57 protein-coding genes and 2 pseudogenes (2 of these 59 running past the window's edge) are annotated in these 55,418 nt (G+C 70.3%); 26 read left to right on the forward strand and 33 right to left on the reverse strand.

Translation table 11 applies throughout. The annotated features are described in order from the left end of the window. Together pdxR and ACYSUO_RS26445 are read left to right on the forward strand one after the other, a co-directional pair. Positions 1-312, forward strand: the end of a protein-coding gene (gene pdxR, locus ACYSUO_RS26440; protein ID WP_461778732.1) for a MocR-like pyridoxine biosynthesis transcription factor PdxR. 1,152 nt of this gene lie to the left of the window's left edge; only the last 312 of its 1,464 coding nucleotides appear in the window; its start codon lies off the left edge, out of view; its stop codon occupies positions 310-312. Positions 313-352: 40 nt separating this feature from the next. Further along, complete coding sequence (locus ACYSUO_RS26445; protein ID WP_461778733.1) at positions 353-964, forward strand: hypothetical protein; 612 nt, start codon at positions 353-355, stop codon at positions 962-964. Here ACYSUO_RS26445 and ACYSUO_RS26450 read toward each other — a convergent pair. The 5 genes from ACYSUO_RS26450 to ACYSUO_RS26470 all read right to left on the reverse strand — a co-directional run bounded on the left by ACYSUO_RS26450 (position 953) and on the right by ACYSUO_RS26470 (position 4,558). Next, positions 953-1,459, reverse strand: coding sequence for a hypothetical protein (locus ACYSUO_RS26450; RefSeq protein WP_461778734.1), 507 nt, complete (start codon positions 1,457-1,459; stop codon positions 953-955). The genes ACYSUO_RS26445 and ACYSUO_RS26450 overlap by 12 nt on opposite strands. After that, positions 1,456-2,178: an RNA polymerase sigma factor gene (locus ACYSUO_RS26455; RefSeq protein WP_461778735.1), complete on the reverse strand. Its 723-nt coding sequence runs from the start codon at positions 2,176-2,178 to the stop codon at positions 1,456-1,458. The genes ACYSUO_RS26450 and ACYSUO_RS26455 overlap by 4 nt, the downstream gene beginning before the upstream one ends. Before the next feature lie 22 nt (positions 2,179-2,200). Continuing rightward, the gene (locus ACYSUO_RS26460) at positions 2,201-2,623 is read right to left on the reverse strand and encodes an LAETG motif-containing sortase-dependent surface protein (protein ID WP_461778736.1); all 423 of its coding nucleotides are present in this window, start codon (positions 2,621-2,623) and stop codon (positions 2,201-2,203) included. Between the two features lie 103 nt (positions 2,624-2,726). Next, complete coding sequence (locus ACYSUO_RS26465) at positions 2,727-3,278, reverse strand: hypothetical protein (RefSeq protein WP_461778737.1); 552 nt, start codon at positions 3,276-3,278, stop codon at positions 2,727-2,729. 86 nt (positions 3,279-3,364) lie between these two features. Further along, positions 3,365-4,558 (reverse strand): MFS transporter, encoded by a 1,194-nt coding sequence (locus tag ACYSUO_RS26470; protein WP_461778818.1) that lies wholly within the window; start codon positions 4,556-4,558, stop codon positions 3,365-3,367. A gap of 111 nt (positions 4,559-4,669) precedes the next feature. On the opposite strand from ACYSUO_RS26470, the gene ACYSUO_RS26475 reads away from it, so the two are divergent. Continuing rightward, the gene (locus tag ACYSUO_RS26475) at positions 4,670-5,152 is read left to right on the forward strand and encodes a winged helix-turn-helix transcriptional regulator (protein ID WP_461778738.1); all 483 of its coding nucleotides are present in this window, start codon (positions 4,670-4,672) and stop codon (positions 5,150-5,152) included. A gap of 18 nt (positions 5,153-5,170) precedes the next feature. Here the strand turns inward: ACYSUO_RS26475 and ACYSUO_RS26480 are convergent, their stop codons facing one another. From ACYSUO_RS26480 to ACYSUO_RS26515, 8 genes are all read right to left on the reverse strand, one after another. Next, on the reverse strand, positions 5,171-5,395 hold the full coding sequence (locus ACYSUO_RS26480; protein ID WP_461778739.1) for a hypothetical protein: 225 nt from the start codon (positions 5,393-5,395) through the stop codon (positions 5,171-5,173). A gap of 232 nt (positions 5,396-5,627) precedes the next feature. Then, the gene (locus ACYSUO_RS26485) at positions 5,628-7,289 is read right to left on the reverse strand and encodes an alpha-L-fucosidase (protein ID WP_461778740.1); all 1,662 of its coding nucleotides are present in this window, start codon (positions 7,287-7,289) and stop codon (positions 5,628-5,630) included. Between the two features lie 182 nt (positions 7,290-7,471). Then, complete coding sequence (locus tag ACYSUO_RS26490; RefSeq protein ID WP_461778741.1) at positions 7,472-8,209, reverse strand: AfsR/SARP family transcriptional regulator; 738 nt, start codon at positions 8,207-8,209, stop codon at positions 7,472-7,474. A gap of 138 nt (positions 8,210-8,347) precedes the next feature. Continuing rightward, a complete protein-coding gene (locus tag ACYSUO_RS26495) occupies positions 8,348-8,587 on the reverse strand; it encodes a hypothetical protein (protein WP_461778742.1) in 240 nt (79 codons plus the stop codon). Positions 8,588-8,717: 130 nt separating this feature from the next. Further along, positions 8,718-9,083, reverse strand: a complete 366-nt coding sequence (locus ACYSUO_RS26500) for a hypothetical protein (protein WP_461778743.1) — start codon at positions 9,081-9,083, stop codon at positions 8,718-8,720. 15 nt (positions 9,084-9,098) lie between these two features. Further along, the gene (locus ACYSUO_RS26505) at positions 9,099-9,353 is read right to left on the reverse strand and encodes a hypothetical protein (RefSeq protein ID WP_461778744.1); all 255 of its coding nucleotides are present in this window, start codon (positions 9,351-9,353) and stop codon (positions 9,099-9,101) included. A gap of 13 nt (positions 9,354-9,366) precedes the next feature. After that, positions 9,367-11,004 (reverse strand): S8 family peptidase, encoded by a 1,638-nt coding sequence (locus ACYSUO_RS26510; RefSeq protein ID WP_461778745.1) that lies wholly within the window; start codon positions 11,002-11,004, stop codon positions 9,367-9,369. A gap of 178 nt (positions 11,005-11,182) precedes the next feature. Further along, the gene (locus ACYSUO_RS26515; RefSeq protein WP_461778746.1) at positions 11,183-11,455 is read right to left on the reverse strand and encodes a hypothetical protein; all 273 of its coding nucleotides are present in this window, start codon (positions 11,453-11,455) and stop codon (positions 11,183-11,185) included. A gap of 272 nt (positions 11,456-11,727) precedes the next feature. Between ACYSUO_RS26515 and ACYSUO_RS26520 the strand changes: the two genes are divergently transcribed. Both ACYSUO_RS26520 and ACYSUO_RS26525 read left to right on the forward strand, forming a co-directional pair. Beyond that, on the forward strand, positions 11,728-13,284 hold the full coding sequence (locus ACYSUO_RS26520) for a hypothetical protein (RefSeq protein ID WP_461778747.1): 1,557 nt from the start codon (positions 11,728-11,730) through the stop codon (positions 13,282-13,284). A gap of 31 nt (positions 13,285-13,315) precedes the next feature. Then, entirely contained in the window at positions 13,316-15,121 is a 1,806-nt protein-coding gene (locus tag ACYSUO_RS26525) for an alpha-amylase family glycosyl hydrolase (RefSeq protein ID WP_461778748.1), read from the forward strand. A gap of 83 nt (positions 15,122-15,204) precedes the next feature. On the opposite strand, the gene ACYSUO_RS26530 is transcribed toward ACYSUO_RS26525, so the two are convergent. Next, complete coding sequence (locus ACYSUO_RS26530) at positions 15,205-15,612, reverse strand: hypothetical protein (protein WP_461778749.1); 408 nt, start codon at positions 15,610-15,612, stop codon at positions 15,205-15,207. Between the two features lie 32 nt (positions 15,613-15,644). Between ACYSUO_RS26530 and ACYSUO_RS26535 the strand changes: the two genes are divergently transcribed. Both ACYSUO_RS26535 and ACYSUO_RS26540 read left to right on the forward strand, forming a co-directional pair. Further along, positions 15,645-17,144: an MFS transporter gene (locus ACYSUO_RS26535; protein ID WP_461778819.1), complete on the forward strand. Its 1,500-nt coding sequence runs from the start codon at positions 15,645-15,647 to the stop codon at positions 17,142-17,144. Between the two features lie 170 nt (positions 17,145-17,314). Continuing rightward, positions 17,315-18,049: a dienelactone hydrolase family protein gene (locus tag ACYSUO_RS26540; protein WP_461778750.1), complete on the forward strand. Its 735-nt coding sequence runs from the start codon at positions 17,315-17,317 to the stop codon at positions 18,047-18,049. Positions 18,050-18,051: 2 nt separating this feature from the next. Here ACYSUO_RS26540 and ACYSUO_RS26545 read toward each other — a convergent pair whose 3' ends face one another. Both ACYSUO_RS26545 and ACYSUO_RS26550 read right to left on the reverse strand, forming a co-directional pair. Continuing rightward, positions 18,052-19,371: an McrC family protein gene (locus ACYSUO_RS26545; RefSeq protein WP_461778751.1), complete on the reverse strand. Its 1,320-nt coding sequence runs from the start codon at positions 19,369-19,371 to the stop codon at positions 18,052-18,054. Next, the gene (locus tag ACYSUO_RS26550; protein ID WP_461778752.1) at positions 19,368-21,794 is read right to left on the reverse strand and encodes an McrB family protein; all 2,427 of its coding nucleotides are present in this window, start codon (positions 21,792-21,794) and stop codon (positions 19,368-19,370) included. The genes ACYSUO_RS26545 and ACYSUO_RS26550 overlap by 4 nt, the downstream gene beginning before the upstream one ends. A 776-nt stretch (positions 21,795-22,570) precedes the next feature. On the opposite strand from ACYSUO_RS26550, the gene ACYSUO_RS26555 reads away from it, so the two are divergent. The 4 genes from ACYSUO_RS26555 to ACYSUO_RS26570 all read left to right on the forward strand — a co-directional run bounded on the left by ACYSUO_RS26555 (position 22,571) and on the right by ACYSUO_RS26570 (position 25,795). Next, complete coding sequence (locus ACYSUO_RS26555) at positions 22,571-22,948, forward strand: RNHCP domain-containing protein (protein ID WP_461778753.1); 378 nt, start codon at positions 22,571-22,573, stop codon at positions 22,946-22,948. A 15-nt stretch (positions 22,949-22,963) separates the two neighbouring features. Then, positions 22,964-23,401, forward strand: a complete 438-nt coding sequence (locus ACYSUO_RS26560; protein WP_461778754.1) for an RNHCP domain-containing protein — start codon at positions 22,964-22,966, stop codon at positions 23,399-23,401. A gap of 125 nt (positions 23,402-23,526) precedes the next feature. Continuing rightward, entirely contained in the window at positions 23,527-24,387 is an 861-nt protein-coding gene (locus tag ACYSUO_RS26565; protein WP_461778755.1) for a hypothetical protein, read from the forward strand. 271 nt (positions 24,388-24,658) lie between these two features. Beyond that, on the forward strand, positions 24,659-25,795 hold the full coding sequence (locus ACYSUO_RS26570) for a UDP-N-acetylglucosamine--N-acetylmuramyl-(pentapeptide) pyrophosphoryl-undecaprenol N-acetylglucosamine transferase (RefSeq protein WP_461778820.1): 1,137 nt from the start codon (positions 24,659-24,661) through the stop codon (positions 25,793-25,795). A gap of 55 nt (positions 25,796-25,850) precedes the next feature. Here the strand turns inward: ACYSUO_RS26570 and ACYSUO_RS26575 are convergent, their stop codons facing one another. The 3 genes from ACYSUO_RS26575 to ACYSUO_RS26585 all read right to left on the reverse strand — a co-directional run bounded on the left by ACYSUO_RS26575 (position 25,851) and on the right by ACYSUO_RS26585 (position 28,472). After that, complete coding sequence (locus tag ACYSUO_RS26575; RefSeq protein WP_461778756.1) at positions 25,851-26,840, reverse strand: SDR family NAD(P)-dependent oxidoreductase; 990 nt, start codon at positions 26,838-26,840, stop codon at positions 25,851-25,853. An 80-nt stretch (positions 26,841-26,920) separates the two neighbouring features. Next, on the reverse strand, positions 26,921-28,105 hold the full coding sequence (locus ACYSUO_RS26580) for a zinc-dependent alcohol dehydrogenase (protein WP_461778757.1): 1,185 nt from the start codon (positions 28,103-28,105) through the stop codon (positions 26,921-26,923). 40 nt (positions 28,106-28,145) lie between these two features. Next, a complete protein-coding gene (locus ACYSUO_RS26585) occupies positions 28,146-28,472 on the reverse strand; it encodes a plasmid stabilization protein (RefSeq protein ID WP_461778758.1) in 327 nt (108 codons plus the stop codon). Between the two features lie 287 nt (positions 28,473-28,759). Here ACYSUO_RS26585 and ACYSUO_RS26590 point away from each other — a divergent pair, with 287 nt between their 5' ends. After that, positions 28,760-29,425, forward strand: coding sequence for an HAD family hydrolase (locus ACYSUO_RS26590; protein WP_461778759.1), 666 nt, complete (start codon positions 28,760-28,762; stop codon positions 29,423-29,425). A gap of 24 nt (positions 29,426-29,449) precedes the next feature. Here the strand turns inward: ACYSUO_RS26590 and ACYSUO_RS26595 are convergent, their stop codons facing one another. Then, entirely contained in the window at positions 29,450-30,016 is a 567-nt protein-coding gene (locus tag ACYSUO_RS26595; RefSeq protein ID WP_461778760.1) for a DJ-1/PfpI/YhbO family deglycase/protease, read from the reverse strand. 65 nt (positions 30,017-30,081) lie between these two features. Continuing rightward, positions 30,082-31,050 (reverse strand): LLM class F420-dependent oxidoreductase, encoded by a 969-nt coding sequence (locus tag ACYSUO_RS26600; protein ID WP_461778761.1) that lies wholly within the window; start codon positions 31,048-31,050, stop codon positions 30,082-30,084. A 266-nt stretch (positions 31,051-31,316) separates the two neighbouring features. On the opposite strand from ACYSUO_RS26600, the gene ACYSUO_RS26605 reads away from it, so the two are divergent. Next, positions 31,317-32,627, forward strand: coding sequence for an ATP-grasp domain-containing protein (locus tag ACYSUO_RS26605; RefSeq protein ID WP_461778762.1), 1,311 nt, complete (start codon positions 31,317-31,319; stop codon positions 32,625-32,627). Positions 32,628-32,634: 7 nt separating this feature from the next. After that, entirely contained in the window at positions 32,635-34,662 is a 2,028-nt protein-coding gene (locus ACYSUO_RS26610) for a CocE/NonD family hydrolase (protein ID WP_461778763.1), read from the forward strand. Between the two features lie 22 nt (positions 34,663-34,684). Here the strand turns inward: ACYSUO_RS26610 and ACYSUO_RS26615 are convergent, their stop codons facing one another. Beyond that, complete coding sequence (locus ACYSUO_RS26615) at positions 34,685-36,172, reverse strand: aminotransferase class I/II-fold pyridoxal phosphate-dependent enzyme (RefSeq protein ID WP_461778764.1); 1,488 nt, start codon at positions 36,170-36,172, stop codon at positions 34,685-34,687. 288 nt (positions 36,173-36,460) lie between these two features. Between ACYSUO_RS26615 and ACYSUO_RS26620 the strand changes: the two genes are divergently transcribed. The 4 genes from ACYSUO_RS26620 (at position 36,461) to ACYSUO_RS26635 (ending at position 39,806) form a co-directional block, all read left to right on the forward strand. Next, on the forward strand, positions 36,461-37,348 hold the full coding sequence (locus ACYSUO_RS26620) for an SDR family oxidoreductase (protein WP_461778765.1): 888 nt from the start codon (positions 36,461-36,463) through the stop codon (positions 37,346-37,348). Beyond that, on the forward strand, positions 37,345-37,947 hold the full coding sequence (locus ACYSUO_RS26625; RefSeq protein WP_461778766.1) for a chemotaxis protein CheB: 603 nt from the start codon (positions 37,345-37,347) through the stop codon (positions 37,945-37,947). The genes ACYSUO_RS26620 and ACYSUO_RS26625 overlap by 4 nt, the downstream gene beginning before the upstream one ends. Before the next feature lie 62 nt (positions 37,948-38,009). Then, positions 38,010-39,536, forward strand: coding sequence for an FAD-dependent oxidoreductase (locus tag ACYSUO_RS26630; RefSeq protein ID WP_461778767.1), 1,527 nt, complete (start codon positions 38,010-38,012; stop codon positions 39,534-39,536). 57 nt (positions 39,537-39,593) lie between these two features. Continuing rightward, positions 39,594-39,806: a hypothetical protein gene (locus tag ACYSUO_RS26635; protein ID WP_461778768.1), complete on the forward strand. Its 213-nt coding sequence runs from the start codon at positions 39,594-39,596 to the stop codon at positions 39,804-39,806. 9 nt (positions 39,807-39,815) lie between these two features. Here the strand turns inward: ACYSUO_RS26635 and ACYSUO_RS26640 are convergent, their stop codons facing one another. The 5 genes from ACYSUO_RS26640 to ACYSUO_RS26660 all read right to left on the reverse strand — a co-directional run bounded on the left by ACYSUO_RS26640 (position 39,816) and on the right by ACYSUO_RS26660 (position 43,998). Further along, positions 39,816-40,790, reverse strand: coding sequence for an epimerase (locus tag ACYSUO_RS26640; RefSeq protein WP_461778769.1), 975 nt, complete (start codon positions 40,788-40,790; stop codon positions 39,816-39,818). 76 nt (positions 40,791-40,866) lie between these two features. Continuing rightward, complete coding sequence (locus ACYSUO_RS26645; RefSeq protein ID WP_461778770.1) at positions 40,867-41,475, reverse strand: hypothetical protein; 609 nt, start codon at positions 41,473-41,475, stop codon at positions 40,867-40,869. A 174-nt stretch (positions 41,476-41,649) separates the two neighbouring features. Further along, a complete protein-coding gene (locus ACYSUO_RS26650) occupies positions 41,650-42,759 on the reverse strand; it encodes an NADH:flavin oxidoreductase/NADH oxidase (RefSeq protein WP_461778771.1) in 1,110 nt (369 codons plus the stop codon). 96 nt (positions 42,760-42,855) lie between these two features. Beyond that, on the reverse strand, positions 42,856-43,506 hold the full coding sequence (locus ACYSUO_RS26655; RefSeq protein WP_461778772.1) for an NAD(P)H-binding protein: 651 nt from the start codon (positions 43,504-43,506) through the stop codon (positions 42,856-42,858). Positions 43,507-43,566: 60 nt separating this feature from the next. Further along, positions 43,567-43,998: a VOC family protein gene (locus tag ACYSUO_RS26660; RefSeq protein WP_426897673.1), complete on the reverse strand. Its 432-nt coding sequence runs from the start codon at positions 43,996-43,998 to the stop codon at positions 43,567-43,569. 135 nt (positions 43,999-44,133) lie between these two features. On the opposite strand from ACYSUO_RS26660, the gene ACYSUO_RS26665 reads away from it, so the two are divergent. Together ACYSUO_RS26665 and ACYSUO_RS26670 are read left to right on the forward strand one after the other, a co-directional pair. After that, positions 44,134-44,802, forward strand: coding sequence for a GntR family transcriptional regulator (locus ACYSUO_RS26665; RefSeq protein WP_461778773.1), 669 nt, complete (start codon positions 44,134-44,136; stop codon positions 44,800-44,802). Between the two features lie 35 nt (positions 44,803-44,837). Next, positions 44,838-45,161: pseudogene (locus tag ACYSUO_RS26670) on the forward strand (SRPBCC family protein); the annotation flags it as partial. 84 nt (positions 45,162-45,245) lie between these two features. On the opposite strand, the gene ACYSUO_RS26675 reads toward ACYSUO_RS26670, so the two are convergent. Then, positions 45,246-45,665: an ester cyclase gene (locus tag ACYSUO_RS26675; protein ID WP_461778774.1), complete on the reverse strand. Its 420-nt coding sequence runs from the start codon at positions 45,663-45,665 to the stop codon at positions 45,246-45,248. 99 nt (positions 45,666-45,764) lie between these two features. Here ACYSUO_RS26675 and ACYSUO_RS26680 point away from each other — a divergent pair, with 99 nt between their 5' ends. From ACYSUO_RS26680 to ACYSUO_RS26690, 3 genes and pseudogenes are all read left to right on the forward strand, one after another. After that, positions 45,765-46,343 carry a PadR family transcriptional regulator gene (locus ACYSUO_RS26680; RefSeq protein ID WP_461778775.1) on the forward strand — a complete coding sequence of 193 codons (579 nt, stop codon included), beginning with the start codon at positions 45,765-45,767 and terminating at the stop codon, positions 46,341-46,343. Between the two features lie 20 nt (positions 46,344-46,363). Beyond that, positions 46,364-47,354, forward strand: a pseudogene (locus ACYSUO_RS26685) (NADPH:quinone reductase). A gap of 233 nt (positions 47,355-47,587) precedes the next feature. Next, positions 47,588-48,103, forward strand: coding sequence for a hypothetical protein (locus ACYSUO_RS26690; protein ID WP_461778776.1), 516 nt, complete (start codon positions 47,588-47,590; stop codon positions 48,101-48,103). A gap of 55 nt (positions 48,104-48,158) precedes the next feature. Here the strand turns inward: ACYSUO_RS26690 and ACYSUO_RS26695 are convergent, their stop codons facing one another. Beyond that, the gene (locus tag ACYSUO_RS26695; protein ID WP_461778777.1) at positions 48,159-49,562 is read right to left on the reverse strand and encodes an MFS transporter; all 1,404 of its coding nucleotides are present in this window, start codon (positions 49,560-49,562) and stop codon (positions 48,159-48,161) included. A gap of 250 nt (positions 49,563-49,812) precedes the next feature. On the opposite strand from ACYSUO_RS26695, the gene ACYSUO_RS26700 reads away from it, so the two are divergent. Genes ACYSUO_RS26700 through ACYSUO_RS26710 form a run of 3 tightly spaced genes read left to right on the forward strand, consistent with a single transcriptional unit; the run spans position 49,813 to position 52,561 of the window. Beyond that, on the forward strand, positions 49,813-50,751 hold the full coding sequence (locus ACYSUO_RS26700; protein ID WP_461778778.1) for a sugar phosphate isomerase/epimerase family protein: 939 nt from the start codon (positions 49,813-49,815) through the stop codon (positions 50,749-50,751). Next, on the forward strand, positions 50,748-51,764 hold the full coding sequence (locus ACYSUO_RS26705; RefSeq protein WP_461778779.1) for a sugar phosphate isomerase/epimerase family protein: 1,017 nt from the start codon (positions 50,748-50,750) through the stop codon (positions 51,762-51,764). The genes ACYSUO_RS26700 and ACYSUO_RS26705 overlap by 4 nt, the downstream gene beginning before the upstream one ends. Before the next feature lie 14 nt (positions 51,765-51,778). Then, positions 51,779-52,561 (forward strand): TIM barrel protein, encoded by a 783-nt coding sequence (locus ACYSUO_RS26710; RefSeq protein WP_461778780.1) that lies wholly within the window; start codon positions 51,779-51,781, stop codon positions 52,559-52,561. A gap of 46 nt (positions 52,562-52,607) precedes the next feature. Here ACYSUO_RS26710 and ACYSUO_RS26715 read toward each other — a convergent pair whose 3' ends face one another. From ACYSUO_RS26715 to ACYSUO_RS26730, 4 genes are all read right to left on the reverse strand, one after another. Next, the gene (locus ACYSUO_RS26715; protein ID WP_461778781.1) at positions 52,608-53,267 is read right to left on the reverse strand and encodes a TetR/AcrR family transcriptional regulator; all 660 of its coding nucleotides are present in this window, start codon (positions 53,265-53,267) and stop codon (positions 52,608-52,610) included. 88 nt (positions 53,268-53,355) lie between these two features. Further along, entirely contained in the window at positions 53,356-54,840 is a 1,485-nt protein-coding gene (locus ACYSUO_RS26720; protein WP_461778782.1) for a GMC oxidoreductase, read from the reverse strand. A 16-nt stretch (positions 54,841-54,856) separates the two neighbouring features. Next, the gene (locus ACYSUO_RS26725; protein WP_461778783.1) at positions 54,857-55,246 is read right to left on the reverse strand and encodes a C-glycoside deglycosidase beta subunit domain-containing protein; all 390 of its coding nucleotides are present in this window, start codon (positions 55,244-55,246) and stop codon (positions 54,857-54,859) included. A 50-nt stretch (positions 55,247-55,296) separates the two neighbouring features. Further along, positions 55,297-55,418: the end of a sugar phosphate isomerase/epimerase family protein gene (locus ACYSUO_RS26730; RefSeq protein ID WP_461778784.1), read on the reverse strand. Its footprint extends 895 nt past the window's final position; 122 of the gene's 1,017 nt are visible here — the last part of the coding sequence; its start codon lies off the right edge, out of view; the stop codon is at positions 55,297-55,299.

Below are 55,418 nucleotides of genomic sequence, written 5' to 3' on the forward strand. Positions count from 1 at the left end.
CTGGTCCGCACACTCGGTGTCGAGGTGCCGGAGGGCCGGGTCGCCGGTACCGCCGCCGGGCTGCACATCCTGCTCCACCTTCCGGACGGCGCCGATCCCCGCGGCACGGTCCGGGCGGCGGCCGCCGCGGGCCTGCGCCTGGCGGACCTGGACGACTACCGCGCGCCTCGGCCGACGGAACCCGCGCTCGTCCTCGGCTACGGCAACATCAGCGACACCGAGATACCTCCGGCCATCGAGCTCCTGCGTGACGCGCTGCGCTCACCCGCGACCTCGCCACCACGACGTACAGCACACCCTCGTCACGCATGACGGTCGCTGACGCGGCGGTCGCGCGGACTACGCTCCGGGGATGCAGATCCCCAACACGCGCCTGGAGCGCGCCAGTCGACGACGCGCGACCGCTGACACCGTCCTGGACCGGCTCGGCCTGTTCGAGCGGTGGCGGCCGCTGGGGTCGCCCGTACTCGTCGGATCCGTCGCTCTCGACCTCGTGGTGGAACCCGACATCGACATGGAGATCTACTCCCCCGCACCGTCGGTCGCCGACGGGTTCGCCGCGCTCGTGCCCTGCGCGGAGCTGCCGGGCGTACGCAATCTGCGCTTCGCCAACGCCCTCGACCTCCCGGACCAGGGGCTGTACTGGCGCCTGGACTACGAGTTCACGCCCGGCGAGATCTGGCAGATCGACATGTGGTGGCTGCCCGACGACCACCCCGGCCCGCGCGCCGCGGACCTCGTCACCCCGGTACGCACCGCGTTGGACGCCTCGACGCGCGACACCATCCTGGCCATCAAGGAGGAAGCGGCGGCACGCGGCGAGGCGACGCAGGGTGTGTGGATCTACCAGGCGGCGCTTGACCACGGAATCCGCACCTACGACGAGTTCCGCGCCTGGCAGGCATCGACCCCGACGGACGGGCTGACGTCGTGGCGGCCGCGTCGCCCCGGCTCACCCGGGTGAGCTCGCCCCCGCCGTGGGACGTTCGCCGTCCGTCGCGGACGGGGCCTCGGAGGACGGGTACGGGGAGGACGGGGACGCAGTGGGCGGGGCCGAGGCGGACGGGGCCGAGGTCGACGGCGTGGCCGGGGTGGGGACCGCCGTTCTGGACGGCGCCGGCTGCGAAGGGCTGGGCGTCGAGCGGTGGTCGGGGGCGGTCGGGGACGAGGGTGCGGCGGGCGGTACGGGGGTGCGGTGCGGGTCCGAGTCCGGGGCCAGGGTGACGTAGCCGATGGCAACGGCCGCGGCAGTGGCGAGCCCGGCGACCGGGAGGGCGTAGCGCCGGCCGAGGTCGCGGAGCCGAGGCAGTCGGCGCAACTGCGGTCCGGGTGGCCGGGCCGGACGCAGCGCCCGTACGGTGACGCCGTCGGCGCGCACGGCGAGCGCCTCGCGCAGCCGTTGCTCCACCGGGCGTTCGGCGTCGTCGGCCGGACGGACAGGTGGTGTGCGGGGAGTCATATCCGGCCCTCCAGGATCTTTTCCAGTGCGTCCAGGGCGCGGCTGGCGTTCGACTTCACTGCGCCTTTGCTGATGCCGAGGGTGGTGGCTATCTCGGCCTCGCTGAGGTCGGCCCAGTAGCGCAGCACGAGGACTTCGCGGCGGCGCGGTGTGAGGCGGGACAGGGCGGCGAGCACTTCGCGGTGTGCCTCGTCGAGGACGACGGAGTCCTCCGCGGACGGGGCCTCGCCGGCCGGTGGCGGGGTCCACGCCCGGGCCGTGCGGCGGCGGCGCAGCACGGATCGTGCGGTGTTGACGACCGCGGTGCGCAGGTAGCCGAGGGCGTTGTCCACCTGCGTGATGTGTTCGCCGTGGCGGCGGTAGAGGGCGGTGAACGCGTCCTGCACGACGTCCTCGGCGGTGCCCAGGTCGTCCACGAGCAGCACCGCGAGCCGCACCATGCGCAGCCGGTGCGCGTGGTACAGCTCGCCGATCGTGGGCGGCCGGTCGAGGGTCGGGGGTGTGCCGCCGTGCGGGTGCGCGTACGGGGGTGTGGGGCGGCCCGGCGCATCGGTGGCCGGGCCGGGTGCCACGTCGATACCGGGTGCGCCTTCGAGAGCGGACCGGTCGCGTCGCAGCAGCCCACGCAGCACACCCCGCCAACGTGGGCGGACTCGGCCGTACGGGAGGGTGAACGGCCGTGCTGGCAAGGTGAGTTCGTGGGCTGCGGCGGTGTGCACAGGGTTCCTCGGGTGTGCTGGGTCAGCGGTGGGCGCGGCGGCGTACGGCGAAGAGGGTCCCCGCGCCACCGGCGACGAGTGCGACGGCCCCGGCGCCCAGGACGGCGTTGGTCGTGTTCGAGGACCCAGTATGTGCGAGCTCGTCCTCGGCGGGGGCGGGGGTGCCGGGCTTGGCGGGCGCGGGCGTGCCCGGCTCGGTGGGGGCGGCGCTCGGCGTCGCTGAAGAGGCCGCGTCTCCCTTGCCGTTGGGGGCGGCGGGCTCGACCGAGGGCGGGACGCTCGTGGCCGGCGTCGGGACACTGGTGGCGGGCGCGGAGGGCGCCGGGCTCGGCGTCGCGCTGGTGGCGGCGGAGGGACTGGCCGACTGCGGCACCGGTGTGGCGTGGGCGACGGGAATCGCGGCCAGAGCGGCCAACAGGCCGGTGGCCACGACGGCACTGCGCACAGGAACAAAGTGGTTCACGGTCGTACTCCACGGTCGGGGCGAGGATGCCGGACGGCACCCTTCACCCCCACACGACGCGCGAACCCACGGCAGGTTGCCGCGGTCACCGAAAAAGTTTCCAGACCTGCGCCAGACAGTACTGATCCACGCCTTCCAGGCCGGCCTCATGACCGCCCGCGGCGTACGCCAGGGCGCCGCCCTGTCCCTTGAACGCGGCGTAGAACGGTCCCGTCTCCGGGTTCAACGCCCACGACATCCGCACCCGGTACCACCCTGGGGCGACCGTCCCGATGTCCGTGGGGAACGTCTCGCCCAGCGTGTAGACGCACAACTCCCCTGCGGGAAAGAACACTTCGACTTCCTCGCTGTACGACCACGCTCCGCTGCCGGTCGGGGCTCCGTTGCCAGTCGGGGCTCCGCTGCCAGTCGGGGCTCCGCTGCCAGTCGGGGCTCCCGTCCACAGTTCCACGCGCACCCGGGCGTCGATCACGTTCGAGGGACAGTGCGCGTGGACCATCCCTTCGGCAGGGCGCAGCCAGCTCCCTGCCGGCGCATCCGGGTAGTGGATGTCGCTCTCTCGCGACCGTTCGACCAGGCCGAGCGTGCCGTTCTCGACGAGAACCTCGACACTCCCAGCGGCGAGCAACTGCCCCACACGAACCCCTCCCTGCCAGGTACGCACTCACTCCTGCAGCACCGTCGTCGGATGCTTCCACGTGCGCCAAGTCGGGCCGATCGCCATCACGCAATCACGTCCACGTCTTGCCGCAGCCGAGCGGTCGCGCGCTGACCGACGGCCCGGTTGACGGCCCAGACAAGCAACCCGCACACGGCAAGAGCCGCTCCCAGAATCGCGGAACCCGCCCACCCCGCGGCGGAGTACACCGCCGTGGTGGCGGTCGCTCCGAGCGCGGAGCCGAGGGAGTAGAAGAGCATGTAGCCGCCGATGACACTGCTCGTCCGGTGCGCGTACGCGGCGGTGAGCAGGTGCTGATTGCTGACGTGCACCGCCTGGACCGCGAAGTCGAGGACGATCACGCCGGCGACGACCAGCCAGAGCGACCAGGACGCCTGCCCGGATGCCCACCACGACACGGCGAGCAGCGCGAGCGCCCCTCCCGTGACGGGATTGGCGTGCCCCGCGTCGGCCCATTTCCCCGCGCGAGCGGCGCCAAGGGCACCGGCCAGTCCCGCGATTCCGAAGAGGCCGATCTGGGCCGGGCTCAAATGCCACGGCGCCGCTGCGAGCGGCAGCGCCAAGCCGCTCCACAGCGTGCCGAAGGAGGCGAACAGGAAGAACGCGAGCAGGCCGCGCGAGAGGAACAGCCGCTCACGGAAGAGGCGTACGAGCGACAGCAGTACACCGCCGTACGTCGCGTGAGCGGAACGGGGATCGGCCGGCAGCAGCCTCAGCACGAGGAGCGCGAGCACGACGAGGACCAGGGCCAGCGCCACGTAGACACTTCGCCACCCCCAGACCCCGGCGAGACCACCCGCGAGTACGCGAGCGCCGAGAATCCCGGTGATGACACCGGAGGTGACGATGCCGAGCGTGCGCCCGCGTTCGGCCGCGGGCGACAGGTCCGCGGCGAACGCGACGGTGGTCTGCACGACAACCGCGAACAACCCCGCGACGGCCAGCCCGGCGAGCAGGAACCAGAGCTGGTCAGCGACCGCGGCCAGCAGCATGCCGACCGCGGCGAGGAGAAGGTGGCCGGCGATGAGCTTGCGTCGGTCGAGCATGTCTCCCAGCGGTACGAGGAGGGCGAGGCCGGCCAGATAGCCGACCTGCCCCGCCGTCACGATCCACCCCAGGGCGGCTTCCGGCACGCCCAAGTCATGGCCGATCTGGGCCAGTACGGGCTGCGCCACATAGACCGTCGCCACCGCCACCGCACAGACCGTCGCCAGCAGCAGCCTCCGCCCGACCGTCAGAGCCATCGTCCCTGTCACCGTCCCCACCCCCGCCCACAAATCAGTAGCAGATCGCAACCGATTCGACGGTACGGCAGAATGGTTTTGATCCGCAACTCTTCAGGAGGAGTGATGACACGGACCACGGCCCGCACCGATGAGACGGTGCCGGACTGGACGGACCCCACCTGTCCGGTCGCGCGCACGCTCGACCTGGTGGGGGACCGTTGGAGTCTGCTGATCATTCGCGACGCGATGGACGGCGCGCGGGCGTTCACCGACTTCCAGCACCGCACGGGAATCGCGCGCAACATCCTCACCGACCGCCTTCGGCGCCTGGTCGAACGCGGCATCCTCGACCGGGAGACGGCCCCTTCAGGGCGCCGCCAGCACTACGCCCTCACGGACACGGGACGGGACCTCTTCACCGTCATCGTGGCCATGCGCCAGTGGGGCGAGCGGCACGCCTTCACCTCGGACGAACCCCGCTCGACCCTCGTGGACGGAACCGGCCTCCCCCTGCCGGAGCTGCGCCCCACCGACACCCACGGCGCCCCCGCCGACAGCCGCACGACCACAGTGGTGCGAGAGCCCTCCGGGCATTCGTCGGGGTAGGCCCCGAGGATCAGCCGGTCACGCCTTGACGCGATGCAACTGGATGTCTCGGTTGACAAAGAGGTGGACGAACCCGCAGTGCCAGCAGATCAGCCCCGTCGCGGTCTCGTCCGCCCACGCCAGTCCGAGGAACTCGCCGCCGGTGCTGTTGAGTTTCACACCCCGTTCGCGAAAGAGATCACCGTCGCACACCTGACAGGTGATCCACTTCTCCCCCAACCACGCCCGAACTGCCTTCGCCATAACCTCTCCCCGTTGCTCCACTACACATGTCCCGGAACTCACCCACTGGCTTCCGAGTTCCGTCGCCAGCGCTGAACCGCTCGCGGTTCTACACAAGATCATGACCATGATCGAACACGCCAAACCGGCACGTCCATACCCGCCGCGAGGTGGACTCGGTGTCGAGCATCATGAACGGGCGCCCGCCGAGCCCTGCCGCGGCAGGGTGCAGGAAGACGCCCCACTGCGTGGGTCAGTCGGTCGCCCGGTGGAGCGTCGTCCGGCCCAAGTGGGGCTCCGCGCGGGACGCGAGGACCTTGATGCGGACGCGGCTCGCGGTGACGGGGGCGTCGAGCGGCAGGATCCGCAGATGGCCGATGGTGGTACCGGTGGCGATCTGCCGCCAGGCCCCGCCGACCTCGGCCTCCACGGCGAATTTCTCCACCCGTTGCCCGTGCTCGATGTCCTCGCGGACCGCGACCCGGTCGAAGGTGGTCGTCCCGTCGGCGTTCTCGGCCACCGGCCGGCCGTACACCTTCCGTACCCGCTGCCCGAACGCCGTCAGCTCGGCGACATCCGCGGCATCGATCGTCCCCGCCTTCGAGGGCGGCACGTTGAGCAGCAGGGTCGCGTTGCGCCCGACGCTCTTCTCGTACAGGTCGAAGAGCTCGGCAGCGGTCTTCGACTTCTCGTCCGCGTGGTGGAACCAGCCCGGCCGATTGGAGACATCGGCCTCCGCGGGGAACCAGGACAGATGGGTCACGCCGGACTCGGTGAGTCGGGCCCGGGAACCGATGTCGGCGACGCTCGCGCCGTGCGGCAGCAGCCATTCGCCGTGGTACGTCCACGGGTCGGCGGTCGTCGGCACGACGCTCCACTCGGTCTCGCGGGCGACCCCGTCCTCGTTGCCGACCCACCGCACACCCGCCGGACCGCCGAAGACGACGGTGTCCGGCGACAACGCCTTGATCACCCGGAACCACTCCTCGAAGCGGTACTCCTGGGTGATCCCGGCGTCGGCCCACGGGTTGGCACCGTCCAGCCAGAACTCGTCCAACGGCCCGTATTCCGTGAACAGTTCGTAGACCAGGTTCAGGTAGTACGCGTCGTAGTCATTGACCTGCACGGTGAACGTGGGCAGCTTCCCCGACCGCACGGCGTCCGCCCGGTCGTCGCCCTCCACGAGCGTGGGGATGGTGTGCTCCTTGACCGCACTGCCGTTGCCGAACCGGCCGAGTCCGCCGGGCGCACGGTCACCGTCGTCGAGCGCGGTCTGCTCCACCGAGGTCAGCTTCCCGCCCTCGGCCTGCTTCTTCCGCAGCGACTCGATCCACTCGGCGTGCCAGGCATGCGGCAGCTCGCCGCCGTCCGAGGGCGAGAGATAGATCCCTACGCGCATGCCGTGGGCGCGTGCCGCGTCCACGTACGTGCGCACGACATTCGGCTGCCCGGGACTCTTGAGGATGGAATGAGGCGTGTACCGACTGGGGAACAGCGTGAACCCGTCGTGATGCTTGGCGGTGATCATCGCAAGCTCGGCGCCCATCGCCCGGTACGTGCGGATCCACTGGTCGGCATCGACAGCGGTCGGCGCGAACGTCGCCGCGTCCTCGGCGCCCGACCCCCACTCACGATCGGTGAACGTGTTCATCCCGAAGTGCGTGAACGCCGTGATCTCCCGCCGCTGCCACGCCAACTGCCCTTTCCTGGGTACGACGTTCGCGGCCTTGGCGACGATCTGCTCCGCGGTGTCCTCCCCGGTGACCGGGATGATCGAGGCGGGGCGGACACGGGCGCCGCTACCGGCCGACTCCCCCGCCGACGCGGCAGTGGCGGCGTACGCACCGGTGCCGCCGAGGGCGGCGATCGCGGGGGCGGCTCCCAGGACACCGAGGATCTGGCGACGAGACGTCATCAATCACTCCTACAGGCACATCGCTCGGATTTCTCTTCGCTGCGCTCCGGTGGATCATGACGCAGTAACGGATTTTCGGTAAGAGCTGTGACGGGAGTGATCCCGTGTACTCCACGGCGGGCCGACGATGCGGCCCCACAGGTGGGTCGGTACGACTTCGGTCACCAGGCCCCGCTCGGCCCTCAGCGCAGCAACACGAGGGTCGAGTCCCGGAACGGCACGAGGCGTCGCAGCGCGGGCGACGGCTCGATCCCCAACTCCCGCTGTAGGGCCCGGCAGCACCGTACGTACTGCCGGGCCGCCTCCCAGTCGTTGCCTGCCGCCAGGTGCGCCCGGATGACCGCCCGGTGCGAGCTCTCCCGGAGTGGCTCGGCGCGCACGGCCGCCAACCCGGCGTCCACCGCGGCGCCGTAGCGGCCGACGGCGACCAGCCGCCCGCTCATGGCCTCCAGGGCGTGCAGGCGCAGTTGGTGGAACTGCTCGCGCTCGACGAGTACCCACTCGTCGTACCAGTCGGGCAGGACGTCCAGTGACAGATCGGCCAGGGTCGCCGCGGTGAGGCAGTCCTCGCAGGGGTCGGGATCCTCGAGCAGACGGTGTGCCTGGCGACTCACGGCGCGGACGTCGACGGCCACGTCGTCGGCGAGGGACAGGTGCTGTGCCGAGGTCTCGATCAGCGGACCACAGCGCCGGTTGACCCGCCACAGGCAGGAGCGGAGGTTCGCCCCCGCGCGGTCCGGGCGCCCGCTGGGCCACAGGGCGTCGGCGACGCAGGCCCGGGACAGCGGTCGTTCCTGGAGGGCCAGCAGAGCGATGAGGCGCTGTGCGCCGGGGACCACGCTGGTTCTGCCGGCTCCGGTCGTCAGCCGGAAGCCGCTCAACAGGCCGAGGGCGAGCCCGGCCGGAAAACTCGTCTCCATCCGCCTCTCCCCACCTGCTTCGGGAGTTCACCGGTGACCGGTGGGCATGGACCAGGCCGTCAGTCTACGGGCGCCGCGGCCACCCGTCCGTCGCGAGAGCGACCTCATCCGTGCGCCCGTGCACGCTGTCGCCGACTGTCACTCCTGCTCCGCGGCGCCCCCTCCTGCGGTGTCCGCCGCCTCGTCGGCCAGCAGCTCCAGGAGCCAGACACGGACGGCCGCACACACGGCGTCGATGGTCGTCTCTACGGTGGTCAGCGACCGTTCGCCGTCCGCGACCCGGATGATCCTGACCCGCAAGCCTGTCGTTGGATCACCCCGTTCCACCCAGGCGCGCAGGACGGTCACGCCTTCCTGGTGTCCGCGAGTTCGCTCCATCCGTCAAGCCTGGCGGGCGGGCGTCTTTGCGGCGTCACCGCGGCCCGCCAGGGAGCAGTGGACAGGGCCGTCGCGCGCTCCGCGACGGCCCTGCGCGTCATCATCGTCCCGTGGAGTCGGTGACCGCCGTTCAGCCCGGGGCCGGTGTCGCGCGCCCGGCGTCCATGGACAGGTTCTCGGCGGATTGACGGGTCTCCTGCGGGTCCTCACCGGGTCGGGCCACCTGTCCGTTGTCGGCGAGCCGGACGAGTTCGGCGAGCCAGCCCGGAACCTCACCGCCGTCCGTGACGGGCCCGGCCGGACGCATCGATTCCGATACCGGGCTGGTGAAGTGGCCGTTCGTCATGGCCTGTTCGGCTCCCGCCGCGGGGGCGGGCCCGGCGTCGACGGCGCCCGAGGCGGCGATCTCGCGCGGCTCGGAGAGCTGCCGCTCCGGTGCGGCTCCTGGCGACGGTGCCGCGCCCGCGTCCTCGGCGATCGTGATGTGCACCTTCATGGCCGTTCTCCTCGCCTAGTTGAGAACCGCGTACCGGCCTTCGAAGTTCATCTGGGTACTGCCGATGTTCTTCACCGTCAGCCAGTACGTGACCGCCGTCGCCGAAGCCCGCTCGACTTCGGTCTCCCACTCGATCTGGGGCCTGCCCGTCTGCGGTGTCGTCGGCATGAAGTACCAGACGACGTGCCAGTCCTGCGGCCAGCCGAAGGTGAACCAGCGTCCGGTCTGCCCGGGGTTGAGGGTTCCGGTGAACTGTGTGCCTACTCGCATCGTCGTTTTCCTCTCACCATCCGAGAACCGCGAACCGGGCCTCGAAGTCGACCGGGTCGGCCACGAGGTTGGTCACGTCGATCCAATACGTCGCGTAGGTGTCGTTGGCACGCTCGACCCGGACCTTCCAGCCGATCTGCGGGGCGCCGGTGCGTGGGCTGGTCGGGACGACCGTCCACACCACATGCCAGTGCGCGGGCCAGTTGAAGGTGAACCAGCGGCCGGTGCGGTTCCCGGCGAGGGTGCCCCGGAACTGGACGCCGACCCAGCTGCTCGTCTGGAGTGCCGCCGGGATGAGCTGCCGCAGGTCGGGGCGCCTGCCGATGCGCTGGGTCGCCGGTCGTCCCGGCGCGTCCTGCTGCGGCGAGCCGGTGGAGCGCAGCAACTGCCGGGACCGCGAAGGCGACAGCGGGACACGGCCGTTGGCACGCAGGACGCCCTGGGTGCTCGCCAGCGCGCCCACGACGATCGGTGAGGCGCTCGACGTGCCGCTGAACCGGTCCGTGTACCAGAAGTCCGCGTTGGCGCCCGCCTGGAGATCGCCGTACCCGGCGGTGGTCACCTCGCGTCCCCAGCCCTGAGCGTCCACGCAGGCGCCGTAGTTGGAGAAGTCGAGGCGGGACCGGTCCGGGCCGTGCTGGGCGCCGTGGGTGCCGGGCGGCGGCGCCCCGGCGCCGACGATCACGGCGCCGGCGTCGAGGGCGGTGCGCCGGAAGGGATTGCGCCACCAGGCCGGGAAGCCCGCCCTCGGGGTGTCGTAGTCGACGTGGTCAAGGTTTTCCGCCCCGTTGCCCGCGGCCTCGACGACGGTGATGCCCCGGTTGACGGCGTAGCGGATGGCCAGATAGTCGTCCGGCCACCATTCGACGGCGATGAACCCGACCTGGCCGACGCCGGTCGCGTGCGGTCCGGGACGGTGGATCTCCAGCAGGATGATGTCGCCGGGGCCGAGTCGGTCGGCGGCGTTCCGGATCGCCGTGGCCGTGGGGATGGAGAACGCGGACGCGCTGGTGACGGCGTCCGGCGCTATCCCGGTGATCCCGATCGTGTTGACGTCGCCACCGATCTCGCCGAGGACCGCGGTGCCGTGATCGGTGTCCGTGCTCCCGGTGCCGGAGACGATGCCGCCCTGGTTCAGCCGCAGGTCCTCATGGGTGAAGCGCCAGCCCCACTCGCAGTCGATCACCCTGACGCCGGCGCCGCGGCCGCCCGGCCGGGTCCAGGCGTAGCGGGCGTCGACGCCGCCCGGAGCCGCGTCGAGATAGCCCTGACGGGCGGTGAAGTCCGGGGTCACGGGCGGCGCGTCGGCGCCCGTCGGCTGCATGTCGTTGAGCGGCGGGAGTTCGGCCTCCCCGCTCTCCTTCTTCTTGGAGGCGGCCTGGGAGACGGCGAGAACGGCGCCCGGCTTGACGTAGGCGCCCTCCACGGCGTCCGACGCGCGGAGCTGCTCGGCCAGCGCGTCCAACTGGTCGGCCGGCGCGTCCACATGGAAGAAGAGCCCCATCCGGTCGAGGATCTCCGCCGTGGCGTCGTCGGCGCCGATGTGCTCCGCGGGAGCCCCCGCCTGAGCGCGCAGCCGTTCCCGGTCCGCGCCGAACAGGGGACTGATGGTGACGTCGGCCTGGGCCGCCACGGCGTCGAGACTGCTCACGGAGATGTCCGCCGTGGCGGTCGCGCCGGTCGGTGTGATGCGTACCCCGGCGTCGGCGCGTGTGACACACACCAGCTCAGGGCGTCCGAAGAGTGGTCCGAATTCTGGAGCCGGGCGGTCGGTTCCCCGGCTGTTCCCCGCACCTGATCGCTGTGGCACAGCTGACTCCTTCACCACGTTACGGAAGGTCCGCCGGTGGTTTCACATAGGCGGCCTCGACTGCCGGGTGGCCGCGCAGGGCCGCGGCGACGGCCTCGGCGTCCACGCCGGCGGGGACGGCGATCCGTTGCCATCCGATGAGATCCGGGGCGTCCGCTCCCGGGTGCAACATCTCCGCCTCGACTCCGAAGCGCCGCTCCAGAAGGCTCCGGATGTCCAGGACGTCAGCGGTGCCCGCCTGGGCGGGACCCGTCGACGTACGCAGTTGGACGATGACTTCGGCCTCGGCCACGCTCTCTCCCCCGGACACTTTGTGGTGCCGCCTCTGAACGGAATGCTCGCGGTCACCAACCCGCCGACCCTAGGTGGGGGGCTGTCACCGGACCGTCACCGCGACGTCACCGCTGCCGCGATGCCCGGGACGTGGCACGCGGTGAGCACGCGGAGGACACCAACTTGTGCGTATCTCCCGTACGGGATGTGCCGCTCCGAGCCGGGCTGCGCTACGCAGGAATGAGCCCTGCGAGGGCACAGCCGGTGCACCGTGATGGGCCAGGGGGAATCATGGCCGATTCCGTACGCCGACAGGGGCCGCGCGAGCCCGAGACCGACCCCAGGGTGGGGGTCGAGGTCGATCACGACTGGCAGGGAGAGCCGAGGCACCGCCTGGTGGCGATGGGGGACTCGCTGACACAGGGCTTCCAGAGTGGAGCGATCTTCAACACCGGCCTGTCGTATCCGGCAATCGTCGCCTACGAGTTGGGGTCCGTCGCACAGTTCAGGTACCCGTTGTACGAGGGTGTCGGCGGGCTGCCCTTCAACATCGAGCTGCTCCTGCGTGACCTGGAAGCCCGCTACGGGCAAGACGTGGACTGGTGGGAAGTGCCGCTCGCGGCGTTCCGGGCCCGGGGTCTCATGGACCGGGTGGAGGACTACTGGGAGCGGGGCCCCGGCCAGGCGGTGCCCTCGACCACGGCCATCATGCACAACCTCGCCGTGTTCGGGTGGGATCTGCGCGACGCCCTCTCGAAGTCGGCGGACGAGTGCCGTAAACGGATCGACGTGCCCAAGGACGATCCGATCAAGCAGATCGTCCAGAACGCCGGCGAGCGCGCCGCCCTGCGAGCGTTGCCGACCCAGCCGCCGGTGGCCGGGTCCCTCACTCAACTGGGCGCGGCTGCCGCGCTCGGCAACGACACCGACGGCACCGGCGCCGAGCACGGCATCGAGACGCTGGTCGTCTTCCTGGGGGCGAACAACGCCCTGCAGGCCGTGACCGAACTCAAGGTGGTCTGGAGCGAGGACCCCGGATTCGACGACCTGGATCAGAAGGGCCGCTTCACCGTCTGGCGGCCGGAACACTTCAAGGCGGAGCTGCGTGAAGTCGCCTCCGCGGTCTCCGGAATCAAGGCACGGCATGTCATCTGGTGCACGGTCCCGCACGTCACCATCGCTCCGATCGCACGTGGTGTGGCGGGGAAGACCACGCCCGGCTCGGCGTACTACCCGTACTACACCCGCCCATGGATCAGTGACCGGGACTTCGATCCCGGCCGGGACCCGGGCATCACCGGCTCGGAGGCGCAGCAGGTCGACAGCGCGATCGACGAGTACAACGACGCGATCACCGAGGAGGTCCGAGAGGCCCGGCGTCAGGGGAAGGACTGGTACCTGCTGGAGACCTGCGGCCTGCTGGACCGCCTCGCGACCCGCCGGTACGCGGAGGACCTGTCGGCGCGTCCGCACTGGTGGCAGCCGTACGAGTTGCCGCCCGCGCTGCGGGCGATGACCCCACCGCCGAACTCGCACTTCCTCGCCGGCCAGGACGGACGGCGCACCGATGGCGGCCTGTTCTCGCTCGACGGTGTCCATCCGACGACGGTCGGGTACGGCATCATCGCCCAGGAAGTGATCAGTGTGATGCGGCTGGCAGGCGTCCAGTTCTTCCGGCCCGACGGACGCACCCCGCGCCAGGACCCGGTACTGATCGACTTCGAACGCCTCATCCGTAACGACACCCTGATCAACCAGCCGCCGGGGAACCTGACATCGACCCTGCGTCTCATCGGCTGGGCAGACGAGGCCATGGATCTGTTCCGCCGTATCTTCTCCGGCTTCTGACGGGACTTCCTCTCTCGGAACGGACGCAGTGATGAGCGATACGCACACGCCAACTCCCTCCCTGCGCCCCGGGATGGGGTCCATGCCGTACGCGGACGGCGTGGCCTTCCGGGTATGGGCACCCCACGCCCGAGCCGTCTCCGTCACCGGCTCGTTCAACGGCTGGCCGGTCACCGGGGCCTCACTGCACCGCGAGAGCGACGGGTACTGGTCGGCGGACGTGCCCGGGGCGAAACCGGGCGACGAGTACAAGTACGTGATCACGACAATGGACGGCACCCAGCTGTGGCGCACCGATCCATACGCCCGCGCCATGACCGGGTCGAACGGCAACTCCCTTGTCACTGCACCGGACTTCGAGTGGGGCCACGCCCCGTACCGCACTCCGGGCTGGGACGAGTTCGTCATCTACGAAATGCACATCGGCACCTTCAACGACCTGCCGGAGGGTGGGCCGGGCACGTTCGCCGACGCCATCGCGCGGCTCCCGCATCTGGCGGACCTGGGCGTCAACGCGATCGAGCTCATGCCCGCTGCGGAGTTCCCGGGCGGCTTCTCCTGGGGCTACAACCCGTCCGCCCCCTTCGCGGTCGAAACCGATCTGGGCGGTCCACGAGACCTCAAAGCCCTGGTGAAGGCAGCGCATGAACGAGGTATCGCCGTACTGCTCGACATCGTCTACAACCATCTCGGCCCGAGCGACCTCGACCTGTGGCGTTTCGACGGCTGGCACGAGGGCGCCGGCGGCGGCATCTACTTCTACAACGACGGCCGCGCAGCCACACCCTGGGGAGCCACTCGCCCCGACTTCGGCCGGCCCGAGGTCCGCCAGTACCTGCGCGACAACGCGTTGCACTGGCTCGAGGAATACCGCCTGGACGGCCTGCGCTGGGATGCCACCTCGTACATCCGCAACTCCGACGGTGGCGCCGAACTCGCGGACGGCTGGGGCCTGATGCGCTGGATCAACGACGACATCAACCATCGCCAGCCGTGGAAGCTCAGCGTCGCCGAGGACATGTACCAGGACGCCCGGATCACCGAACGCACGCCCGCCGGGGCCGGCTTCGACTCCCAATGGGACGCCGGTTTCGTCCACCCCGTACGGGCCGCGGTCATCGCCGCCGACGACGCCTCACGCGACATGCACGCCGTCCGCCGCGCCATCGAGCACCGCTACGGCGACGATGCCTTCCACCGGGTCGTCTACACGGAGTCCCACGACGAGGTCGGCCGTCTCAACGGCAACCTCCGCGTCCCCGAGGCGATCTGGCCCGGCAACGCCGACAGCTGGTACGCCAAGAAGCGTTCCACGCTCGGCGCCGCCCTCGTACTCACCTCCCCCGGCATCCCCATGCTCTTCCAGGGCCAGGAATTCCTCGAGGACGGCACGTTCGACGACCGGGTCCCCCTCGACTGGTCCCGCCGCGACCACCACACCGGCATCGTGCAACTGCACCGCGACCTCATCACGCTTCGCCGCAACCACACCGACCGCACGGCCGGGCTGCGCGGCCAAGGCGTCCAGGTCCACCACCTCAACAACACCGACAAGGTCATCGCCTTCCACCGCTACGCCCACGGCGGCCCCCGCGACAGCACGATAGTTCTCGCCAACTTCGCCAACCGCGCCTACCCGGACTACACCATCGGCCTCCCCCGCCGAGGCACTTGGCGGGTCCGCTTCAACAGCGACTGGTCCGGCTACGACCCCGCCTTCGGCAACCACGCCGCCTTCGACCTCTCGGCCGAAGGACCGGGACTCGACGACATGCCCTGCTCAGGGACGCTCGGGCTCGGCCCGTACAGCGCGATCATCCTGTCCCAGGACGAATGAGGGACGAGTTGTAAAAGCTGTCCCGTAGTCACCGTGATGATCGTTCGGGCCCTCATTACGGGCGCTATCGATGGGTCCTGGAGTCAGTCCAGGCCGGCTGCCCATGCCGTCAGCGCGGCGAAGGCGTTGGCTTCCTCCTCCCACGTCGTCGCCCACACCAGGTCGAAAGGAAGCACGTCCAGCGCCGGGCGGCCGTGATTCGGGTTGAGCCACACGCGCAGCGGTTTCACCGGCTTGTCCGGGAGCCCACCCACCCTCTCAGCCGCCGCTACCGGCCGATGAGGAGACCGCCCACCATGATTCCGGCAGGCAGCGATCTCCGGCAGGGTCGGCCCTCCGGGCGATGGGTGGTGCTGCGCCATCACGGCATCAAGGCACCCGGCGAGCGGGCCGAAGAACTCGTCCGTCCGTTCCTGGATGTGCGCGCCGCTGCACAGGGAGACGATGCGGGCGACCGCTTTGACAACCCACCGACACCACTTTACCTTCATCGTGGAATTGTTTCACCATGGAGGTATCCAGGATGCGCGCCCCGTCCCCCACCACCGACGAGACCACCGGCGAGACCACCGAACCCCACCGATGGCGGTGGCTGATCCTGGTCGTGATGATCATCGCGGAGATCATGGATCTCCTTGACGCGTCGATCGTCAACGTCGCCGGACCGGCGCTGGAGGAATCCCTCGGCGCCAGTTCCGTCGGCCTGCAGTGGGTCATCGGCGGTTACGCCCTGACCCTCGGGGCCGGGCTCGTGCTCGGCGGCCGGCTCGGCGACCGCTACGGGCGCCGCCGCATGTTCCTGATCGGCCTGACCGCCTTCACCGCCGCCTCGCTCCTGTGCGCCATCGCACCGAACATCGCGTCACTGATCGTCTTCCGGCTGCTGCAGGGCACCGCCGGGGCGATGCTCCTGCCCCAGGGCCTCGGCCTGCTGCGCGAGAACTTCTCCGGGCCCGAACTCACCAGGGTCTTCGCGATCTTCGGCCCCGTCCTCGGTCTGGGCGGCATCATCGGCCCGGTCCTCGGCGGCTTCCTCATCGAGGGTGACTTCTTCGGCCTGGGCTGGCGTTCGGTGTTCCTGGTCAACCTGCCCATCGGCCTCGCGGCACTGATCATCGCCGCGAAGTTCGTATGCAAGAAGCCGGGTGACCGCACGGTGCGGGTCGACATGACCGGCGCCGCCCTGGTCGTGCTCTCCTGCGCCCTGTTGGTCCTGCCCCTCAACCAGGGGCAGGAGAACGGCTGGCCGCTGTGGACGTGGCTGTGCATGGCCGCCTCCGCGATCGGCTTCGCCCTGTTCGCCGTACGACAGCGCCGCACGGCCTCGGCGGGCCGGGAACCGCTGGTCACCCCCGCCCTGCTGCGCAAGCCCGCCTTCACCGTCGGGCTCGGCGGCATCGCCCTGTTCTTCGGCGGCCTGATCGGCACGCAGCTCGTACTCACCCTGTTCCTCCAGATCGGTCAGCACTTCACCGCCGGAGACGCGGGGCTCGGCAACCTGCCGCTCGCCATCGGCACCGCGATCGGCGGTGCCGTCAGCGGTGCGTTCCTCGCCGACAAGATCGGCCGCAAGGTGCTGCAGATCGGCCCGCTGATCCAGCTGGCCGGAGCGGCTCTGCTCTGGTTCGAACTGGACGGCCTCAACTCCGCCTCGTTCTCGATCTGGGACATCGCCCCCGGCATCACGGTGGCGGGCATCGGAGCGGGCATGGTGATCGCCGCCCTGTTCAGCTTCATCCTCGCCGCCGTCGACGACGACGAGATCGGCTCCGCCTCCGGTGTGTTGTCGGCCGTGCAGGCGGTCGGCGGATCCATCGGCGTCGCGATCTTCGGGTCGGTCTTCTTCGCCCAGGCCAAGACCGGTGACTTCACGAGCGGCTTCCACCGCGCGCTGATCGTCCAGGCATGCCTGCTCGTGGCCTTCCTCGCGATCACCTTCCTGCTGCCCAAGCAGGGACGCCCCGAGGACGAACAGCACGGCATCGCCACCAAGAACCCCGCCGACACCCACGCCGTCGTGTGACCCCGGCCTGGCCAACTCCCCTGCATACACCGTCAAAAGGAGAGCGGGTCATGACAACCCACTGGACAGCGAGAGGCACGCACCCGCGCCGCGTCTCGGGACCGACCGCCGCTCTGCCGGCGGCAGAACAGCGGCCGGACCGGGCTCGACGATCACTACCGTCCAGCCCCATGACGACAATTGCGACGCGTACGGTCAAGTACCCGGCCGACGGCCTGACGATGATCGGGCACCTCGCACTCCCGGCCGGCGCCGGCCGCCGGCCCGCGGTGCTGCTCGGGCCAGAGGGCACAGGGCTCAGCGACGTCGAGCGCCACCGGGCCGATGCCCTCGCCGAGCTGGGATACATCGCCCTGGCCTTCGACCTCCACGGCGGCGGACGCTACTTGAGCACCCCCGAGGAGATGCTGGCCCGTTGCATGCCACTGCTCGCCGATCCCGACCGGATGCGAGGTATCGGTCATGCGGCGCTCGACGTGTTGCGCGCCGAACCGCGAACCGACCCCGACCGGATAGCCGCCGTCGGCTACGGCACCGGGGGCGCCATTGCGCTGGAACTCGGGCGCGACGGCGTCAACGTGCGCGCGATCGGGACCCTCAACGCACTGACCACGGGCCGACCGGGCGAGGCGGCGCGCATTCGCTGCCCGGTGTGGGCCGGGGTCGGCTCGGAAGACCCGATCATGACGCCCGCGCAACGGGACGCGTTCACCGCTGAGATGCAGGACGCGGGCGTCGACTGGCGCCTCACGGTCTACGGCGGCGCTCTGCACGCCTTCCACCACCCACCGGTCGACCACCCCACGGTCCCCGGCGTCGGCTACCACCCACAGCACGCGCAACGAGCCTGGCGCGACGTCGTCGACCTCCTCACCGAGTGCCTGCCCGCGACGCACGTCGACTGATATCAGCCTGTAGTCCCGTCCAAGGGCTGGAGCAGGGCTGGAGCGAGTCCGTTGTAGGCGCTGGGGGCGTCGCCTGCCGTCAAGGCGTCGAGGATGGTGGCAACGTCCAGCGGGTACGCGGTGATTCGCGCCGAGCGGGAACCGGTGACGGGGCGGACGGCCACACTTCGGGGCGCCGCAGGGCCCGCCGACGGGTAGAGGAGGGTGCACGTGGCGGTCGCGGACGCGTCGGTGTGCGTGCCCGCGAGCGTGTGGGCGTAGGCGAAGGACTGGTACAGGTCCGCCGCGGAGAGCTTTCGCTGGGCGTAGAGCTTGTATTTGATGTCTATCGGGTGGCGGCGGGCCGTCGGGCCGTGTCCTTGCGTGAGGAGCAGGTCGGGGCGGAGTTCGGTGTGTGTTGCGCCAGTGTCTTCGTGGACCAGGATCCCTTGGTGTCGGGACTGGGCGTGGACCGTGACGTGGTGCGGGGCGAGGGCGCGGGACACCAGGCGGGTGACGAAGTCCTCGAAGAGGGTGTTCATGTCGAGTAGGAAGACACGGGAGTCGGCGGCGCCGGTGGCGAAGAGGACGTGGATGCCCGCACCGGCCAGGAGGAGTCGGGCCCATCGGTGCGCCGGCCGGTAGTGCTCGTTGTGGCGGCCGTAGTCGTGATCGTGGCCGTGCGGATAGCGGGCCGGATCGCAGAGTGCGGCGAAGTCCGCTGCCAGGCGCCGTGATTGGGACCGGATCGACACGTCGGAGGCCGTGCGGGCGGCGAGGGAGAGCGCCTCGGCGCACAGCTGGTTGTCCGGGATGTCGGTGGAGCGCTCGTCGTAGCGGCACTCCAGGCGGTCGAGACGTCCATGCCGACGCAGGAGTTGCCGGGTGGGGAGCAGACGGCCGCGGAGAACGGGCAGGGCGTCCGTACGGGTCAGGTAGTCCCGACGGGGGCCGTGGCGAAGCAGGGCTGCGGTGGTGCGATTGAGGAGATGGCAGATCAGGTCCCGCAGATGAGGGTCTCCGGTTTCGAGGGTGCGGGGGATGTCGAGCTGGTGCGCAGCCGTCGTGGCCGAGGTGTACTCCATCATCCGGAGCACATTCAGGTTTCCGCCCACGAGCTTTGGCACGACACGGATCTCCATGGCGTCGAGTTCCACCACACCCACGTGGCAGTCGGCTCGGATCTCCAGCCGGTCCCGGTCGAGGGAGCGCAGCGTGATCAGACGGTTGAGTGCGGGGCTTTCCGTCAAATCTCGGTCCCGCGCGGTGAGTTGTGCGCCTTCGACCACGCGGGACTCGTACTCGCTGAGCACGATGACACGACGCCCTGGACCCGTGGTCATACGGGGTCGCCTGTACCCACCTGGAGTTCCGCGTAGAGCGCGGCGACCAGTTCGTCGTCGTCGAGGTCGTGCAGGGTGTGGTTGTCCACGTCGACGATCGCCGTTCCCAGGAATCCGGCCAGGACGCCGTAGTCGTCGTAGGCGAACTCCTGGAGCAGCGGCATGAGGTCGTTACGGATCACGGTGGCCAGGTGTGCCTCGGTGGCCAGAGGTACTCCGCGGTCGAGGAAGAAGGCGTGGCCGATCTGCTGTTCGCGGCCGACCTGGGTGCGGATACGGGAGTTGAGCCCGGTCAGCAGGTCGGCGAGGTGGAGTTCACCGACGTGGTAGCCCTCCAGGACCGTCGCGTCCGGCATGAGTTCCAGGAAGGCGAAGCGGCGGCGCAGGGCGGAGTCCAGGAGCCGGATGCTGCGGTCGGCGGTGTTCATGGTGCCGAGGACGGCCACGTTCGGAGGGACCGTGAAGGGTTCGCCGCTCTGCGGGAGCCGGACCTTCAGGCCTCGCTTGTCCCGTTCGAGCAAGGTGATCAACTCGCCGAGGATCTTGGGGAGATCGCCGCGGTTGATCTCGTCGATGAGCAGCAGGTACGGGTTGTCGGGGTCGTCGACCGCCGCGAGACAGACATTCTTGAACGCGCCGGCCGTCATGACCAGGTCGAGTCCGGAGCCACCGGGCCGTGGCCTGAATCCCTCGATGAAGTCCTCGTAGCCGTAGGACGGGTGGAAGGTGAGCTGCGTGAGGTGAGCGGCCGCGCGGCCCGCCGGGTCCGAGAGTGTGTTGATCGCGGCGCGGAATTCGTCACTGCCGTACTCGGCGTGCGGTGCCGACTCGAGGTGACCGAGTCGCTCGGTCAGCCACCAGTACGCGAAGCGCAGGGCGGTGTACGTCTTGCCGGTACCGGGCGGTCCGAAGAGCACGGCTTGTCCCTTGCGGGCCAGGGCATCGGCCACGTCGAGGAGGACCGGGTCGGTGGGGGTGGATTCGACATCGATGGGTGTGGCCGATTCGGGTGCCTGGTGTCGCCCCTGGCCCTGTCCCTGGCCCGTGGCCTTGCCCTGCCGGATGGACCTCCACAAGCGGTGGGGGACGTCGGCGACGGTGACCATGCCCCAGCGTTTCTCCGGCTCCGGGAGTTCCTGCGCGTAGGACTGGTCCCAGTCCACAGCGACGGTGTGCCGGTACTCCGGACGCTCCGGCCGCCACTGGTAGCCGGCGCTGGTGACGGTCCCGACGCCGAGGACTTCCCTGGTTCCGCGGTTCGCCACCACCCGGTCGCCGGGCTGAAGACGGCTGAACTTCCAGACTTCTCGCGCCTTCTTCGTGACGGTGCCCTGGTGGCCGCGGTATTCGTCGGCATAGGCGGCCTGGAAGGCGCCGCGCAGTTCCTTCTCGTCGGCGAAACGCGTGGCGTCTCCGATGTCGTCCCAGCCGAGGCAGATGTAGCCGCCGTCCACGCAGTCCGGCCAGTAGCGCCCGGCCTCGCCCGGGGCCACCTTGACGATGGCGTGGGACGGACGCGGGTCGGCCCACCAGTACAGGAAGGAGGCGATCTCCGACGGTGCCCAGCCGCTGAGGAGCGGTTCGTTGTCGACCAGCTCCTTCAGCCGCGCATGGGCCGCGAACGGCTCGAGGCGGGGCGGCGATTCGCCGCTGAGCAGGGCGATGAAGTGCCGCACGTGGTCGCGGCTGTGGATGGGCAGAATGAGGTCCGGGTGGTAGACGTGGACGGCCTTCGCCACGAGCGCGGGACCGGAGCGCAGCGCTTCGAGCTCGTCGATGTCGGCCAGTCTTCCTTCACTCGCCGCCGTAAAAGCCTCCTGGAAGCCGGCGCGGACAGCGGCCCATGCCTCGTCCACTTCTGCGTAGCGCGGGTCGAAGTGCCACTCGCCGGTGTTGCGCATATAGATGATGTGCTTGCCCGCATTGCCTCCGGCGATACTGCCGAGGTCCGGGGTCTGGAACTCCGCGAGATGGCAGAACGAGCCACGGGACTGCGCATGACCGAGGGCATAGCGTTCCAGCGGCAACTCGGGCCAGTCCGTGAGGGGAAACGCCTCCCGCACCGCGGCCGCCTGCTCCTCCGCTGCGGCGACGCTCGCTGCCCACAGTCCACCGTCCGCGGCGGCCACCGCTTCGTGGAGCGGCAGGGTACGACGTACCCGTGAATCACCTACGGCCACGGGCACCAGGGCGCAGTTGCTGCACGGCACGGTGACCGGTCGGCCTGCTGCGTTCAGCAGGCCGTTCGCCCGGGAGAACTCTTCACGTGCCGGATCCCGCTCGTCCGCCCCCGCCTCCAACAGCCGCTGCCACAAGTCGCCTTCGGGATCCGGGCGTTTGGTCCAGCGCGGCTCGTCGGACGGGGTGAGGTGGGAGCAGTCCTTCCGGTGGTGCAGGGTGGTACCGGAGACCGGGCAGATCACCTCGCCCCGCGACGGAAAAAGCCGGTACCACTGCTCCCCGTGCCGAACCAGCCGAGTATCTACGGGATGGGTTAATTCCTGGCTGTTCCGCTCATCGAGCCGTGCTGCTTCCACCACCGGTCTCCCTGCTCCTCCCGCACGCATGGGCACGCGTCGCCACACGTGTTGCCAGACGTCAGCCGCTCGACACTACGAGATCACGGCCACAGGAGAGAGACGCCTCGATTGTTCGAAATTTACTGAGGCGGATCCGTGGGCCATACGTCAACTGGAGTGGCACACCCGGCGGTTCAGGCGCCGGAGTGGTCCGGCAGGAGTTGAGCCGCGAGCGAGCGTGCCGTGGCGGTGAGGGTGGCCGTGTCCAACCTCGAGGACTTCTAGATCAGTCGTCGATGGGCGCGTCAATCGGTGCCTCGAGGAGCATCCGTAGTGCGTCCAGGGCCCGCGGAGCCTCGGCGAGGGCTTTCCGGAGCTGGTCATGGCCGTCGTCGGTGTAGCTGCGGAAATATTCACTCGCATACGCGCCACCGGCCTGCCTACCCTTGCCGCGCTGCTTATTTCCGTACCACCGGGCCCCGCGCCCACCGAGAGGGTGTCTTGATGACCCGGCCCGCGCCGAGCGCGCCTCACCGCGACGTACCGCGTACACGTATGACAGGAACTGCACGTACTGCACGTGCCGCTCGTACACACCGCGGATAACCGACCGATCCAGCCGTCGAGGCCGCTCGGCCTGCTCTTGCTGTCGATGACCAACTCCCCAGCAAGGAGCACAGGTGTCCGAGCACACCCACAGCCCCAACCCCAGTCCAACCCTCAAAATCAGTACGTTCGTCTGCGCCTGGTGCGGTCTCACCGTGACCACCGCCGATCCGGACGGCCGTAGCCGTAACCACTGCCCTTCGTGTCTGCACTCGCGCCACGTCCTGGACCACGTTCAGGGCGGCCGCACCGAGTGCCACGGCCGGATGTCACCGATCGCCATCGCCGTCCTGCGGACCGGCGACTGGATGATCGTCCATCGCTGCGTGCGGTGCGACGAGCTCACCTCGAACCCGGTGAGCCCCGACGACAACCAGCTGGTGCTGATGCGGATGGCGGTACGGCCCCTGGCCCAACCACCCTTCCCCCTCGAAACGTTCGGAACACTGTGAGCGGGGAGGACCGGCATGCCACGCCGTAACCGAACGTCGTCCGAAGGCCCCGCCGACCGGCGGCGCCGCCAGCGCGACAAGGACGTCCTCCACGACCAGCGCGACGGCCACCGCACCCGCGACTTCCGCTGCGCGGGCTGCCGTCTGGAGGTCTCCCTGGACGCCCCGGGCAGCGGCCACCGCAACCATTGCCCGAACTGCCTGACCAGCCTGCACGTGGACGCCCGGATCCCCGGCGACCGCGCGTCGGACTGCCGGGGCCGGATGGACGCCCTGACGGTGTCCTGCCGCCCGGACGGTGAGTGGCTGATCGTCCACGAGTGCCTCTCGTGCGGCGAACTCTCCACCAACCGCGTCGCGGGCGACGACAACGCCCTGGTCCTGATGCGCCTCGCGGTGCTCCCCCTCAGAGCCACGGGCCGAGCGGCGCACCGCACGCTGCTGATGCTGTGAGGTGAGGGCCGGGCCCGACCGGAGCGGGCCGGCACGGAACAACACCCCCGTACCGGCCCGCTCCCTCTGCTGCTCGCCGAATCGCCCAGCTCGTCGGCAGGCAGGGTGCTTGCTACGGTCCCCGCATGACGCTGTCGGTGCCTGCTGCGCGTGCGGTTGACCTGCGAGTTGAACCGGTGGATGACGTGCTCGACCGGGTGGAGCGGTCGCTGAAGGTTCGTTTCGACCGGGACTCCGTGATCCGGAAGCGGCGGTCGGTGGGAGGCCGTACGGACCGCGGCACCTGGGTGCGGGTGGAGCGACGGTCCCTCCGGAGGATCGCCGCCCAGGGAGGCAACGGACCAGAGGCCGCCTCGGTCTTGCAGGACGTGACGATGCCGCTCTGGTACACGGGAGTGACCTGGCGCGACGAGGATGAGCCGGTCATGTGGCGGGCCGATGAGACCGAGCTGGTCACCGCGCCACCGGTCGGGCAGGCGGCGCTGGTGATCGAGGACCCAGGGTTGCCCGACGCGTGGTGGGCCGGGCTGAATGCGTCGTTGGACGCGCTCGCCGCTCAGGTCACTCCGCGTATCGCGACGCCGGACACCCAGTCGATCACTCAAGACCTCGTCGACGCGACGATCCGGCAGGCCTTCCCGGAAGTCACCGACACCACGGCCCAGGAATGGGCTACGGCACACGCCGACCTGACATGGGCCAACGTCACCGGACCGGACTTCTGCGTCATCGACTGGGAGGACTGGGGAATGGCACCGCGCGGGCTGGACGCGGCCACGCTGTGGGGCAACGCGCTCGCGGTCCCCGCCCTCGCGGAGCGCGTCCGGCGTGAGCGACGGCCGGACCTGGAGAGCAGATCCGGCCGCCTGATGGCACTGTTCTTCTGCGCGAAGGTCGCGGGGCCGTACGCCCATGAGGCCGACCCGCGTTTGGAGCCGGCGCGGAAGGAAGCCACACGGCTCATCGGCGAGCTTCAGTCCGGCTGACCGCGGCAGCAAGGTGTCAGGCGGCGTCCGTGGCGATGCCTCAAATGGCAACCCCCCGGCGGGCGTTGTCCGGCCGCCTACGTGGCGCCGGCGCATCGACGGTCACATTCTCCGAACATGCACACCTATCGGGCGGCCGGTCGTCGGGAGGTGATGCGGCTGTGGGAGGCTCGGCCCTGGCCGGGTGCGGATCCGGCACGATTCCGAGCAAGGTTCGACAGTGACTGGAGCCACCCCTGTGAGCAGCGTTCACCCCCCACTCCGCTTGATCGTGACGGGCGGTGGAACCGGCGGGCACACGTACCCGGCCCTGACCGCTGTGCGCACCCTTCAGGCTCGCCTGGCTGCCGCGGGCCGCGGCCTGGAAGTCCTCTGGGTGGGCAAGGAGGACAGCTTGGAGGCACGAGTGGCGGCCGGTGAGGGCATCGCGTTCACGTCGGTCGCCGTGGGCAAGATCCGCCGGTCGAAGAACCCGATCAAGATGGCATCCCCGGCGAACGTCGCCGACATGGGCCGGGTTCCGCTCGGCGTACTGCAGGCCCGCAAGGCGATCAACGCCTTCCGGCCGGACGTGGTGCTGGCGACCGGCGGATACGTGGCCGTGCCCGTGGGTGTCGCGGCGACCCGGTTGTGCCGCGTCCCGCTGGTCGTCCACGAGCAGACGGTCCGTCTCGGCCTGGCCAACAAGACGCTGGCCGGCGCCGCGAGCAGGGTTGCCGTGTCCTCGGAGTCCACGCTGCCGCTGCTGCCGGAAGCCGTCCGCAACCGGGCCGTGGTGACCGGCAACCCGGTACGCCCCGAAGTCCTGTCCGGACAGCCGGACAAGGCCATCGACGTGCTGAGCCTGACCGGCTTCGACCGCCGCCTGCCCACCGTCTACGTCACCGGCGGGGCGCAGGGCTCTCAGCAGATCAACGAGCTGGTGAGGTCCGTGCTGCCCTGGCTGTTGGAGCGGGCCAACGTCATCCACCAGTGCGGCCCCGATCATGTCGAGGGCCTGCGCGAAGCGGCCACCGGACTGCCCGCGCAGCTGGCCGCACGCCACCACCTGACCGCGTACGTGGGCTCCGAGCTGCCCGATGTACTCGCCCTGGCCGACGTCGTCCTCTCCCGCAGCGGGGCCGGAACGATCGCCGAACTCACCGCACTCGGCAAGGCCGCGGTCCTCGTACCGCTCGCCACCTCAGCCGGGAACGAACAGGCCCACAACGCACGGCACTTGGAGGACGCCGGTGCTGCGGTCGCGCTGGTGGGCGACGTGACCCCGCAGCGGTTGCAGGAGGCGGTGTCCCCGCTGCTGGCCGATGAGACGCAGCGCAGCGAGATGGCCGCACGCGCTCGCGCGCAAGGCCGCCCCGATGCCGCCGAGCAGCTCGTCGATGTCGTGCTGTCGGTGGTGGACCGCTAGAGACCTTCTGACGGATCTCGCTGGAGTCGCGGGCCCGGGCGCAGGCAGCAGTGGGTCACGAACTCGTGCGGGGCCCCGGCTCCTGCTGGTTGGCGTCGGGGACGGCGCGGTCGTTCCGGGCGCTGCCCCAGGCGCGGATCTTGCGGGCGATCCGGTGGCGCGGCTCCCCGGCCTCATGTCCCTGGCGCAACGGGCCTCGCCCCGACGCCGACGGCAACAGCCGTGCGGTGAGGCCCGTCAGACGGGTCGTCAGGGCGGGAGCCACGCCGTGCGCGAGTTGTGCCGCCTTGGCCGGTGCGGTGAGCACCAGGCGGGCGCGTCGTTGGATCACCGCGTCCACGATCCGGCGGGCCGCCCGGTCCGCGTCCATGGACAGCAGCGGAGCACCCGCCGCGGCGCTGAACCAGCCGAACTCGGCACTCATGTCGCCGCCGAACTCCGCCTGCCGGTGGGAGCCGGTTCGCATGAGTCCGGGGTGTACGGCGGTGACGCTCACGCCCGAGGCCGCCGCCTCCGCGTGCAGGCCCTCGGCAAGAGCGCCCACCGCGGCCTTGGCGCACGAATACGGCAGCAGGTGCGGTACGCCGAGCAGGCCGCCGACCGAACCGATCAGACCGAGACGTCCACGGGTCCCGCGTAGATGGGGCAGCGCTTCCAACGACGTGTGCAGCGCGCCGTAAAACATCGTCTCCATCGCGTCGGTGAACTCCTCGGCACCGACCGCCTCGACGGGCGCGACCTGGATGACCCCCGCATTGGCGATCACGATGTCCAGGCCGTCGCGTTCGTGGGTGGCGCGCATCATCTCGCGCACGGCGGCCCGGTCGCGTACGTCGCACACCGCCACATGCACGGTCGCGCCGGTCTCCTCGCGCAACTGGCCTGCCGCACGCTCCAGTTCGGCCTCGTCCCGGGCGGCGATGGTCACGACGCAGCCACGCTCGGCCAGTTGCCGTGCGATGAACAGCCCGAGCCCCCGGGAGCCGCCGGTGACCAGGGCCCCCGGCCCCTTGAGCCGGGCAGGGTAGCGAGCGCGGTCGGTCATTGCGTTGCCCTTCTAGGGTTGACCTTCTGGAGATGAGCGCGTTGATGACATGACAGACACCTCGGCGCCGCGTCGCGTGCTCACGGCTTCAGCAGCGTCTTCACCATGCCGTCCTCCTTGGCCTGGAACGTCGCGTACGCCGCAGGGGCCTCGTTCAGAGGGAGGTGGTGCGTGGCGAAGCCGTCGACACCCAGGGGGTCGTCGTCGGTCAGGTGCGGGCGGATGTCGTCGATCCAGCGCCACACGTTCGCCTGCCCCATACGCACCTGCAGCTGCTTGTCGAACATCGTGAGCAGGGGCAGCGGGCTGGCGGCGCCGCCGTAGACGCCGCTGATGGACAGCGTGCCGCCGCGGCGCACGGCGTCGATCGCCGGGAGAAGGGCGCCGAGGCGGTCGATGCCGACGTTCTCCATCAGGGGGCGGGCCAGCTTGTCGGGCAGGAGTCCCGTGGCCCACTGCGCAGCCTGGGCCACCGGTGCGCCGTGTGCCTCCAGGCCGACCGCGTCGATGACCGCGTCCGAGCCACGGCCCTGGGTGAGATCACGTACGGCGTCTCCCAGGTCCTTGTCGTGTTCGCGCAGGTCGAGGGTGGTGACGCCGTTGCGGCGAGCGCGTTCGAGCCGGGTGTCGACGAGGTCGACCCCGATGACCTGTTCCGCGCCGCGCAGCCGGGCGATCCGGGTCGCCATGTCCCCGATGGGGCCGAGGCCCAGGACGGTGACACTGCCGCCGGGCGGAATGTCGGCGTACTCCACTGCCTGCCAGGCGGTGGGCAGGACGTCGGACAGATAGACGAACCGGTCGTCCGGAGGACCGTCCGGCACCTTGACGGGCAGCGTGTTGCCGAAGGGAACCCGCAGGTACTCGGCCTGGCCGCCGGGAACCTGCCCGTACAGCTTCGTGTAGCCGAACAGAGCGGCTCCGCTGCCCATGGACTTCACCTGCGTCGTCTCGCACTGGGACTGCAGCCCTCGACGGCACATCCAGCAGGTGTTGCAGGAGACGTTGAACGGAATCACCACCCGGTCCCCGACGGACACTCCCGTCACCTCGGGGCCGGTTTCCGCGACCACACCCATCGTCTCGTGTCCCAGGATGTCTCCCGGGTCGAGGTAGGGGCCGAAGACCTCGTAGAGGTGCAGGTCCGATCCGCAGATGCCGGTCGACGTCACACGGACGACGATGTCGTCGGGCTTCTCGATGCGGGGGTCGGGGACCTCCTCGATACGTACGTCGCGCTTTCCTTGCCATGTCAGAGCACGCATGCCGACGTGCCTCCCGAAGTGCGTTACGTGCAGGGGCTGTTCAGCGGCCCACGGCCTTGGCCAGTTCCGACTTGTTCATCGAGGAACGGCCCTTGATGTTCTTGCGCTGCGCCTCGGCGTACAGCTGGTCCTTGGTGCGGCCCTGCGCTCCCTGGTGGGAACGTTCGCCGCCCCGCTCGGACGCCGACTTGGAGTCCTTGGTGGAGGTGCGGCCGGCCGTACGGGACTCGCCGCTGCGGGCCCGCTCCTTGTTCACGGTGCGCGCGGCGATCTCTTCGGCCCGCTTCGTGGACTCCCCGCGCTGCTTCGCGCTCTCCTTGACGTGTTCGTACTGCCGTTCCCTCTTGCGGTTCGCTCCTGCGGGCATGACCGTTCCTTTCGTCGAGCGGCAAAGGTCCTCTTCCAGGGGCTCATACCGTGCGACATCCCGCCACGTGACGTCACTTCCTGTAGTGGCGGACACTCCGCGTACCCACGGTCGGCCACGTGATGCGCTTCGGCGCACACACCACGGACACGGAGTACGCCGACGGTTCAGGTGTCGACATCTGGGCACTCCTATTCGGCGGCGCCATCCCGTACCTCACGGACACGGTGCGTCACAATGCGCTTCGAGTGGTCGTTCGTGGCTCGGCGTCGCAAGGAGGCACCACCGTGAGTACGTACGCTGCCGTCTTCGATGTGGACGGCACCCTCGTGGACACCAATCACCTGCACACGGTGTGCTGGTGGGAGGCGTTGCGCCAGGCAGGTCACCGGGTCTCCATGACCGCGGTGCACGGCGCCATCGGGCTCGGCTCGGGCGACCTGCTGGAGCATCTGCTGGGCAAGGACCGGGACCGGGACGAGGACTCCGCCATCAGCGCCGGCCACAAGGCCCTGTACGGCACCTGGCACGAACGCCTCGCCCCCTTCGACGGCGCCCGCGACCTGCTGCGACGCCTGCACGCGGACGGCCTGCCCGTCGTGCTGGCCACCTCGGCCAGCGGGCCGGAACTCAACGCCCTCCGAGCGGCGATCGACGCCGACGAGGCGATCACCGAGACCGCGAGCGCCGACGACGTGGACGCGGGAAAGCCGGCACCCGATCCGGTCCGGCATGCCCTGGACCTGGTGGGAGCCCAGGCCGAAGGCAGCGTCTTCGTCGGCGACTCGGTCTGGGACATGCGGGCGGCTCGCCGCGCGGGCGTGCTGCCCATCGCCGTACTGAGCGGCGGAGTGTGCCGGGCCGAGCTGGAGGACGCGGGGGCCGCGGAGGTCTACGCGGACACGGCGGACCTGCTGAGGAACCTCGACGGCAGCGCACTCGGGCGACGCTGAGACCCCGCGCCCCTCCTCCGCTACTCAGACCTGGGCCAGCCGTTCGCGGATCGCCGCCACGAAGGCGTCCAGGTCCTTCGGGGTGCGGGAGGTGATGAGCGGGTAGCCGCCCGCCACGTCCACGACGACCGGTTCGTCCACCCACGCCGTGGCGCCGGCATTGGTGATGTCGGTGCGCAGGGAGGGGTACGACGTGAGCGTCTTGCCGCGCAGCACGTCGGCCTCGACCAGTGCCCACGGACCGTGGCAGATGGCGGCGACGGGACGGCCGCTCGCGGCGAACGCCTTCACCGCGTCGACGGCGACGGTCTCCAGCCGCAGCTGGTCGGCGTTGAGCGTGCCGCCGGGGATGAGCAGCAGGTCGTGCGGGGCCGCCCCCAGTGCCTCGTGCGTCACGTCCGGGTCCACGCTCTCGCCGGGGTCCTTGTCCCCCTGCAACGTCCGGACGGGGTCCGTGCTGACCGCGGCGACCGTGACGTCGACGCCGTCCTTGCGCAACTCCCTTGGCGGTACGAGCAGTTCGTCCTGCTCGACGCCGTAGTTGGTGACGAGGGCGAGGACGCTACGGCCGTCGAGTCGTCGGTCGGTCATGGTGTGCACCTTTCTGTGCGGGATTGCTGTGCGGGCCTTATGCGCGGTGCGTGGCACGCGCGGGGTCACTGGGCGTTCAGCGTGTTCAGCCGCGGAAGGACGTCGCTGCGGTAGAAGTCGAAGAAGCCCTGCTGGTCGGGCCCGATCTGGCCGACGTACACCTCGTCGAATCCCGCGTCGACGTACGCCGACACGGCGCGGACGTGCTCGTCCACGTCGTCGCCGCAGACCATGCCGTCGGCGACGGCCTCCTCGGCCACGAGCGTCGACGCCTGCTCGAAATGGGCCGGGTCGGGCAGCACCTGGCCGAGTTCGCCCGGCAGGAACTGGGTGGGCCACAGCCGGTGAGCCGTCTTGACCGCGTCATCCCGGTCGGTGCCCCAGCACACCTTCATGCCGCCGAGCGCGGGCTTCCGGCCGCCTCCCGCGCGCCGGAACTGTTCCACCAGATCGGCGTCCGGTGTCATCGTGACGAATCCGTCCCCGATCCGGCCGGCCAGCGCGGCGGCCTTGGGCCCGAACGCGGAGACGTGGATGGGGACGGGCTCGTCGGGCACCGTGTACAGGCGGGCGTTCTCCACGGTGTAGTGCTTGCCCCGGTGGGTGACCTCGTCGCCGCTCAGCAGGCTCCGGATGACCTGGACGGCCTCCTCCAGCATTTCCAGGCGTACGTCGACGGCCGGCCAGGTGTCACCGAGAATGTGCTCGTTGAGGGCCTCACCGCTGCCCACGCCGAACCGGAAGCGGTTGCCGGTGAGCACGCCCGAGGTCGCGACGGCCTGGGCGTTGACCGCCGGGTGCATGCGAACGGTGGGGCAGGTGACGAACGTCGTCACGGGCAGTGACGTCGCCTGGGCGAGCGCGCCGATCATCGACCACACGAAGGGGCTCTGCCCCTGCTCGTCCGTCCACGGGTGGTAGTGGTCCGAGATGGCCAGACACGTGAATCCGGCCTGTTCCGCGGCGCGTGCCTGCTCCAGCAGTTCGGCGGGCGTGAACTCCTCGCTCGCCAGAAAGTATCCGAAACGCGTCATTGTCTGCTCTCCTCACTGCGTCGTCGCGCGCCCAGGGCGGGGCCGGCGGCTTCTCGGCGCCGCCCTCATCAGCCTGCGCGATCCCGGCAGGGCTCACCACACGAGCGGGCTCGAGTGACCCGTGTACCCACGGGCCGCGGGATTCCCCCGACGGCCGGCGTCAGCGGGTGCCGGTCGTGCCGCCGATGACGGCGACCGTCTCCCCACGTGTGCCTCCGGAGCCGACGGGTACTCAGGCCCGCACCACAGACTCAGGGGAGGCGATCGTGAGCCCAACTCACCGCAATGTCTTCGTACTCGGACTCGACGACGCCAATCTGTCGTCCCTCCAGGCCGTTCCGGGTGCGGAGTCCATGACCTTCCACCGCCTGCTGACCATCGAGGAGTTGCAGGAGGGCGAGGTGGACGTCGCAGATCTGATCGACCGTGCCTGCCGTACCCTCGACTCGTTCGACGGTCCGATCGACGCGATCGTCGGCTACTGGGACTTCCCGGTGAGCACACTGGTGGCTCTGCTCGGTGAGCGCTACGGCACCCGGGCGACGAGCCTCGAATCCATCGTCAAGTGCGAGCACAAGTACTGGAGTCGACTCGTCCAGGAGGAGGTCGCCGACGAGCACCCACGCTTCGGTCGTGTCGACCTGGAGGCGGCCGAACCACAGCCGCCCGAGGGCGTCCCCTTCCCCATGTGGCTGAAGCCCGCTCTCTCCTATTCCTCCGAACTCGCCTACGGCGTAGGGGACATGGACGAATTCAACTCGGCGGTCAAGCACATCAAGGAGGGCATCCACCGGGTCGGCCGCCCCTTCGAGCACATACTGGGCCGGCTCGACCTGCCGCCGGAGATGGCCGGGGTCGGCGCCCAGGTGTGTCTCGCGGAGGAGGCGCTCAGCGGCGTCCAGGTCGCGGTCGAGGGCTACGTGCACGAGGGCGAGGTCACCGTCTACGGCGTGCTCGACTCGATCAACTACCCGGAATCCACGAGCTTTCTGCGCCACCAGTACCCCTCGGCCCTGCCGGACCCGGTGCAACAGCGGCTACGCGACGTCTCGTCCAGGGTGATGCGCCGGATCGGCATGTCCGAGGCGACGTTCAGCATCGAGTTCTTCTACGACCCGGGCACCGACACCCTCGCCATCCTGGAGATCAACCCGCGCCACTCGCAGTCGCACGCCGAACTGTTCGCCTACGTCGACGGGATACCCAACCACCACTGCATGCTGGCGCTCGCCCTCGGCGAGGACCCCGCCCTGCCGCACCGGGCAGGCCCCTACGCGATGGCCGCCAAGTGGTACTTCCGCTGGTTCGCGGACGGAGTGGTCCACGAGGTGCCCACGGCCGAGGAGGTCGCCGAAGTGACCAAGTCGATCCCCGGGGTACGCGTGGACGTCGTGCCCGACGAGGCGCAGCGCCTCTCCGACATCGGCGGCCAGGACAGCTACAGCTACGAGGTGGCACACATCTTCACCGGCGGCGACAGCGAGCAGGAGCTGCGCGAGAAGTACGACCAGTGCGTGGCGGCACTGCGACTGGGCTTCGACAGCCCGACCGATCCCCCGAACCGAGAGGCTTCCTGACCGATCCATGCGACACGTCGACAACCTGCCCCATGCCATCAAGGAAGAGGACGACATCCGGATCACGATGTCCGACGGCGTCCGGCTGTCGGCCCGGATCTGGCGGCCGGTCTCTTCCGACACCGACCCCGTGCCCGCCGTCCTGGAGTACATCCCGTACCGCAAGCGGGACCTCAGCTCGGTCCGCGACTCGATCCACCACCCCTACATCGCCGGCCACGGCTACGCCTGCGTACGCGTCGACCTGCGCGGCACCGGCGACTCGGAGGGTGTGCTCACCGACGAGTACCTGGAGCGTGAGCAGGCCGACGCCGAAGAGGTGCTCGACTGGCTGGCGGGGCAACCGTGGTGTGATGGCGGCACCGGGATGATGGGCATCTCCTGGGGCGCCTTCGCCGCGCTCCAGGTGGCGGCGCGCCGCCCGTCGAGTCTCAAGGCGATCGTCATCTCGTCGTTCACGGACGACCGGTACGCCGACGACATGCACTACATGGGCGGCGCGCTGCTCTCCGACAATCTCGCCGAGTCGGGCACCATGTTCGCCTACTCCACGTGCCCGCCCGATCCAGCGACCGTCGGCGACCGGTGGCGCGAGATGTGGCAGGAACGCCTGGAGAGCGTCGACCCATGGGTGCTGAACTGGCTGCGCCACCAGCGCCGTGACGCGTACTGGCGGCACGCCTCGGTGTGTGAGGACTACACGGCCGTACGCTGCCCCGTGCTCGCCTCCAGCGGCTGGGCGGACGGCTACTCGAACGCCGTGACCCGGCTGCTCGCCCACCTCGACGTACCCCGCAGGGGGTTGATCGGCCCGTGGTCGCACAAGTACCCGCACCTGGGCGAGCCGGGGCCCGCGATCGGCTACCTCCAGGAGGTGGTGCGCTGGTGGGACCACTGGCTCAAGGGCGAGGACAACGGCGTGATGGACGGGCCGATGCTGCAGGCGTGGATGCAGGACAGCGTGCCGCCGTCCACCGCGTACGAGGAGCGGCCGGGCCGCTGGGTGGGCGAGTCCGTCTGGCCGTCCCCGGACATTCGCGAGGAGGCGCACGCCCTGCGCGAGGGCCGGCTGACGCCCCCGGGTGACGGGCTGGGGACAGCCGCGTCGGCCCACGTCCAATCGCCGCTGTCCGTGGGCCAGTTCGCCGGGAAATGGGCCTCGTACAACGCGCCGCCCGACCTGCCCTACGACCAGCGCGAGGAGGACGGCGGCTCCCTCGTCTACGAGACGGAGCCGCTGCCGGAGCGCCTGGAGATCCTCGGCGAGCCGCGCGTGGAACTTGAGGTGAGCGCGGACCGGCCCGTCGCGATGGTCGCGGCGCGCCTGTCCGATGTGGCGCCCGACGGCGGCGCCACCCGCGTCTCGTACGGCATTCTCAACCTGACCCGACGCGACGGTGCGGACGAGCCGGACGAGCTGGAGCCCGGACAGCCCTGCCGCGCGACGATTCGCCTCAACGGTGTCGCGCAGGCCTTCCCGCCCGGGCATCGCGTACGCCTGTCCCTGTCGACGTCGTACTGGCCGCTCGCCTGGCCGCCGCCGCTCCCCACCGCGCTCACGGTCCATGAAGAGCCGTGCCGTCTGGTGCTGCCGGTGCGCCCCGCCGACGACGGGGACTCGGCGATGGCGTCCCCCTTCGAGACACCGGAGGGCGCCCGGCCGCTCACCACCCACCGCGTCACGCCACCCGAGGAGCGCTGGGAGGTCACCCGCGACCTGATCGACTACGGCTCGACGCTGAACATCGTCAAGGACCGGGGCACGGTCCACTTCGACGCGATCGACCTCGACGTGGGCTGCCATGTCCTGGAGCGGTACACGTCGACGGCCGACGACTTCACGTCCCCCGCGGGCGAGTCGACCTGGACGATGAGCTTCCGGCGCGGCGACTGGGACGTCCACGTCCGCACCAGCACCACGCTGCGCTGCGACGCCGAGGCGTTCCACGTGAACGCGACGCTGGACGCGTACGAGGCCGACCGCCGCATCGTGTCCCGCACGTGGAACGAGACGGTCCCGAGGGACGCGCTGTAGCCGGCCGTCCCCGTGCCCCGGCTCAGCCGGTCCGGTCCCCCTTGTCCTCGACGACCCGCACCGTGCGGAAGGCCGGATCGGCGGCGTCGGGCAGGTTCATGCCCGCCTCGACGCCGGTGCGCAGATAGGTCAGGACGGGCTCGGTGAGGAGTTCGCCGGGCAGGATCGTGGGGATGCCCGGCGGGTACGGCGTCACCATTTCGGCGGCGGTCCGGCCCACCGCCTGCGCCACGGGCACGTCCTGCGTGCGCGCGAAGAACGCGTCCCTCGGCAGGCACACCTGCTTCATGCGCAGCGCCTCGGGATCCGGCACCGCCACGCGCGGTGCCGGATCCCAGTCGCGTGAGGCATCGGCGAGATCCCGCAGCGCCCGCAACAGCGGTTCGGTGGTTTCCCTGCTGTCGGCGTGGGTGATCTGGACGTTGATGCGGCGGTGGTCGGCGAGGTGGACATTGATGTCGCGGTGCGTGCGCAGCCAGTCGGCGGCGCGGTAGCCGGACAGTGCCGGGCCGGCGAGGTCGACGACGACGGGCAGCGGATCGAGGTCGTCGGCGAGACCGGGACCGCAGAAGTCCTCGCGGCCGTGCACGTGCATGCCGTCGATCTCCTCGATGGCGGCACGTACGTCGGCAGCGAGATCCAGCGCGTGGGTCAGCAGGCGGCGGCCGTGCAGGGCCATCTGGCGCCGCCAGCCGTCCAGACCCGCGTAGATGAGCACCGAAGGGCTGGTGGTGCCCCACAGGTCCGCCCGGTTCTTGAGCACGTCCGGCGCGACGAGGTCGCCCTGGAGATGGAAGACGGAGCCCTGTTCGAGGCCGCTGCCCATCTTGTGGATGCTGGTCACGCAGACGTCCGCGCCGGCGTCCATCGCCCACGTCGGCAGATCCGGGTGGAAGGGCAGATGCGCACCCCACGCCTCGTCCACGATCAGCGGCCGACCGCGCCGGTGGCAGGCCTCGGCGATGCCGCGCAGATCCGCGCAACTCCCGTACGGGGTGGGGCTCGTGACCAGGGCGCCGGTCGCCTGGGGGTGGGCGGCGAAGGCGGCGTCGAAGGCGTCGGCGGACGGCGGGTGCGCGAGGTGCCGCTCGGCGTCCCAGCGGGGTTCCACCCACACCGGTTCGATACCGGACAGGATCAGGGCGGACACCACGGACTTGTGCGCGTCGCGGCCGATCAGCAGCCGGTCGCCGGGGCCCGCCACCGACAGCATGGCCGCCTTCACGGACAGGGAGCTGCCGCAGGTGGTGAAGAAGGTGTGCTCGGCGTGCACGGCGTCGGCCATGAGGTCCTCGGCGTGCTCCAGGTAGCGGCCCCGCATGCGCCGGTCGTCAAGGCCGCCCGAGGCCAGGAGGTCACCGAGGAAGACGGCGTCGCCGAGAATCCTCCGTACCTCGGGGTCGGCGCCACGGGCCTGTTTGTGGCCCGGCGGGCTGAAGGCGAGCATGCCGGAGTCACGGTAGGCGTCGAGCGCCGCCAGTACGGGGGCCTGTGCGTGGTCCACGGTCATGATCGGACACGTTCCCCGGCAGGGCGCTCTTTCCACAGCGTGCGGTGCACGCCACTACATCGGCAGCCGCCGATCTCGACGCGTTCCGCATGCAACGCCCTGCCCTGGGAACTCCTCCTTGAGCTGCCCGGCGCTCGCCCCCACCACCTCAAGGAGGCCGATCCACATCTGTGGGAGGTGCCGCGGCTGCGGGGCCGGGTGAAGGCTGCCATGGTGGCAGTGAAGGACTGCGCCCGCTTCGGCCGCTCACCAGCCCGACACCGACCGGAGACACCCACCGGAGCCCCCATGTCCGACCCCGGAAAGCCCCAGGACCCCACTACCGCACACCCCCGCCCCGACTTCCCGGCCCAGGATCAGAGCCCGCCGGGCTGGACCGGTCCCATGGACCCGCCGCCCGACCACGGCGAGGAGTCCTACCAGGGCGCGGACCGGCTCCTGGACCGCAAGACGGTACTGACCGGAGGCGATTCCGGGATCGGCCGCGCCGTGGCTCTCGCCTACGCGCGCGAGGGGGCGGACGTCCTCTTCACGCATCTGCCCGAGGAGGCCGACGAGGCCGGGCAGACGGTCCGGCACGTCGAAGAGGCCGGGCGCACCGCGGTCCCCGTCCCCTGCGACATCCGGGACGAGGCGCAGTGCGACCGGGTCGTCGAGCGCGCCGTCGCCGAATTCGGGCGGATCGACGTGTTGGTCAACAACGCGGCCTACCAGATGTCCCAGCCCGACGGCATCGGCGCCATCAGCACCGAACAGTTCGACCGGGTCGTCCACACGAACCTGTACGCCATGTTCTGGCTGTGCCGGGCGGCCGTGCCGCACATGCCGCCCGGCGGCGTGATCATCAACACCACGTCGGTGCAGGCCTACAAGCCGAGCCCGCATCTGCTCGACTACGCGATGACCAAGGGCGCCATCGTCACGTTCACCCAGGGGCTTGCGCAGATGCTGGTGGACGACGGGATCCGGGTCAACGCGGTGGCCCCGGGCCCGGTGTGGACGCCGCTCATCCCAGCGACGCTCCCGGACACCACAGAGTTCGGCAAGCAGGCCCCGCTGGGACGCCCGGCGCAGCCCTCCGAGATGGCCCCGGCCTACGTCTACCTGGCATCGGACCAGGCCAGTTTCATCACCGCCGAGATCCTCAACGCCACCGGCGGGACCCCACTGCCGTGAACCGCGCAGCTCCGGCGAACGACGATGACTACCGAGCGGTCATGGTGGTGGCCTCCTCGGCCGGTGGTGTGCAGGGCCTGCGGACCCTGCTGGGCGGGCTTGCCCCCGCGCTGCCGCTGACCGTGCTGGTCGCGCAGCACCTGCGCCGCGGCCGTGAGACACAGATCGTCCCTGTGCTGTCCCGTGCGACCGCGCTCGACGTCGAGCTGGCCAGGAACGGGGAGCCCCTGCGTACGGGAGTCGTTCATATCGCTCCACCCGACCGGCACCTGTGCGTACGGCAGGACGGCAGGAGACTGTTCCTGACGGACGAGGAGCGGGTGAACCACGCCCGCCCGGCCGCCGATCCGCTCTTCGAATCGGCGGCGACGGCCTTCGGGCGGGGCGTCATCGCCTGCGTGCTGACCGGCGCCGACGGCGACGGCGCCCAAGGCGTCACCGCCGTCAAGGCACACGGCGGCACCGTCATCGTGCAGGACCCGGACACCGCCGCGTTCCAGGGCATGCCCCGATCGGCGCTCAGCACGGGCCTCGTCGACCTCGTCCTGCCTCTCGAACGCATCGCACCGGCGATCGCGGAGACCGTGGGCGGGCACTGAGGCGCCGGCTCGTCCGGCATGGTGGGAGGCGTGAGTCCCGCTCAGCGGGGGACTCGTCGCACATGGCCAAGAGTGCTCGCGCCCCAGGTTCGTACTGGACGGCCTCCACGCCCCGCCCCGCGCTGCCGTCGCTGGAGCGGGACGTGACGGTGGACGTCGCGGTGATCGGTGCCGGCATCGCCGGGCTCAGCACGGCGTGGGAGCTGGCCCGCGCCGGGGTGAGCGTGGCGGTACTCGAAGCGGGGCGCGTGGCCGCCGGGGTCACCGGGCACACCTCCGGCAAGCTCTCGGCCCTGCATACGCTGGTCTACGCGCGGCTGCGACGGACCCGGGGGCCGCAGGCTGCCCACCTGTACGCACGCTCCCAGACCGACGCGATCGAGCACGCGGCCGACGTGGTCGACCTGCTCGGCATCGACTGCGCGTGGGAGCGTGCGGACGCCTACACCTACACGCGCGCGGAGCGCCGCGCCGGTGCGCTGCGCGCCGAGGCGGACGCGGCACGGAAGGCGGGCCTGCCGGCCTCCTTCGTGACGGAGACCGGGCTGCCGTTCCCCGTGGCGGGCGCGGTGCGCGTGCGGGACCAGGCCCAGTTCCATCCGCGCCAGTACCTCCTCGCCCTCGCCGACGATCTGCGCGCCCGGGGCACCGAGATCTACGAGCAGTCCCCCGTGGTCGGCCTGAAGGAGGGTCGCCCCTGCCGGGTCACGACCGCGTCGGGCGCCCGTGTGAGCGCTCGTGACGTCGTCGTCGCCACCCACTACCCCGTCTTCGACCGGGCCCTGCTGTTCGCCCGGCTCGCCGTGCGCCGGGAGTTCGTCGTGGCCGCGCCGGTCCCGGCCGACCGCGACCCGCACGGCATGTACATCACGCCGGAGGACGGCACCCGCTCCGTGCGTACGACGCCGTACGAGGACGGGCAGCGGCTGCTGATCGTCACGGGTGAGAAGTTCACGCCCGGCACCGGCGACCCGGCCGCCCAGGCCGCCCGTCTGGAGGCGTGGGCCGCCGAACACTTCCCCGCAGGCCGGCCGCGGTACGTGTGGGCGACCCAGGACACCTTCCCCAGCGACCGCACGCCACTCGTGGGCCCGCTGCACCCCGCGGCCCGGCACGCCTACGTCGCCACGGGCTTCGGCGGCTGGGGGCTGAGCGGCGGCATCATGGCCGGCTCCCTCCTGACCGCGCTGATCACCGGGCGCGAGCCACCACCGTGGAAGAGCCTCTACGACCCGCGGCGCGTCGGCCCCCTGCTGCGTGACACGCCAAGCCTCCTGCGCCAACAGGCGGACGTGGCAAGGCACTTCGTCGGCGACCGACTGCACAGCACCGGCCCGGACACGCCGGACGCACTGCCACCGGACAGCGGCGCCGTCCTGCACCGCGACGGCCGCCACACCGCCGTCTACCGCGACCCGGAGGGCGACCTGCACGCCGTGTCGGCGCGGTGCACACATCTGGGCTGCCTCGTCGCGTTCAACGCGGAGGAACGCGCCTGGGAATGCCCGTGCCACGGCTCCCGCTTCGCCACGGACGGACGGGTGGTGCAGGGGCCGGCCACCAGTCCCTTGGAACGACGCGACATCTGATCGCGACTTGTGAACGAGACATCTGAACGCGAAGAACACCTCATCGCAAGGAGCGCCATGTCCCACCACAAGCATCCCCACCACCACGAGCACGACGGCGCCCAGGACCACGACCGTCCGGCGCAGACCGCAGTGGAGAGCGTGCTGGACGAGTTCGAGGAGGCCGAGCTGGACCCGCAGCACAGGAAGAACAAGGACCGCCGCCGCGGTGAGAGCGGCGACGCCCTCTCCCCCAACGAGGAGGCCCAGGAACAGGCCCACGACACCTGACCAGGGCGTTCAGCCACGCACTGCCGGCCGCCGCAAGCGGGCCCGCTCACGACGCGCCCGCCCCACGAGGTCGGCCGCCGCCTCCGCCCAGGCGCCGTGGTCAAAGGTGAACCCGGCATCCCTCAGCCGGCCGGGCACCACCCGCCGACTCTTGAGCAGGAGCTCGGTGTCGGATCGGAGCGCCCAGGCGCCGATCCCGGCCATCCACCGCGTCGCGGGCAGCCCGACCGGCATGCCCCAAGCAGCGCGCAACGCACGCATGAACTCCCCCTGAGGCAACGGACCGGGCGCCGCGAGATTGACCGCCCCACTGATGTCCTCACGCCCGATCAGGAACTCCACCGCGCGCACGAAATCACGGTCATGGATCCAGGACACATACTGCGCACCACCCGCGACCGGCCCACCCAGGCCGAGCCGCGCCAGCCACAGCAGATAGTCGAAGACACCACCCCGGTCGGGACTCATCACCATCGCCGACCGCAGAGCCACCTTCCGCGTGTGCGGAGTTGCGGCCCGCTCCTGCTCCCGCTCCCAGTTCTTCGCGATCTCGACGCTGTAGGCCCAGTAACCGGGAACGCCCGGCTCGGCACCGCCGATCACGCCGCTCGCCTCATCGTTCGGCGCGTCGAACCGGTGGGCGTAGATGGTGGCGGTACTCATCTGTAGCCAGACACGGGGCGGCCTCCGGGCAGCGGCGATCGCCTGGCCCACGACGCGCGCGGAGTCCACGCGCGAGTCCATCATGGCCCGCAGATTCTCGTCGGTGTAACGACAACTGACGCTCCGCCCCGCAAGGTTGATGACAACGTCACTGCCGTCGACCACCTCCGCCCAGGGGCCGAGCGTCCTGCCATCCCACTGAACCTCACCGCCCCGCACGGGGCGCCTGGTCAACACGACCACCTCATGCCCCGCAGCGGTCAACGCCCGCCGCAACACACCACCCACCTGACCGGTCCCGCCGGGCAGCACAACCTTCACTGGCCCCTCCCCTGACGCTGGCGTCACACAGTAGAACCAGCGTACGACCCGCCAGGTTCAGAGGCAGAGACGGCCGCTATAGAGGCACGGGGGTCTTCGACAGGATCTTCTCCCGGATCGCCTTGTCCGCTGCAACGACGGCCAGGGTCTCGTCGGTGACCCGGGCCGCGGACTCACCGCGCGGGGTGGGTGCGTCGTCCACGGCAGACGAGGTGTACTCGACGACCATGGCCCGGTGCCCGCAGGCGAGGGAGAGCTGGGCGTGAGACGTTCCGGAACCGGAGCCCGATGCCAGGAGGTAGGGGCCGTACGGGAGGCGTGACGTGCCGTCATCCGCCGAACGGGGCGGTGCCGCCAGAAGCTGTGCCTCGGGCGTTCGGGAATCGGATTCGGCATAGGTGACGACTCCGCACCGGTTGCCCTGTGCGTAGAGGAGCATGTGGGCACCGCCTCCCATCTGCACCTCGGCCAGGACACGGCGTTCGGGCGGCGACGGGTCGACATCCATACCAGCGAACGCATCGTCGGGCACGGCCAGTTCGGGCAGCCGAGTCAGCGGTGTCGCCGACACTGTCGCGCTCGCTGTGCCGCTGGGATCCTGGCCGTGTTCCGCTGTGGTGGTGCAGCTCGCGCACAGCAGGCCGAGAAGGACGGCGATGGCAGTCTGCCAACGACGGTTGAGCACGAATCCCTCCTACGGCCTACGGCCTGCGGCAGAAGGCCTCTACTCGGCGTACTGGTCATACAGCGGACCTCACTGCTCAACTCCGCCGAGACCGCCTGCGACACGGTCATCACGAGCGTGGTCTTGCCCATTCCACTCGCCTTCCGCGACTTGCTCGCGCCGCACACCTCGGTGTCAGCGCTTGCGGCGCTCGACGGCGTACGCGTACTGGTCCGGCCAGGTCGGCTCGGCGCCGAGCGCGAGGGCGGCGTGCTGGGGCCAGTAGGGGTTGCGGAGCAGTTCGCGGCCGAGGAAGACCGCGTCGGCCTGCCCGTTGGAGAGGATGTCCTCCGCCTGCTGCGGGTCGGTGATGATGCCGACGGCGGCGGTGGGGATGCCGGTCTGGTTGCGGGCCTGGTCCGCGAAGGGCACCTGGTAGTTCGGACCGGCGACGATCTTCGCGTCGCGGACCATGCCGCCGGTGGACACATCCAGCAGGTCGACACCGCGGGCCTGGAGCTCCTTGGCGAGGCGGACGGTGTCGTCCCCGGTCCAGCCCTCGCGGGCGTCCTCGGGGTTCTCGGTCAGCCAGTCGGTGGCCGAGGTACGAAAGAAGACCGGCAGGTCCTCGGGCCACACGGCGCGGACGGCATCGACGACCTCAAGGGCGAAGCGGATGCGGTTCTCGAAGCTGCCGCCGTAGGCGTCGGTGCGGTGGTTGGAGACCGGGGAGAGGAAGGAGTTGATCAGGTAGCCGTGGGCGCCGTGCACCTCGGCCACCTGGAAGCCGGCGGCCAGCGCGCGCCGCGCGGAGTCGGCGAAGTCACGTACGAGCTGCTGGATCTCGTCCACGGTCAGCTCGTGCGGGACGGCGAGCCCGTCGTACGCGATCGCGCTGGGGGCGACGGGCTGCCAGCCGTTCTCGTCCTCGGGCAGGTGGCGGTCGGACAGCCAGGGCTTGTCGACGGACGCTTTGCGGCCCGCGTGCGCGAGTTGGATGGCCGGGACGGCGCCGTGCGCCTTGATGGCCTCGGTGACACGGGCGAACGCCTCCTGCTGGCGGTCGTTCCACAGGCCGAGGTCCCAGGGGCTGATGCGCCCGTCGGGGCGTACGCCGGTGGCCTCGGCCATGACCAGACCGGCACCGCCTGCCGCGCGGGAGGCCAGGTGGGTGAGGTGGAAGTCGGTCGGTGCACCGGTGTCCGGGCCCTCGGGGGCGGCGGAGTACATGCACATCGGGGACATCCAGACCCGGTTGGGTATCTGAAGGGACCGCAGGGTGAAGGGGGTGAACAGGGCAGTCATACGGGGGGTGCTTCTTTCGTGGTCGTGGTCGTGGTTGTGGTCGTGGCCGTGGTTGTGGTTGTGGTCGGTGATGGGCGACAGCGCGGGGGCCGTGGCTCAGGCGGCCAAGCGGGCGACCGCATCCGCGACGGGGGTGTCGCCTGAAGTCAGTTCGACGATGACGCGGCTGAGGGCGGGCTCGTGCAGGGCGGCGTCGATGAACGCGGCGACATCGTCGCGGTGCACGTCGCCGTACTCGACGGCCGGGCCGGCCGTGACCCGGCCGCTGCCGGGGGTGTCCAGCAGGGTTCCGGGACGGACGATCAGCCAGTCGAGATCGGTGCCCGTCAGATACACGTCGGCGCTCTTCTTGACCTTCATGTAGTGCTCGAAGCCCTCCCCGGCCTCGCCGCCTCGCAGCGCGTCGGGGAAGACCGAGACCAGAACGAACCGCGTCACCCCGGCCAGCGCGGCCGCGTCGGCAGCCTTGCGGAGGCCCTTGCCGTCGATGAGGGACGTGTTGTCCATGCCGGTGCCGTGCGCACCGGCCGAGAAGACCACCGCGTCGTGGCCCCGCATCTTCTGCGCGAGGTCGTCGACCGAGTCGTTGATGAGATCGCCGGTCACCGGCGTCCCGCCGGCCTCGCGCACGATCTCGCCCTGATCGGGCCGACGGTGCATTCCGGTCACCAAGTCACCCCGTGCGGTGAGGAGTTGGGCGAGGCGACGACCGACTCCACCGGCCGCACCGATCTGGAACACCTTCATGAGTTCGCCCCGGCTTTCGAGTAGTGAGGAGGTAGGGAGTGGGGGTGCGGTGATCGCCGGTCAGGCAGCGAACACCTGGGAGTCGTCGGCGAACGCCTTGAACTCCAGGGCGTTGCCCGCCGGGTCGAGGAGGAACATCGTGTGCTGCTCGCCCTTCTCCCCCTCGAAGCGGACGTAGGGCTCGATGACGAACTCGGTACCTGCCGCGCGCAGCCGCTCGGCGAGCTCCTGGAAGGCGGGGATGGTCAGGATCACCCCGAAGTGCGGCACCGGGACGTCGTGACCGTCGACCGGGTTGTGTATGCGCTGCGCGCGCTCCGGTGCGAGGTGGGTGACGAACTGGTGGCCGTGCAGATTCCAGTCCACCCAGGTGTCCGCGCTACGCCCCTGCTCCAGACCCAGCACATCGCCGTAGAAGCGACGCGCGGCGGACAGGTCGTCGACCGGCACAGCCAGGTGGAAACGCGGGATCGGGGACTCGAGAACGCTCATGACACTGCCTTCCGAGAGTGGGTCAAGTGGCCCAGAGGTCCAAGAGAACCCAGGGTTGACTTGTCTCAATGTTTACATTGAGACAACAGCACGATGTTAACATTGAGACATAGCTTCAGGAGGTGTGCATCGAACATGGGTGATCAGGGCAAGGTGTCCCCGGCCCGCCGCCGCGGTCTGTCGGACGAGGTCGCGGACCGGATCCGCGAGGCCATCTTCAATGGGGTCTACGCCCCCGGCGCACAGCTCCGCGAGGTGGAGCTGTCCACCGCGATGGACGTCAGTCGCGGCCCGGTCCGTGAGGCACTGCGCGTACTGGAACGCGAGGGACTGGTCCACTGCGCGTGGCATCGCGGGACGACGGTGACGACGGTGTCCGCCGAGGATGCCGCCGAGCTCGACAGCCTGCGTGGCGCACTGGAGGACCTGGCCGTCCGTCAAGTGATCGCGCGCGCCTCGGACGAGGACCTCGCGCCCCTCGCCAAGGCGGCCGAAGTCATGAAGGACGTCACGGACGCCCACGAGATGGTGCGCCTTGACATCGCCTTCCACGACGCCGTCTTCGCCGCCGCCGGCCATCAGCGCCTCGCCGACGCCTGGGACGGCATCCGGTGCCAGGTCCACCTGTTCCTGCTGACCCGGATCAACCTCAGCACCGACGGATACCTCGGCTGCATCCCGCGCGAACACTACGGGCTCGTGACCGCACTCCGCTCCCGCGACACCGAAACGGCGCTCGACCTCTTCGCCACACACCGTCGCCACGCCGTGGCCGTGGTAACCGGGAACGCCGACGCGAACTAGGGCACGCATCGCGAGCTCGGGAGGATCCCGACCTCCACGCCCGCTGGTGGGCCGCCGGTGACATCAAGCCCGTCACCGGGCACCGCTTCACCCTCGACATGGGGAACTTCGGCAGCCAGCCCTGCGAGGTGATCGAGGTGGACGACCAGCGGCTGCTGGCCTACCGATTCGCCGAGGGCTCGCTCGACACCACCATCACCTGGACGCTGCACCCCGAGGGCCAGGGCACCCGCCTCGTCCTCACCCACGCGGACTTCGACCTCGACTCCCCGATGGGCCGTCAGGCGCATGCCGGCATGGGCAAGGGCTGGCCCCACATCCTGAACCGTCTCGAATCCCTCCTGGGCGGGGCCGCCTGAGCCTGTGTGATGTCCGGGTTCCGGGTGAGGCCCTTGCCCCTGATCATGGGGTTCCTCGGCCACCACCGCCGGGGCCCTCTCGCCTTACGGCGCCGGAACGGCACCGATCTGCTGCATCACCCCGAGGAGGTCGGGCTGGCCCCGTTCGCCGACGATCCGGCCGTCGGCGAGGTAGTAGAAGTTCATGGCCTGCACCGAGATCTTGTTGCCGCTCGCCGGGATCCCGAAGAACTCACCGTCGTGGGTTCCCCGCATGGTGAACCGCGCGACCACCGTGTCGCCTTCGGTGACCGTCTCCTCCAACGTCCACTGGACGTCCGGGAAGGCGCTGCGCATCATCCCGATGACTTCCATGTACCCATCGGGTCCTCGCAGCGGTTCTGGGTGACTCGGCGCGTGGAACACCGCGTCCGGAGAAATGACCTCGCGGGCGAGATCCTCGTTGCCCGTGTTGATGAACTCGACGAAGCGGTTCATCACTGACTCGGTGGACTGCGATGGCATCTTGCTGTGCCTCTCCAGAGACGTTCGGGCGGGTACCTGCGACCGTAACATCGAAACGATGTTCACATCGATTCGATGTTCGCGTGCGAGGATGGGCTCATGCTGGAACTCGCGATACTCGGCTTCCTCGCCGAAGGACCCCTGCCCGGCCACGAGCTGCGCCGCCGCGTCTCACAGCTGACCGGCTATACGCGACCGGTCAGTGACGGCAGCCTGTATCCGGCGATCAATCGCCTGACCAAGGCGGGCTTGATCGAGCGGCGCGCCGATCCGGCCGCGGGGGCGGCCCGGTACGTGCTCAGCCTGACCGCGGCCGGGCGGGCCGACATGCTGCAGCGCCTGCGCAAGCCCGCCGACCACGAGATCACCGACTTCACCCGGTTCTACGTCGTCCTGGCCTTCCTCTCCCACCTGCCCGACGTGGCCGAACGGCACGCGGTGCTGCGCAGACGGCTGGAGTTCCTGGAAGAACCGGAGAGCTTCTTCTACGACAACGAGAGGCCCCTGCGCGCCGAGGAGGTCGCCGACCCCTACCGGCGGGGCATGCTGCTCACCGCCCGCGCCACCAGCCGCGCGGAGCGGACCTGGCTGCGCGAGACCCTCGGGGACGAGCCGCCCGCATTCGCCACCGGATGCACCGACAACGATCCGCACGCGCCCGCCGCTCCCGCGGGCTGACCGCCCACGGAGGTACCTCCATGCTTGCTTCCTGGTACGACGACCAGGGTCCCGCCTCCGATGTCCTGCACGTCGGCGAACTCCCGGATCCCGTCCCCGGTCCCGGTGAAGTCCGTGTCCGTGTCACCGTCTCGGGCGTCAACCCCGGCGACACCAAGAAGCGGCGCGGCTGGCTCGGCTCGTCCATGCCCTTCCCCCGGGTGATCCCGCACAGCGACGCCGCCGGAACCATCGACGCCGTGGGCGCCCACGTCGACGCCCGCCGCGTCGGACAACGGGTCTGGGTATACGGCGCCCAGTCCTACCGCCCCTTCGGCACCGCCGCCCAGTACACCGTCGTCCCCGCCGACCTGGCCGCCCCCCCTGCCCGCCCACCTCGGCGACGAGCTCGGGGCGAGCCTCGGCATCCCCGGCATCACCGCCCACCGCACCGTGTTCGCCGACGGCCCGGTCGACGGGAAGCTCGTCCTGGTGCACGGTGTGCTCGGCGGGGTCGGCTCCCTGGCCGCCCAGCTCGCCCACTGGGCAGGGGCCACCGTGCTCGCCACCGTCCGGCGCGGGGAGGACCTGCACCGCATCGACCCCTCCGTGGTGTCTCACGCCGTCGCCCTTGACTCCGGCGACCCGGCGGCGGAGATCCGCACGTACGCACCCAAGGGAGTCCACCGTATCGTCGAGGTGTCCCTGTCCGACAACGCCGACCTGGACTGTGCCGTTGCCGCGAACGACGCGGTCATCGCCGCCTACGCCACCCGCGCCGACCGGACAGCGATCCCCTTCTGGCCGCTGTTGTTCAACAACGTCACCCTCCGCCTGCTCGGCAGCGACGACTTCCCCGCCGCGGCCAGAAGGCAGGCCGCCCGCGACCTCACTGCCGCGGCCGCCGTCGGCGCCCTCACGGTGGACATCGGCGACCGCTTCCCGCTGGAGGAGATCGCCAAGGCGCACGACCGCGTCGACACCGGCGGCCGCGGCCGCATCCTGGTCACCGTCCCCCAGCGAGCCGGCTGAGCCAGCAACGGCCGTCGGAACCTTCCTGCTGCACCGCCGCGAAACCAACTGACCGACCCACGCCCTTTTTCCGCGGTTCTGGGTGCGGCGGAAACTCTCACCCCCACCGACTGTCTGCCCACTCAACTCGCCTACAGCAAAGCTGAGTTCACTTCGTATGCGGCACCGGTCCCCCGAGCGTTGGCCGGCCCTTCCTATCCTGAAACTCGCATACCGCCACAGAGAGGAAGGAAATGGAAGACAAGAGTCCCCTTGACCGGCCCTCCCGACAGCTAGGCGGCCACATACCCCTCTGCCCGCGCTGCGGCGGCGACTGGGCCCAGTCCGTGCCACGGATCGTCCAGGACGGCCGGATCCCGCGCGAGCACCGCCGGGACGGCGGCCCCGCCCACACCCCTCTGGCAGGACGGCTCGCGCTGACCCCGGAGCCGCCCGAAATGGACGGCTTCGCGCTCGTCCTCGCCGGCGCCCTCCCCGGCCTCTGCTTCATCGCGATCTTCGGCCCGCCCATCTGGTTGGTCCTGGCCGCCATCGACGGGGCCGTGCTTGCGGTGATGGGCACGGTGAACCGCAAGGACCGTCGCCGCATCGAAGCCCGCGGCGCCCTCGCCCACCCCCTGTGGAGTGCGGCCTGGTACTGCCACCGCTGCGACGTCGTCTGGCGCCCGAAGGAGACCCAGGAGGTCATGTCGCCGGGCCGCTTCCAGCACGAGCTCTGGTCGTACGACACCACAGCCCCGCGCGCCTGACGCGCCCCCGCACCTTCCACATCCGCCGAGCCGGCGGCGCGGAATTCGCCTTCGCCTACGTCACGTTCGCAACAGACCCGCCCTCGCCCCCGGCGCGGTCGATCTCGGCCCGCATCTGCTCGTGGCGCCCGTCCAGGTCCCAGAAGAGCATTGCCAGGGCCTGGCCCGCGATCAGCAGCAGCGGGATGCCGTAGAACATCACGCGGATCGCGAGCAGCGCGGCGTCGCCCGTGTCGCCGGGGCGGTAGTCGGCCAGCGCGAGACCGTACGCGACGGCGGAGGCTCCGATGGCGGAGCCGACCTTGGTGGCGAAGCTGATGCCCGAGGAGAGCAGGCCCTCGTTGCGCGTGCCGAATCGCCACTGCTGGTACTCGACGGTGTCTGCCGTCATGGTGAACATCGAGACCATGGAGATCCCGATGGCGAAGGTGGCCGCGATGTACAGGGTGAGGAAGGCGGGGAAGCTCGCCTCCGCCGGGTACATCGCCGCCCAGCACACGAAGCCCACCGTCAGCGCCTGCACGTTGCCGCGCCGCTTGCCGAACTTCCGGTAGTACGGCGCCGCCACCACACCGCCGAGAATCATGGTCCCCGAGACCAGCGGCAGCAGCACGGAGATGGCCCACGGCGCGTGCAGCACGGCCAGCGCGAAGTACACGGTGACACCAAGAACCAGGTTCAGGCGCACGAAGTTGATGACTCCGTAGACGAAGGTCACCTTCCAGGGGCGGTTGCCCCACAGGGTGCGCAGCGCGGCGCCCAGGCCGGTCCGCTCCTGCGCGGCGGAGAGGGCGTAACGCTCTTTGCAGGTGGCGAAGGTGACGGCGAAGAAGCCGACACTCAGCACCCCGTAGACGACGGTCGCGATGGTCCAGCCGCGCCGCTCGCTCCCGGCGCCGAGCCACGCCACGAACGGAGTGGTGGTCGCGGTCACGATGATCGATCCCACCGAGCTGCCGATCGCCCGCAGGCCGCCCATCTGCATCCGCTCGTGCGGGTCCCGCGTCATCATCGGGAGCAGCGAGCTGTACGGGACGTTGACCAGGGAGAACAGCAGGCCGAGCGTGAGGTAGGTGAGGAAGGCGTAGACGAGCTTCCCGTTCTCGCCGAGGTCCGGGACGGTGAAGGTGAGCACCCCGACCACGCCGAACGGGATCGACGCGAAGACCAGATAGGGGCGGGCCTTGCCCCAGCGGGAGCCGGTGCGGTCCACCAGGATGCCGATGACGGGGTCGACCACCGCGTCGAGGAGCCGGGCGACGAGGAAGAGGGTGCCGAGGATCGCGGCGGGCAGCTTGGCGACGTCGGTGTAGTAGTACAGCAGGAAGCCGCCGACGAGGTTCCAGGAGAGGTTGGAGGCCAGATCACCGGCCCCGTAGCCGAACTTCTCCCGCCAGCCGAGGCGGGCCGAACTCCCCTGCGCCGCGTGTGACTTGGTCGCTTCAGTGGTGGTGTCCAACGTGCTCCGCTCCTTTGCAGGCACGGCGCCGCGCCGGCGCCTTTGGACGCTCAGAGCACACCACGGAGCCGCCCCGCACAAGATGAAGTAGATTCGAAATTCTAATTTTGTTTCTTCGTCCGAAGCCCCCGCCCTCATTGATCGACCCCAGCCCCGACGAGGTCTAGAATCAGTATCCAGATTCTGTTTTAATCGCGGTCCCGCGTCTTACCGGGCGCGGCAGTTCCTCCTCTTCTGGAGTTGATCGCGCATGACCGCGCTCCGCTGGAGCTACATGGACCACTGGCGGGTGGACAGCCCGCGCGGCCCCGTCACCCAGTACGCCGCCCGCCGCCACATGGACGACTTCGTCAAGCAGATCAGCGCCGTCGGCTTCGAGGGCCTGGACATGTTCGACTTCCAAGTCTTCGCGCTGAGCGGGATGTTCGGCTCCGTCGAGAACTACCAGCGCTATCTGCGCGACCACGGCATCGAGAAGATCGTCAACCTCTTCCGCGGCATCATGTACGACCCGCGGGTCGCCGACGCACACGTGCGCGAGACCCACGACGAGATCGTCACCAGCACCCGCCGCATGCTCGGCATGTGGGAGAGCCTCGACATCGAGAGCCTCATCGTGATGCCCGCGAGCCTCTACAAGGACACCGCCCCGGTCACCGACGACAAGATCAAGGCCGCGGCCGAGTGCTGGAACCGGGTCGGCGAGATGACCCTCACCGAGTTCGGCGTCCGCACCACTTGCCACCACGAGTTCTTCTGCGCGATCCGCACCGAGGACGACATCCGCAAGTTCTACGAGTTCACCGACCCGCGCTACGTGTCGTTCTTCTGCGACACCGCCCAGCACTGCATCGCGGGCATCGACCCGGTCGCCCTCTTCATGGACCTGCACGAGCGCTGCTCCGGCTTCCACTTCAAGGATACCCGGGAACGTGACACCACCGACGCGTACCGGCACAGCCCCGACGCGGAGCTGATGGCCCCTCAAACACCGCAGTGGTTCCACGAGATGGGGACCGACGGCGGGCTTGTCGACTTCCCGCGCCTCATGCGGGCCATCAAAGACGTCGGCTACGAGGGTTGGATCACCGTCGAGCACGACAAGGTCAACATCGGCGGGGACTACGCCGAGGCCACCGCCCTGTCCATGTGGTACGCCCGCAACGTTCTCTCGGAGATCTACGCATGAGTGACACACGGATGAGCGCCGACGCCACGCCGGATGTCCGGCTCGGCTACGCCATCAACCAGTGGAAGCCGAACTTCGACGACTTCACCCGCCCCGAACAGCACGAACGTGCCCTGAAGGTGCTCGCAGCCAGCGGCTTCACCGGAGTCGAGCTGCGCGGCGGCACCGGCCGCTGGGACCCGCTCGGCCGACCCGCCTCGATCGCCGCCACCTACGGGACAGCCGGCGCCTTCCTCGACGTCGTGCGCCGCACCGGCCTTGCCGCGGTGAGCAGTTGGTACGTCGACCCGGGCCACCCCGTCGACGAGGAACTCAGCCGCGGCCGCTCGGTCCTGGACCGCGCCCAGCACCCGGAGATCGTCCAATCCCTGCTGCCCTTCGCGGAGTTCCTCACTCAGGCCGGCGGTTCCCGTCTCGTGGTACGCGCCCTGCCCGCGGCGTGGACGCTCGACGGACCCCTCGACGCGGCCGGGATCGCGGACGCGGCGGCGGGCTGGAACGCGGTCGGCGCGGCCGTGGCACGCGCCGGGGTGCGGCTGTCCCTGCACGCGGACTGCCTCAGCGCCGCCGCCGACGAGAAGACCCTGGCCGCCCTCCTCGCCGAGACCGACCCCGCGGTCGTCGGACTCACCCTGGACACCGCCGAGTTGACCGTCGCCGGGCTCGACCCGGTCCGTCTCTTCGACACCCACCACGAGCGGGTCGACCACCTGCACCTCAAGGACACCCGCCACGTCGACGAGAGCGACGAGCGGCTCGCCCCGCACGCCGAGGCGGGCATGCTCTCCGAGGGCGGCGCCCGCGGCATCGAGCGCTGGTTCTACGAGTGCGGCACCCCCGGCGGACTCGTCGACTTCGCCGCGCTCGCCGAACGGCTGCGCGCCCACGCCTGGTCCGGCTGGGCCGTCTTCGAGAGCGAGCAGACCCCGAACCCGGCCCGCAGCGCCATGCTCAACGGCTGGTTCGCCCAGCGCCTGTTCCCCCGCGGTCACCGTCGCGGGGTCCCCTCCTGATCACGGGAGCCACCATGTCCCACCCCGTCCCTCTCTCCGTCAACGTCGAGCTCCTCTTCCACGAGGCCGGCGACGACCTGGGCGAGCGTGTCCGCGCCGCCGCCGACCACGGTATCGACACCGTCGAGATCTGGTCGCACAGCGACAAGGACCTCGGTGCCCTCCGGTCCAGCCTCGACGCCACCGGCTCCACCCTGCACACCCTGCTCGTCGAGGGCCGCCTCACCCTGGCCGACGCCGGCACCCACGAGGCGTTCCTCGGCCATGTGCGGGACGCGGCCGAGGCCGCCGTCCGGTTGGGCTGTACCCGCATCGTCACCGGCTCCGGCGTCGGCCTCCCCTACATGAAGCGGGCCGTACAACACGGCATCGTCGTGGACGCGTTGAAGGCGGGCGCGGAGATCGCCGCCGCGCACGGCGTCACCCTCGTCCTGGAGAACCTCAACACCGCGGTGGACCATCCGGGCACCCTCTTCGACACCACCGCGGAGTGCCTGCGGGCGGTCCGCGAGGTAGGCTCCCCCGGCCTCGCCCTGCTCTACGACGCCTACCACTCCCTGCAGATGGGCGAGACGCCCGAGCAAATCCTGGCAGGAGCTGCACAGTTGGTGTCCCACGTGCAGATCGCCGACCTGCCGGACCGCACCGAACCCGGCACCGGCACCGTCGACTGGTCCGCGCAACTCACCGCTCTGCGCCGCCTCGGCTACCAGGGCCCGATCGGCCTCGAGTACCGCCCCACCACCGGCACCCTCGACTCGCTGCGCGTCATCGAGAAGATCGCCGCCGGACAGTGACCGTGGCACCGGAACGCGCCGCGTGCGTGAGCCGCGCGTTCCGGCGTCAACCCTTCGTACGCAGGAACGCGAGGGTCATCGCGCCCAAGTCCGCGACCAGCGTGGACATGTCGGTGCCCTCGGCCGCCTCGGTCGGCACATCGAGCGCGAGACCGCGCGCGAGCGCCGCGTACACCGTGGTGAAGCAGGAGCCCGCCGCGCGCTCCGGGTCCGGGTGGCGCACCTCGTCGCGGCGGGACAGCACCAGCCCGACGAAGCGGTCCCGCAGGTCGAAGTAGGAGGTCTTGCCAACCTTCGCCACCTCCGGGTCGACGGCGCCACGCTGCTGGAAGGCACCGAGCGCGGGCCCCTGCCGCTCCAGCAGACGGGCCAGTTCCTCGATCAGGCGCGGCAGCATGTCCCCCAGGCCGGTACCGACCCACCGGTCGGCGTCCGTGAGGGCCTGGTGCTCGGCCAGCATCTGCTCCTGGAACCGGGTCTGCGCGGCCCTCAGCAGGTCGTCCTTGCCGTCGACACGGGTGTAGATCGACCCGACCGACACCCCGCTGCGGCGGCTCACCTCGGTCAGAGCGAAGCCCGCGTACCCCTTCTCCGCGAGCAGCTCCAGCGTGGTGTCGAGGACCAGGTCGAACGAGCGCTGGCTGCGCTCCTGCTTGGGGGCACGGATACCGCCTGACTCGGCGGGGCGCTTGGCGGGTGCGGGCATCCCGACATTGTAGGCGGCACCGACGGCGCTCCCCAATGACGTGGATGCGGGGCCTCCCGCACCGCGCCATCGTGCGCGGCGGACTCCTTCAGGCGAGCGCGGCCGCGATGTGGCCGGCCGTGCCCACGGCCAGAGCGACGGACGTGAGCGTCGGATTGCAGGCCGTGGCGGTCGGAATGGCGCCGTTGCCGGCGACGTAGAGACCACCCGTGCCCCACACCTGACCGTCCGGGTCGCACACGCTGGTGCCGTCGTCCGTCTCCCCCATCCGTACGGTGCCCTGGTAGTGCAGGGAGGATCCGAGCGGGAGGGTGATCGGCTCGGGGTCGAGGGGTGTGCCGAGGGCTTCGGCCGCGCGCCGGACCGTCTTGCGGGCGGCCTCCAAGGTGGCACGGTCGCGGTCGGTGAGGGTGTAGTGGATCCGTGGGGCCGGCATGCCGTCGGCGTCGGTGCGTGTGTCGTCGAACGTGACGCGGTCCTCGGCGCGGAGGTCCTTGGCGCAGAACCAGCCGAGGCCGACGATCGAGCCGGGCGCGGGCACCTCGTCGTCGGCGAGCGGCACGGGTGAGGCGTCGAGCTGCATGACCTGGCCGTGGAAGGGTTCGGCGTCGGTGTACGGGACCCAGCTCACGCCGCTGTGCCGGGCGGCGGCCGTGGCTTCGCCGACCGCCGCGGCCCCGGCGTCGTCGACGTCCGCGAGCCGGGTCGCGCAGACGACCTGGTGCTGGTCGTTGAGGTAGCGGCCGAGCGCCGTGGGGCGGATGCCGGAGGCCCACAGCAACTGCGGGGTGCGCAGCGCGTCGGCCGCCACGACGACGGCCCGCGCCGCGACCTCGTGCTCCCCTCCGTGCACGAGGTCGCGGACGGTGAGGCCGGTGACCCGGCCGCGGTCGGTGTGCACGCGGCGGACGTGGGCGTCCGCGTGGAGGGTGAAGTGCGGGTCGGCGAGGGCGACATCGCCGAGAACCACATCCGCGCCGGACCAGGTGACACGGCCGTCGGCGTCACGGCGGACAGCGAGCGGCATGGCGCGCACGGTGCGCCCCGCGCCGCGACCGGTGTCGAAGGCGGCGGCGAGGCGTTCGCGGACGAGGCCGGTGAAGGGCGCGTCGTCGAAGGCGTCATGGCGTACGGCGAGGAGGCGCTCGGCCTCGTCGAGGAGGGCGTCCAGGCCGGGCAGGAAGTCGATGCGTTCGCTCTCGCTGGGGCGGGGGCAGGCGCCGGTCCAATGGGCTCCCATGCCGCCGACGTTGCGGGACATCGCGGCGGCGGGCAGGCCGTCCTCGCCGGGGGTGCGGTAGCCGTCGGGCAGCAGATAGGTGCCGGGGCGGGCAGTGCGGCCGTCGGGGGCCGGCCCGGACCCCTGGGAGCGGCGCTGGGCCTCGGCCCGTGCGGCCGGGTCGGCGATGCTCTTGACGTGCTGTCCCGGTGTCGCGGTGAGCTGAGGTCCGGCCTCGAAGAGGGCGACGCTCAGGTGTGGGGCGCGTTCGCCGAGCGTGCGGGCGACGGCGGCACCGCAGGGGCCGCTGCCGACGACGGCGACGTCGACGCGGGCGGGGAAGGTACGGGTCATGGCGGGTGCCCTTCGGTCAGCGGACGAGCGAGAGGGTCTTGGTGCAGCGGCCGCCGCCCGGCACGGGCATGTACGAGATGCGCAGCCGGACGACGACGGTGACACGGTGCTCGCCGCCCTCGACGGGTCGGCCCGTCTCGAAGGCGAGTTGTGCCCGCTCCCCCATCTCCCAGCGGTCGTCGGTGACATGAGGCATCCGGTCGAAGGTGTAGGTGTTGCCGTGCACGGTGAACGTGGTCCGCTCGGCCGGGACGGACTCGCCGTCGAGGGTGAGATCGACGGCCTCGACCATGGAGAGGAACAGGCCGCGGTAGTAGGGCATGCGGACCTCGACGATCCCACCGGGGCGCCCGTCGGGGCGCGGCCGGATGCCGTGGTCGTCGCAGACGATGTACTGGTCGAACACGAGAGAACTCCCTGAAGAGGAAAGACGGATGGGCGGGCGGCGCGGGTGCGTCAGTCGCCCTCGCCCAACAGCCGTGCCAACATGCGCTGTTGGCGGCGCACCTGCTCGACACTGTCGACGGCGAAGGCGTCCTGGATGTGCCGGTTGCCCTCGTACTCGCTGGACAGGTAGC

The organism is Streptomyces sp. UC4497 (assembly GCF_054871485.1).

Excerpts from the sequence above, each read along its gene's own strand:
- ACYSUO_RS26635 (WP_461778768.1), top strand. The coding sequence starts at position 39,594 with ATGTCCCACCACAAGCATCCCCACCACCACGAGCACGACGGCGCCCAG.
- ACYSUO_RS26655 (WP_461778772.1), bottom strand. The coding sequence starts at position 43,506 with ATGAAGGTGTTCCAGATCGGTGCGGCCGGTGGAGTCGGTCGTCGCCTC.
- ACYSUO_RS26545 (WP_461778751.1), bottom strand. The coding sequence starts at position 19,371 with ATGACCACGGGTCCAGGGCGTCGTGTCATCGTGCTCAGCGAGTACGAG.
- ACYSUO_RS26700 (WP_461778778.1), top strand. The coding sequence starts at position 49,813 with ATGACCGCGCTCCGCTGGAGCTACATGGACCACTGGCGGGTGGACAGC.
- ACYSUO_RS26475 (WP_461778738.1), top strand. The coding sequence starts at position 4,670 with ATGACACGGACCACGGCCCGCACCGATGAGACGGTGCCGGACTGGACG.
- ACYSUO_RS26535 (WP_461778819.1), top strand. The coding sequence starts at position 15,645 with ATGCGCGCCCCGTCCCCCACCACCGACGAGACCACCGGCGAGACCACC.
- ACYSUO_RS26620 (WP_461778765.1), top strand. The coding sequence starts at position 36,461 with ATGTCCGACCCCGGAAAGCCCCAGGACCCCACTACCGCACACCCCCGC.
- ACYSUO_RS26665 (WP_461778773.1), top strand. The coding sequence starts at position 44,134 with ATGGGTGATCAGGGCAAGGTGTCCCCGGCCCGCCGCCGCGGTCTGTCG.
- ACYSUO_RS26585 (WP_461778758.1), bottom strand. The coding sequence starts at position 28,472 with ATGCCCGCAGGAGCGAACCGCAAGAGGGAACGGCAGTACGAACACGTC.
- ACYSUO_RS26565 (WP_461778755.1), top strand. The coding sequence starts at position 23,527 with ATGACGCTGTCGGTGCCTGCTGCGCGTGCGGTTGACCTGCGAGTTGAA.
- ACYSUO_RS26560 (WP_461778754.1), top strand. The coding sequence starts at position 22,964 with ATGCCACGCCGTAACCGAACGTCGTCCGAAGGCCCCGCCGACCGGCGG.
- ACYSUO_RS26615 (WP_461778764.1), bottom strand. The coding sequence starts at position 36,172 with ATGACCGTGGACCACGCACAGGCCCCCGTACTGGCGGCGCTCGACGCC.
- ACYSUO_RS26485 (WP_461778740.1), bottom strand. The coding sequence starts at position 7,289 with ATGACGTCTCGTCGCCAGATCCTCGGTGTCCTGGGAGCCGCCCCCGCG.
- ACYSUO_RS26680 (WP_461778775.1), top strand. The coding sequence starts at position 45,765 with ATGCTGGAACTCGCGATACTCGGCTTCCTCGCCGAAGGACCCCTGCCC.
- ACYSUO_RS26495 (WP_461778742.1), bottom strand. The coding sequence starts at position 8,587 with ATGGAGCGAACTCGCGGACACCAGGAAGGCGTGACCGTCCTGCGCGCC.
- ACYSUO_RS26650 (WP_461778771.1), bottom strand. The coding sequence starts at position 42,759 with ATGACTGCCCTGTTCACCCCCTTCACCCTGCGGTCCCTTCAGATACCC.
- ACYSUO_RS26580 (WP_461778757.1), bottom strand. The coding sequence starts at position 28,105 with ATGCGTGCTCTGACATGGCAAGGAAAGCGCGACGTACGTATCGAGGAG.
- ACYSUO_RS26530 (WP_461778749.1), bottom strand. The coding sequence starts at position 15,612 with ATGAAGGTAAAGTGGTGTCGGTGGGTTGTCAAAGCGGTCGCCCGCATC.
- ACYSUO_RS26710 (WP_461778780.1), top strand. The coding sequence starts at position 51,779 with ATGTCCCACCCCGTCCCTCTCTCCGTCAACGTCGAGCTCCTCTTCCAC.
- ACYSUO_RS26575 (WP_461778756.1), bottom strand. The coding sequence starts at position 26,840 with ATGACCGACCGCGCTCGCTACCCTGCCCGGCTCAAGGGGCCGGGGGCC.
- ACYSUO_RS26705 (WP_461778779.1), top strand. The coding sequence starts at position 50,748 with ATGAGTGACACACGGATGAGCGCCGACGCCACGCCGGATGTCCGGCTC.
- ACYSUO_RS26480 (WP_461778739.1), bottom strand. The coding sequence starts at position 5,395 with ATGGCGAAGGCAGTTCGGGCGTGGTTGGGGGAGAAGTGGATCACCTGT.
- ACYSUO_RS26525 (WP_461778748.1), top strand. The coding sequence starts at position 13,316 with ATGAGCGATACGCACACGCCAACTCCCTCCCTGCGCCCCGGGATGGGG.
- ACYSUO_RS26540 (WP_461778750.1), top strand. The coding sequence starts at position 17,315 with ATGACGACAATTGCGACGCGTACGGTCAAGTACCCGGCCGACGGCCTG.
- ACYSUO_RS26715 (WP_461778781.1), bottom strand. The coding sequence starts at position 53,267 with ATGCCCGCACCCGCCAAGCGCCCCGCCGAGTCAGGCGGTATCCGTGCC.
- ACYSUO_RS26660 (WP_426897673.1), bottom strand. The coding sequence starts at position 43,998 with ATGAGCGTTCTCGAGTCCCCGATCCCGCGTTTCCACCTGGCTGTGCCG.
- ACYSUO_RS26610 (WP_461778763.1), top strand. The coding sequence starts at position 32,635 with ATGCGACACGTCGACAACCTGCCCCATGCCATCAAGGAAGAGGACGAC.
- ACYSUO_RS26600 (WP_461778761.1), bottom strand. The coding sequence starts at position 31,050 with ATGACGCGTTTCGGATACTTTCTGGCGAGCGAGGAGTTCACGCCCGCC.
- ACYSUO_RS26595 (WP_461778760.1), bottom strand. The coding sequence starts at position 30,016 with ATGACCGACCGACGACTCGACGGCCGTAGCGTCCTCGCCCTCGTCACC.
- ACYSUO_RS26500 (WP_461778743.1), bottom strand. The coding sequence starts at position 9,083 with ATGAAGGTGCACATCACGATCGCCGAGGACGCGGGCGCGGCACCGTCG.
- ACYSUO_RS26630 (WP_461778767.1), top strand. The coding sequence starts at position 38,010 with ATGGCCAAGAGTGCTCGCGCCCCAGGTTCGTACTGGACGGCCTCCACG.
- ACYSUO_RS26675 (WP_461778774.1), bottom strand. The coding sequence starts at position 45,665 with ATGCCATCGCAGTCCACCGAGTCAGTGATGAACCGCTTCGTCGAGTTC.
- ACYSUO_RS26690 (WP_461778776.1), top strand. The coding sequence starts at position 47,588 with ATGGAAGACAAGAGTCCCCTTGACCGGCCCTCCCGACAGCTAGGCGGC.
- ACYSUO_RS26720 (WP_461778782.1), bottom strand. The coding sequence starts at position 54,840 with ATGACCCGTACCTTCCCCGCCCGCGTCGACGTCGCCGTCGTCGGCAGC.
- ACYSUO_RS26445 (WP_461778733.1), top strand. The coding sequence starts at position 353 with ATGCAGATCCCCAACACGCGCCTGGAGCGCGCCAGTCGACGACGCGCG.
- ACYSUO_RS26505 (WP_461778744.1), bottom strand. The coding sequence starts at position 9,353 with ATGCGAGTAGGCACACAGTTCACCGGAACCCTCAACCCCGGGCAGACC.
- ACYSUO_RS26450 (WP_461778734.1), bottom strand. The coding sequence starts at position 1,459 with ATGACTCCCCGCACACCACCTGTCCGTCCGGCCGACGACGCCGAACGC.
- ACYSUO_RS26490 (WP_461778741.1), bottom strand. The coding sequence starts at position 8,209 with ATGGAGACGAGTTTTCCGGCCGGGCTCGCCCTCGGCCTGTTGAGCGGC.
- ACYSUO_RS26520 (WP_461778747.1), top strand. The coding sequence starts at position 11,728 with ATGGCCGATTCCGTACGCCGACAGGGGCCGCGCGAGCCCGAGACCGAC.